The organism is Ruegeria sp. BE10, from assembly GCF_056538905.1.
This window is the reverse complement of sequence record NZ_JBQFTX010000002.1, coordinates 224,900-279,481: the sequence shown is the minus strand read 5'-3', so window position 1 is coordinate 279,481 and position 54,582 is coordinate 224,900. Positions and strand designations below refer to the sequence as shown.

Genomic DNA, 54,582 nt, shown 5'->3' with positions numbered 1-54,582 from the left:
AGGCTGAGCGCCTTTGGGAGAGTTGGATAACCCTGCGATCCTGGAGCGTGGCCGCAAGCCTTGCGCCGCTTGCAGATCAACGTGACGTGCTGAAAGTCACGGCGCAATGGGAGTTGGACCGAGGGAAGACTCTGACGGCGATGCAAGTGCATGAAGCCAGCGTCATCCGGTCCGAATGGTTTCGATGCCTGGCAGAGTTAATGCGTGATTATGATGCCATGGTGTTGCCGTCTGCGCAGGTTTGGCCCTTTGAGATTGAGACGCCATACCCAACGGAAATTGCGGGGCGAGGGATGGATACCTATCATCGGTGGATGGAGGTCATGGTGCCAGTCAGCCTGATCGGCTTGCCCTGCCTGTCAGCACCGGCGGGTTTTGGAGCCAACGGATTACCGATGGGAATTCAGGTGTTTGGCCCACGCGGCTCCGACGCCCGCATCCTGTCGATTGGCGCAGCCTATCACGCCGCCACCATGTGGCCGCAAAAACGACCGGCCCAACCGTAGGGTCGGCAAGGGAGGAGGACAGAACATGGACAAGCCATTTGGTGTTCCGGAAATGGGGCCGGTGAATTTGGGGATGTTGCGCGAAGCCCTGCGCCGGGCCTGGACCGACTTTCGTCGGGCTCCGGTTTTTGGGCTTCTGTTTGCGGGGTTTTACGTGCTGGCCGGTTGGTTCATGGCCTGGATCACCTTGCAGACGGGCACGTCGTACTGGTTGGTTCTGGCTGCTATCGGGTTTCCTTTGCTGGGGCCCTTTGCGGCGGTGGGAATGTATGAAGTCTCGCACAGGCTGGAGCAGGGTGAGACCTTGGAATTCAAGTCTATTTTCGGAGTGGTGGTGCAGCAGGGGCGCCGTCAGTTGCCCTCGATATGCGCGATTATTGTGGTGATGTTTTTATTCTGGTTCTTTCTGGGCCACATGATCTTTGCCCTGTTCATGGGGTTGTCGACGATGACAAACGTGTCGACCTCGTTAGAGGTGTATTTGACCGCCAACGGGTTGACGATGTTGGCTGTGGGAAGCGTTGTGGGCGCTGTGTTTGCGACGGTGCTTTATATGATCACCGTACTTTCAATCCCGATGCTGTTGGACCGAGAGCTGGATTTCGTGACCGCTATGATCGCCAGTTTCAGCTATGTCCGTGATCATTTCAGCGTCATGTTGTTGTGGGGAATCTTTATCGCCATCCTGACTTTTCTAGCCATGATTCCGTGGTTTTTGGGCTTGTTTTTTGTGCTGCCGCTGTTGGGGCATGCTAGCTGGCATTTATATCGGCTGATCACTCAAGCGTCGGGCGAAAACGCTGCGTGACGTCAGCTTGCCGCTTGCTGTAGCGAGCGTTCTGCACGGCGGGCTGTTCGCGCCGCTGCCAGAACGGCCGAAGGGTCTTCGCCCAGATGACGCAGTAGAATGCGCCGGGTCGTTGTCTCGCTGGCGGTCGTTCTGGACAAACAGATAGCCACCCCGCGCCAACGGTCCGAATGCTCATCGGTCCCGCGCGTCACCAGATAAATACGGCTGTTTTGCGAGGCTCGGCTGGACATCAGGATATAAATCTGCCGGCCAGCACAGGCGGCGATGCCTTGCACTTCACGTTCTGTCGGAGCGGCGCTCGGCATGCCAGGGCGCGGCTCATAACCACGCACTAGCGTGCATTGAGGCAACCGGCGTGCGTGAAACAACCGATGACGCGAGGGCTTAGGATCATCCAGTTCGGTCTCCGTCGCATAGTAGAACCCCGCCGGAAACAGGTTCTCGGTCAGTGTTGTGGGGCCCGAGCCCAGAAAATCTGTAAGGGCAGACGCTGCGGGATGTGTCGGAGAGCGGTCGATCTCGTCCAGCGGGCGCAGCAGAATACGGGCGTCCACTTCGAAAAACCGGCAAATCCGGTCAAGTACGTCAGGTCTTGGAAAACTCTCGCCACCAAGGTACCGGTTGAATTGCGTCCGGTTGACCCCCAATTGTCGGCAAAGCTCTGATACTGAAGTATATTGCTGCGCAAGTTGTCTGAGATTGGCGCCGAACATCCTGCGCAATTCGTCCGGGTTGCGGATGTTTTTGGTCATAGGTGTCCCAGGTTCTCGCGACTTGTTTTATAGTACGCAACATGTTCGACCTGACGGTCGACATAACGCACATATCGTACAGATGACACGAACGGGCGCATCCCAACGCCACGTCACCCCCAGAGGCTAACGTCCAATCTTACAAACGCAATAGGCTTTATCTTGTTTTGCGTGATCTTTTTGGGCGCTTTGGCGCCAATAAACGTTATTCGGCCAGTTTTAGCTTACAAGGCAGCATGACAGGCCAGAGTTTCCCCACCCATACGCGAGCCGACAGGGTGGGGTAAATGTTACTCGCCACGCAGCAAGGCCGCAACGCCAGTGCGGGCCACTTCGACCAGACCCAGAGGGCGCATCAGATCGGCAAAGGCGTCGATTTTGTCCGGGGCTCCGGTGATTTCAAAAATGAAAGAGTTCAGCGTGCTGTCGACCACGTTGGCGCGGAAGATATCGGCCAGACGCAGCGCCTCGACCCTTTTGTCGCCTGCGCCAACCACTTTGATGATCGCCAGCTCCCGCTCGACCGCGTCGCCTTCGACGGTCAAATCATGCACGTCGTGAACGGTGACGATACGACCCAGCTGTGCCTTGATCTGCTCGATCACCTGCGGCGTACCGGTGGTGACGATGGTGATACGGCTCAGATGCCCGGTGTGATCGACCTCGGCTACGGTGAGGCTTTCGATGTTGTAACCACGGCCCGAGAACAACCCGATCACACGGGCTAAGACACCGGGTTCGTTTTCGACCAGAACCGCAATCGTGTGGCGCTCCTGCACGTCCGAAAAGGTCGGGCGTAGGTTATAGGCCGAATGGCGGGTAGAGCCTTTTTTGATATGTAGGGCAGACATTTACGTCCCTTTCGTCATTCTTGTGGTGTTGGGCGCTCCGCCGCGCCCAACAAATTTCGTCAAACCAGAACCGAGCCTTTGGAATCGATCACGCCCTGTGTTTCGGCCTCGCCCAGCAACATCTCGTTATGTGCCTTTCCTGACGGGATCATGGGGAAGCAGTTCTCGTGCTTTTCCACCAGACAGTCAAAAATCACCGGACCGTCATAGTTGATCATCTCCATGATCGCGTCATCCAGATCGGCGGGGTCAGAGCAAAGGATGCCCTTGGCGCCGAACGCCTCGGCCAGCTTGACGAAATCGGGCAGCGCTTCGGACCACGAATGCGAATACCGCTCGCCATGCAGAAGTTCCTGCCACTGACGGACCATGCCGAGGCGTTCATTGTTCAGGATGAACTGTTTCACCGGCAGGCGGTACTGAACAGCCGTGCCCATTTCCTGCATGTTCATCAGCCACGACGCCTCACCGGCCACGTTGATCACCAGCGCGTCCGGATGTGCCATCTGCACTCCAACAGAGGCTGGGAAACCATAGCCCATCGTGCCCAAACCACCCGAAGTCATCCAGCGGTTAGGGTCTTCGAACCCAAGATACTGCGCCGCCCACATCTGATGCTGACCAACCTCGGTTGTGATGTAGCGGTCGTGCTTTTTGGTCAGCTCTTCAAGGCGTTGCAGCGCATATTGCGGTTTGATGGTCTTTTCGCTGTTGGTGAACGCCAGGCAATTCACCTTGCGCCAGTCGCTTATCTGGGCCTGCCACTTCTTGACGGCGGCCGCATCGGTCTTGCGGCCGCGCGATTTCCAGACCTTGAGGATATCCTCAAGCACATGTGCCACGTCGCCGACAATCGGGATGTCCACGCGGATCACCTTGTTGATCGACGAGGGATCAATGTCGATATGCGCCTTTTTCGAGTTCGGCGAGAACGCATCAATCCGTCCGGTGATCCGGTCGTCGAACCGTGCGCCAACGTTGATCATCAGGTCGCAGTCATGCATGGCCAGATTGGCCTCGTACAGGCCGTGCATCCCCAGCATACCCAACCAGTTCTCGCCTGACGCCGGATAGGCACCCAGCCCCATCAGGGTTGAGGTGACCGGGAAGCCCGTCGCATCAACCAATTCTCGCAGCAATTGGCTGGCAGCAGGGCCCGAGTTGATGACGCCGCCGCCAGTGTAAAAGACCGGCTTCTTTGCGGTCTCGATTGCCGCAACCAGTTCGGTAATCTCTTCCAGATCGCCTTTCAGAACCGGTTGGTAGTGCGATGTTGACGGTTTTGGCGCGGTATACTCACCCGAGGCAAACTGAACGTCTTTGGGAATATCGACCAGCACCGGCCCGGGGCGGCCCGAGATGGCGACGTGAAATGCCTCATGCATCGTCTCAGACAGCGAATCCGTGTCCTTCACCAGCCAGTTATGCTTGGTGCAGGGGCGGGTGATGCCAACGGTGTCCGCCTCTTGAAAGGCGTCCGAGCCGATCATGAAGGTCGGAACCTGCCCGGTCAGAACCACAATCGGGATCGAATCCAGCAACGCATCGGTCAGGCCGGTCACCGCGTTGGTGGCGCCGGGGCCAGAAGTCACCAGTGCAACGCCGGGTTTGCCGGTTGACCGGGCATAGCCTTCGGCGGCGTGAACCGCGCCCTGTTCGTGGCGCACCAGAACGTGCCGAATGTCGTTTTGCAGAAAGATCTCATCATAGATCGGTAGCACGGCGCCACCGGGGTATCCGAATACCGTGTCCACGCCCTGATCCTTGAGGGCTTGAACTACCATTTTTGCGCCGGTCATCTCACGTGTCATCTGCTTTGCTCCGTTCGCGACATGTGTCTTGCGTTTAGCATAAAAAAAGCCCCCGAGATTTTTCGGAGGCGCATGGGTTCGATTATGGTTTACCGTTACCGGCCCATGCGCGTGTTTCCTACGATTACGACTAGCGCTTTCATCGCCAGAGGCTCCTTTTCAGCTTGGCAGGGACATTATGGGCGGGCGAAAGGGGCGTCAACAGGCAATCGTACCAATTTTGTAACCTGAGATGCAGATTTTGCGACATTTTATTGCGCAGATTGCCGCAGGTTGGGAATTTCCGCGAATTTCTGCCCGCTCATGATGGTTTGGGCTGGAATTTGGCAGGTCTGAAAGCGTCAAGGCAATGTCCAAAATTGACATGAGCGACCCGGTTCTGTGCGGCACGCTGGTCTCAGTTGAACAGATAAGGGAGGCGAAGAATGTTGCAGGACCTCATAGATCTAGGGCGGTATCCGATCGATCGGCCCGGGTCGCGGGGCTATGATCAGACGATTGCAGATGTGCGGAAAGAACTTGATCAAGACGGCTGCGCGGTTCTGCCAGGATTTGTGCATGAGGACGGTTTGGAGTTGCTGGTGAGCGAGGCGGATGAGGTTGCCCCACAAGCGCATCGCTCTTTCAACAGGACCAACGCCTATTTCACCAAGGATGATCCGCGCTTTGGGATCGGGCATCCGATACGCCGTTTTTATGACCGCTCAAACGCCTTTGTTCCTGCAGATAATTTCCCCACGTCGGGTCCTTTGCGGCGGATTTACGAATATGAATGGTTCATGCCTTTTGTCCGTGACGCATTGGACGAGCCCGAGGATCGGTTCTTTCGCTATGATGATCCGCTGGCAGATGTGATCATTAACGTGGTCGAAGAGGGGCAGGGCTTTCCCTGGCATTTCGACACCAACAACTACACCGTTACGCTGGCCATCCAGAACGGAGAAGTTGGAGGCACCTTTGAATATGTGCCGAACCTGCGCACGGCCGAGGATGAAAATTTTAAGTCCGTGGCCTCGGTTTTGGACGGAGACAGGGCACGGGTCCGAGAGCTGGAGTTGCAACCGGGGGACCTACAGATTTTCAAGGGACGGTACGCGCTGCACAGGGTGGCCCCAGTAACGGGTGCGCGCACCCGATACGTTGGGATTTTCTCATTCGTTGAAGCCGAAGGGATGTGCGGCGGGGTTGAACGCACACGACAGCTTTATGGGCGTGTGTTACCGCATCATCATGCGCGTGAAGGGATGCGAAAGGATCAATTGCTGGACTGAAAATTCTGGGGTTAAAATAAAGAGGTTTTCAGCGACCGGAGGGTCCGATGCCTAAGATTATACAGCTTACGCCATTTGTTCTGTGTTCCTCCCTGCAAAAGCAGATTGATTTCTATTGCGATCGTTTGGGATTTTCTTGCGGGTTTCGGCAGGACAATTACGCTTTTTTGTCATTGGGGTCCGTGGCCATTCGGCTATTGGAATGCCCGCCGCGCGATGATGGTCGCCCGTTGGGAGAAGATCAGTCGTTTTACATAGACGTCGACGAAATCGACGATTTGTACGACAGCTTGCTGCCGGGATTGGCTGATCTACCCGAAGGGCGCGTGCGCCCGCCGTTTGATCAACCCTATCTGCAGCGCGAGTTTCACGTTATCGACGAAGACGGGACGTTGGTATTCTTTGGACAGGATATCAGCCCGAGGGGGTAGGCCCTCCCGCCCGTTGTCGATACGCCTGCGGCTTATCTCCGCCGGTTGGGCCGAGCAGCGCTGCGCGCCGCGGGTGTGCTTAGAAACCGGGGCTGGTGCCTTGCAAGACTCCGTGTTCCAGCGCGTAACGGGTAAGGCCTGCAGTGGATGAGATACCTAATTTGCGTTTGATGTTCTTGCGGTGAGTTTCCACCGTGCGCACAGAGATTTCCAAGGTCTGCGCCACCTCTTTGTTGGATTTTCCCTGCGCCAGTTCCAGCAGGATGGTCTGCTCACGGCCGGTCAGCGCCTCACGTGCGCTGTCTTGTTTGGGCTGCAGCGACCCGCTGGCACCGGTGCAAAGGTATTGCTCGCCGCGCATCACCGCGTCGATGGCCTGTTTGATCTCGTCCGTCGGTACGTCTTTGAGGACATAACCCTTGGCGCCGTGGTTCAGTGCGGTCGAAATATATTCGGGGCTGTCATGCATCGACAGTATCAGGATGCGGGTCTCGGGTAGGCGCTCCAAAATCATCTCGGTGGCGCTGAGCCCGCCTAGGCCAGGCATGTTCAGATCCATCAGGATCACATCGGGGGACAGATCGGCTACCTGATCGACGGCCTCTTGCCCGGTGCCAAGTGTGCAGACCACTTCGATGTCGGGATAGCTTTCAAGGATCGACTGAATCCCTTCAGCCACCATCGGGTGGTCATCCACGATCAGGACCCGGATCGACTGTGCGCTCATGTACCGGCCTTTCGGTTCGGAGTTGCGTCTTCCTGCGGCGGAAGCAAGTGGCTAAGCGGCAGGGTAACCTCGATCACGGTGCCGCCGTGCGGGCTGCGTGATGACAGAATACGCAGTGATCCGTCAAGCTGTTCGATGCGTTCCTGCATGTTGCGCAGCCCGATCCCGGTGCTGACGCCTTCAGCCTCGCGGGGCAGGCCGCGACCATTGTCGGTGATGCGCATGGTGGCACCCTTTTTGTGACCGCGCAGATCAATTGTAACATGCGTTGCGTCGGCGTGGCGTTCGATATTGGTCAGGGCTTCTTGTGCGATACGGTAAAGGGCGATCTTGGCGTCCTGATCCAACCGGTTTCGAAACACGACGGTCGAGAATTCGGTCTCAATCCCCGTACGCTCGCGGAAATCGTCGGTCAGCGCCTTCACTGCGGGGCCAAGGCCCAGATCGTCCAGCACACCTGGGCGCAAATCGCGGCTGATGCGGCGCACCTCGGTGATTGCGGTGCCGAGATGCTCGATCCCCTTGTCCAATGGGGCGTGGGCCCCGTCGTCATCGCCCCGCGCAAGCCGCCGCCGGGCATTGTCCAGCGCGTAGCGTACACCGACGAGTATCTGGCTGATCCCGTCATGCAGTTCGCGCGCCACTCGGCCCCGCTCTTCCTCTTGCGCGTCGAGAACCCGTTGCGTCAGGTCCTTCAGCTTGGCATCCGCCAGCCGCCTTTCTCGAAAGTTCAGGAACATGCCCGAGGCAAAAACGACCAGCACCGCTGCCAGAACGATGCCGCCAATATACATAAACGTCCGTTGCACGCGGGCCTCAACCTCGGCGCGGGCGTTGGCAACGGTCGCCACTATGTCGTCGATGAAGACACCGGTGCCAACAACCCAGCGCCAGTCCTGCAAGCCCACGACATAGGCAATCATCTGCGCCTCTTCCCCGGTCGATGGTTTTTGCCACATAAAATTGTGCCACCCCGACCCTTGCCGGGCGAGGCGGATGAATTCTTCTACAATTGGCGTGCCGTCACTGTCGCTCAGACCCTCCCAATTGCGGTTGATGAACTCTGTCTGGCGTGGGCTGACCAGATTGGTGCCGTCATAGTCATAAACGAAAAAGAAACCGTCCTTACCGTAGATCATGGCCGACAGGATTTGGGTCACCAGATTCTTAGCATCACGATCATCCGGAGACGCGCGCCCATAGATATAGGCAAAGCCATTCCGTGCCTGCGTGACGTAGTTCCGAAGCTCTTCTTTCTTAGCTTCTATCAAACGGTGCTCCAACGCCTGAATCTCGCGTTGGGCGGTTGCTCGGGATTCATAGGCAACCAACAATGCAATTGCGGCCACCGCGACGACCAGTGGAATCGCGGCAACAAGCGATAGTTTCTGGCCGTATGTCAGCGAAATCAGATTGCGAAATCCCCTCATGGTCGAATCGATACGAAACAGAGAGGGAAAATGCAAAACTTTATGAAACTGCGCATGCTGAAATGCTTGAGAACACGAAGAAATGGCTTAAATCGACGCAGTTTCATCGGCAGAAACAGTCAAATTTACCTTCGTCTACGTAGTAGTAGGTATTCACTTTCAACACATGCTCATTAGTCTGGCGCGCACTGATAACGACAAAGCCCGGCATTGACCCGGGTCAAGAGAAAGTTGGGAGGAACACTCACATGGATCGTCGTTCATTTCTAAAAACATCTGCTCTGGGCGGTTCGGCAGTTGCGGCCACCACGCTGGCGGCTCCGGCTTTTGCGCAGGGCAAGCGTACGCTGACCATGGTCACCTCGTGGGGTCGTGGCCTTGCAGGTGTTTTTGATGCGGCACAGCGTTCGGCCGACATGATTACCGAAATGTCGGACGGCAATCTGACAGTTGAAATCAAAGCGGCGGGTGAATTGGTTGGTGCGTTCGAAGTTTTCGACGCGGTGTCGTCGGGTCAAGCTGATATGTACCATGCCGCCGATTACTATTTCGTGGGTCAGCACCCTGGTTATGCTTTCTTCACTGGCGTGCCATTCGGGATGACCACGCAGGAATTCAACACCTGGTACTATCAGCAAGGCGGTCACGAACTGCATGATGAACTGGGTGAAATTTTTGGCCTGAAATCATTCATTGCCGGCAACACCGGCGCACAAGCGGGCGGCTGGTTCTCGAAAACGATCAATAGTCCTGACGATTTCAATGGTTTAAAAATGCGCATGCCTGGTCTTGGTGGTGAAGTCATCGGAAAGCTGGGTGCGTCTGTTCAGAACATTCCTGGATCAGAAGTGTATCAGGCACTGTCGTCGGGTGCCATTGATGCCACCGAATGGATCGGACCGTGGGCGGACGAAAAGGCTGGTTTCTTCGAGATCACGAAAACCTACTACACCGCAGGTTTCCATGAACCGGGTGTGGGTCTGTCGCTGGCAACCAACCGCGACGTATTTGATGGCCTCAGCAATGCTCAGCAGAGAATTATTGAGATTGCAGCCGCTGAAACCAACCAGTGGAACTATGCTCAATTCCTGTCTAACAACGGCCCCGCATTGGGCCGGTTGCGCGCAGCAGGCGTAGAAGTTCAGGAGTTCCCGGATTCAGTTTGGGATGCCTTTGGTGAGAAGACTGTGGAAGTTATGGAAGGTTATCGCAGCGACGACCTGTTTGCGAAAATCCATGACAGTGTCAAAGACGCGGTAACGAACACTTCCGGTTGGCTGTCCATCTCCGAAGGAATCTACACAGAGCAGCGTAATCGCGTTCTGGGTTAAATCTCAGACATTAATCAATTGGTTTCCCCGCTTGTTCGGGGAACCCTTTCCTGTTGCAAATGCACGGACCTATCAAACCCGTTATAATCAGCAGTGCAACTGACGAGACCTGGGGACAACATGCAGGACGAAAACGGTTTCTCGTTCTTCGGCGCCCTGTGGAACGGACTTGTTTGGTTCGTTCAGAACATTGCCGAAGCCTTCTATAATTTCGGATACGCCATCACGCATCCGCAGCTCTGGCTAGACTGGTCGGACAAAGAGGCCATTATGCGCTTCGTCTATTATGGCGGATCGGTTGAGTTCTTCTTTGTGGTTTTCACCATCTTCCTGGTTTTGACTGTCATTGGGCTGTGCTACCGGAATTTCATGTGGGGGATGGTGCGGGGCCTTGAAGGGTTCGCCAACACCACCGGGCGGTTCTTTGCCTGGGCAGGCCTGCTGATGGTGCTGCAGCAGATCGTAATCGTTTTCATGCAACGGATCTTCACCCGACCGGATATAGCCTTCGGTCTGGGTATTCCGCTCCAGTTGGACATCAGCTGGTATGCCGAAGAGCTAAAGCTTTACAACGCCATGGTAGTCTGCCTGTGCTGTACCTACACATTCGTTCAGGGTGGGCACGTCAGGGTTGACCTGATCTATGCTGGCATTAGCCACCGAGCCAAACGCGTGATCGATATGCTGGGTTCGCTGCTGTTCATGATGCCAATGGCGGTGCTGACATGGATGTATGGCTGGTACTTCATGTGGCGGCACCTGATCGTGCCGAAGCCATCGGCAAGTGACACCTTGGACCGTTTGGTTATGAAATCCCGCGCGCTGCGCTGGAATGTCGAAACCATAGGTTTCAGCCCAAATGGCTTCAATGCGTATTTCCTGTTCAAGGTCCTGCTGGTCTTTTTTGCGGGAATGGTGTTCCTGCATGCGATCGCATTCCTGTACCGGTCGTATCTTGAATACGTGGAAGGACCGGACAGTGCTGAAAAATACCTCGACAAGGATAGCCTTGGTGAGGGTGAAGAAGCCTACGAAGGCGCGCATTAGGGACGGAGAACCAGACAATGCTATTCGGACTTGATGGCGTCGAGATAGGCCTCATTATCGTATTTTTCTGCCTTTTCGGAGGCATCCTTTCCGGGTTCCCGGTGGCATTTGCCATCGGTGGGGCTGGTATCATCTCATTCGGGATCATCGCGGCATTGGACAGTGCCGGGTTGCTGGTGCATCAGGCCATCGACTCGGGCACGCAGGCCTATAGGGATCTGGTGAATTCGGGCGTCAAACCTGACACCATATCTGTTTTCCGATACCCGGAATTGCCAACCATTGGCGAGCCGGTCTTCCCCTCTGGCTGGGAAACTGCGCTGGACCGCAACGTCTCGTTCATTGTGAACCGTATCAACGAACGTGTTCTGGCCGGGCAATCCATCGAAACCCTGTTGGCCGTGCTGATGTTCGTCCTGATGGGCATCACGTTGGAGCGTTCAAAGATCGCCAACGATCTGCTGACCACAATGGCGCGTGTTTTTGGCCCGTTGCCGGGTGGTCTGGCCGTGTCGATCGTGGTTGTGGGGGCGTTTCTGGCGGCTTCGACCGGGATTGTGGGCGCGACCGTTGTGACCATGGGTTTGCTGGCGCTGCCGACCATGTTGCGAAACAACTACTCGCCTGAACTGGCAACCGGTGTGATCGCGGCCTCGGGGACGTTAGGGCAGATCATTCCGCCCTCTATCGTGATTGTTCTGCTAGGCACGCTGGCTGGTGATCTGTATTCGACCGCACAGGAAACCCGCGCGGTTGAGGCCGGGTGTACCGACGCGCTGACCTATCTGGGTGAGCCTGCGGTGGTCTCGGTCGGCACATTGTTCCAGGCGGCCTTGCTGCCGGGGATCATGCTGGCCTTGCTGTATGCGCTTTATGCCTTCGGCTATGCGTTGATGAACCCCGAAAAAGCCCCGGCCGTGGAACTGGGCGGCGGTGGCGGTGAACCGATCACGCGCGGTGAAGGCCTGACATGGCTGCTGGGCGCGCCCGTCGCGCTGATCGTGGGTGCCGTTCTGCTGGGCAGCACGGGTGTGATCGGCAGCCAGAACATCACTGTCTCGGCCTTTTCGGATATCGGCGAGGGTGCTTCGCTGCGAACCAACGTATCTGAGGAATGCAAGGTCTCGATGATCGAACTGCACGGTCAATCCGCCTGGGATCAGGCCGTGGCCGAGCAGCAAGCATTGGATGAGGCGGGCGGTGTTTCTCAGGCTCAGCGCCTGACCGAAGAAGAGCTGGCCGCTGCGCAGGAGGCCAAGATTGCCGCTACTGCACCCATTGGTACTGGTGTCGCGGTTATAGTCGTGCTGCTGGGTCTGACTTTGCTGTTTGGCCGCGGCATTGCGCCGTCGCAGTCTACACAACCACTGATCATCGGATCCATCGGCCTGTTGTTGATGGTGCTGGTGGATGTGCTGCTGATTGCGCCGACGACCTCGTCAGGGGTGGCCTTCGTGATCATGGCGATACCGTTTGCGCTGGCGATCTATGGTTGCAAGTTCGCGGCTGAACGCTGTGCCACCAACGATCTGATCCGTGTGGTCTTTCCACCGCTGGTTCTGATCATCGCGGTGCTGGGGTCGATTCTTGGTGGAATTACCAACCCGACACCGGCGGCGGCGCTGGGTGCCGGCGGGGCGATCATGCTGGCGGCTTATCGCAAGCTGCAGGATCAGGGGCGTTCGGGGAAAGTGATCATCTGGTCGACCTTCGCCGTCATCATCTGCATGCTGATGGGCATAAATTTCGATCTGCGCATCAATCAAGGCGATGTCTCGGTCGAAAGCTGGATCGCCTTTATCTTTGCCTACGCGGCTTACCTCTATGCCCTGTTCGGATTGATCTTTGCCTGCTGGGTTCTGTTCTCAAGCGGAGTTCTAACCCCGGTTGTGCGCGAAACGGCCAAGGTGACGTCGATGGTCTTTACCATCCTGATCGGATCGCAGCTGTTGAACCTAGTGGTAATCTCATTTGGGGGCGAACATTACATCCAGCAATTCCTACGCAGCTTTGACAACGAGTTCACGGTCTTCCTAATCGTAATGTTGGTGCTGTTCATCCTGGGCTTTGTGTTGGATTTCCTCGAGATCATCTACATCGTGATCCCCATCGTGGGCCCGGTGATCTATGGCGGGTCGTTTGACCCGAAATGGGTGACAATCATGGTGGCGGTGAACCTGCAGACCTCGTTCCTCACGCCACCGTTCGGGTTTGCGTTGTTCTACCTAAGGGGGGTTGCACCGAAAGAGGTGACGACGGGCCATATCTATCGTGGGATCATACCATTTGTGATCATTCAGGTGGTGGGGATTGGTATCCTGTGGTCCTTCCCGTCGATTGTGACCATCGTGCCGGATCTGATCCCGAATTGATTGGTTACTGTGATCCAACGGAAAAGGGGGCCAATTGGCCCCCTTTGCTTTTTTGGATTGTTGAATGGGCCAGTCCCTTCTTGGCCTGCCGTCAATTCAACCCCGAGAAATTTTTTGGCCAGATGAAGGCAGATCAGGTGAACTGAATCAGGTCCCAGCGATTTCCGAACGGATCGCGCCAGACGGCGACCCAACCGTAGGGTTCTTGTCTGGGGTCTTCTTCGAAATGGACGCCTTTGGACAACATTTCGGCGTGATCGCGTTCGAAATCATCCGTTTGCAGAAAGAAGCCAACGCGGCCTCCGGTCTGATTGCCCACTGCGGCGATCTGGTTTGGACCGTCTGCCTGCGCCAGCAACAGTGACCCGCTATCTGATCCTGGAGGAGACACCAGCACCCAGCGTTTGCCACCGCCCAGGTCAACGTCTTGCGTCAGGGTGAAGCTGAGTTTTTGGGTGTAGAACGCAATAGCTGCATCGTAATCCGGCACCACAAGGGTGACGGCGTATAGTGTTTGGCGCATGGAAGTTTAGCCCTTGGTCGGGTGGCGGTCGGGCAGTTGAATACTGGCGACCTGCTCGGCAATCGGCGCGGTGGATAGCGGATGGTGCTTGCCGTCCGCCAGTTCAGACGGATTGTTGATACGCTTCCAGTTGCCTTGGATATAGGCTTCGAGCCCTGAAAACCGCGCCTTGTACCCCATCTTGGGGCTGCCTGGTACCCAGTAGCCCAGATAGACGTAGGGCAGGCCAGCCTCTCGCGCGATGTCGATGTGATCGAGGATCATGTAGGTTCCCAGAGAGCTTTGCGGCTGTTCAGGGTCATAGAAGGAATAAACCATGCTAAGCCCGTCATCCAAAACGTCGGTTAGGCTGACGGCAATCAGTTCTCCGCTTTCGGGGTCGACATATTCCACCACGCGGCTGCGGATCGGAGTTTCTTCGATCATTGCGGCGAATTCGAACACATCCATATCGGCCATACCGCCATCGGCGTGGCGTGTGTCCAGATAGCGGCGGAACAGTTCGTATTGCTCATCAGTTGCCCAAGGCGAGTTTGCACGGCGCTGTAGGTAGGCATTGCGTTTGGCCGTGCGTTTCTGACTTTTGCTTGGGCGAAAGGCTGACACATCGATGCGGGCTGAAAGACAGGCTGCGCAATCAGTGCAGGATGGGCGGTAAAGCACATTCTGGGATCGGCGAAACCCCTGTTGCGACAGGGAATTGTTCAGCTGATCGGCACCTTCGCCCTGTAGGGCGGTGAACAACTTACGCTCCATCCTGCCCTCAAGGTAAGGGCAGGGTTGCGGGGCCGTCACATAAAATTGCGGCGCGATGGGCAGCGTGTGTCGCATGAAGGTTCCGTGTTTCCTGACACAGGATGATAACAACGGTTCCCTGAGCCGCCAAGTGATTCAATTGGCAGATATTTAAGCCCGCTGGTTGATCATGACCGTGCCAAGGAACGAATCCGTCAGGCCCTGACAACGTGCGCTGGTCAGCATCATGATGACCGAGATGATCTGGACCACGAAAAACGCCATGCTGATGAAATACCCGGCGGTATGGGCCACGGCTTTGCCCATATCCAGACGGGACCCGAATGCGTCCCGCAATTCAATGCCCATGAAACGCATGCCCAGTGTCGCCGATCCGTTGGCGATGGTAACAACGCGGTACACAAAGCTGATGACGCCATAGATCAAGGGCAGAAACAGCAGCCCCGCGCCGAATGTCAGGAAAACCGGCACGATGCACAGCAGCGAAATGAAGGCGATATCAAACAGCCACGCGACAAAGCGTTTGGTTGCTACCGACTGGTAGAACTCAGGCTGGGTATCAGGGTCGGGCAGGTGGGTCATGTTGTAATATCCGGATATTGTTCGGAAATTACCCTGTCCCGGATGGCGGGACAGGGCAAGCTTTGATCAGGCGCGCTCGCCGTTTTCGGGCTCGTCGTGGTTTTCGCGGGCGCGTTCGTCCATGAACTGGTCGAATTCAGCCTTGTCCTTGGCGTCACGCAGGCGGCGCAGGAAGGCTTCGAAGTCCTGCTGTTCGCGTTCAAGCCGCGCCAGAGTGTCCGCCTTATAGGCATCAAACGCGCTGTTGCCCGAGGGTTTCATGGCGCTCATGTGACTGTGCCAGGATTTGCGGCGGCTGCAGGATTTGCTGAACATGCGTTTGCTCCAGATCATGTAGGCCAACAGGGCCAGGCCAACGGGCCAGAAGAAGATGAAACCAAGGACCATGACGGCGATCCAGGCGCCTTTGCCTTTGTCGTCAAGCCAAGTTTCGATGCGGTGCAGCCATCCCGGATTTTCTGGGACGGCGGGGTCGGACAGTGCGGTCATTTGGGGTCTCCGGGGTTGATGTAAATCGTTTTCACATTGATAAGATGGGAAGCAGATGGCTGGTTGCAAGAGGTCGATGTGAAAAAGATTTACATTATGCGTCGGGGCCGAGTTTGGTTGACGTCACCCAGAGAACAAAGCAGTTTGCAAAAATGTCTGTCGAAGAACGAAAAACCGCCCCGTCACTTGCCGAAATTCTGGAACTGGAAAAGCAAGTCTGGACTGCACTAGTTGAAGGCAATGCCTCGGCCGACCGGGCGTTGCTGAGCGCGGATTTTCTGGGGGTCTATCCCACCGGGTTCGCCAACCGCGATGATCATGTCGGGCAATTCGCTGATGCGCCAACGATGTCGCGGTACGAGTTGAGCGAGACAAAACTGCGGGTTCTGAACGCTGATATTGTCCTGTTGTCCTATCGTGCCGATTACCAACGCCCGGACAGTGATGCTTGGGAGGCGATGCTGATCTCTTCCCTGTGGGAGCGCCGCCATGACGTCTGGGTCAACAGTTTCAGTCAGGACACTCCATTGGAGGCGCAATGACCGGTCCGCTGACCATCCACCGTGTTCCGCGGGCGTTTGATGCATCGCTGGGTGATGAAGCGCTGAATGCGGTATCTGGTATCGCGCCTGAACAAGGGGAGCTGATTGCAGGGACGGCGGGTTCGAGTCCATACCTAAAGGGATTGATCGAACACGAACGCGATTGGTTGCCGCCGGCCTTGCAAGAGCCCGATCAGGCTTTTGCGGATGTGATGGATGCAGCGCGTGCCTTACCGCCGGATCAGTTGAAATCCGGTTTGCGGCAAGCCAAGCGGCGCATGGCTTTGCTGACCGCGCTGGCCGATCTGGCGGGCGCGTGGCCGTTAGAGAAAGTGACCGCAGCGCTGACGGATTTCGGCGCGCTGGCTGCGGATGTTGCCGCCAAGGCCGAGATCGCGGCACTGATCCGGCGCGGCAAGCTGCCGGGGATGACCGATGACGATGTGGAAACAGCCGCCGGGATGATCATTCTGGCCATGGGCAAGATGGGCGCGCACGAGCTGAACTATAGCTCGGATATCGACCTGATCGTTCTGTTTGATGAGACCCGCTTTGACCCCGATGATTTCTTCGATGCGCGTCAGGGGATGGTGCGGGCCACACGCAATTTTTGCGCCACGCTCAGCGACAAGACCGCTGATGGGTATGTGTTCCGCACTGACCTGCGATTGCGTCCCGATCCGGCGGTGACCCCGGTCTGTTTGGCGACCGAGGCGGCCGAGCGGTATTATGAAAGCCTTGGCCGCACCTGGGAAAGGGCAGCTTATATCAAGGCGCGTCCATGTGCCGGTGACATTGCCGCCGGGCAACGCTTTCTTGATGCATTGCGCCCCTTTGTCTGGCGCAGGCATCTGGATTTCGCCGCCATTCAGGACGCCCATGACATGCGCCTGCGCATTCGCGAGAATAAAGGCACCGGCGGCACGCTGACCATTCCCGGCCACGATATGAAGCTGGGGCAGGGTGGCATTCGTGAGATCGAATTCTTCACCCAGACCCGCCAGTTGATTGCGGGAGGTCGCGACCCTGACCTGCGCGTGCGCGGCACGGTGCCCGGTCTGGCTGCATTGGCCGGAAAAGACTGGATACCGCAGGACGTGGCCGAAAAGCTGACCGACCACTACCGCTCCCACCGCGAGGTTGAACATCGCATTCAGATGGTTCACGATGCTCAGACCCATAAGGTGCCCCAATCACCGGATGGGATCGAACGCGTTGCCTGCCTGATGGGGATGGACAGCGCCGAGTTGACCGCAGATCTGACCCGTCGTCTGACCGAAGTGCATGAGCTGACCGAGGGGTTCTTTGCCCCAGGATCTTCGACGCCCGCACCTGCCGGTGAGACCGGTTTTGACCAAAATGTCCTGGCCCGCTGGACCACCTATCCAGCGCTACGCTCGCAACGCGGCGCGCGGATCTTTGAACGTCTCAAGCCCGAGCTGCTCTCACGTCTGTCGAAAACTGCAAAACCGGACGAGGCACTGCGGGCGCTGGACGGTTTTCTTGCAGGGTTGCCAGCAGGTGTGCAGCTGTTTTCCCTGTTCGAGGCTAATCCCCACCTGATCGACCTGCTGGTCGATATCGTGGGCACCTCGCACGCATTGGCGGCGCATCTGTCCCATAACGCCGCCGTGTTTGACGCGGTGATTGGGGGCAGTTTCTTCAGCGACTGGCCAGGGCAAACGGCACTTCAGTCTGATCTTGAGCAGGCGCTGCAGCAGGAAACGGACTATGAAACGCAGCTGGATTTCGCACGTCGCTGGTGCAAGGAATGGCATTTCCGTATCGGTGTACATCACCTGCGCGGTCTGATTGACGGTGTGCAGGCCGGACAGCAATATGCCGAACTGGCCAGCGCTGTAATAGCCGCGATCCTACCTTGCGTGACTGAACAATTCGCCAAGAAGCACGGACCTGCGCCGGGGCGCGGGGCGACTGTACTGGGTATGGGATCGCTGGGGGCAGGGCGGATCAACTCGCAATCCGATCTGGACATGATCGTGATCTATGACCCACTGGATCAGGACATGTCGGACGGTCCGCGCCCTCTGGCCACGCGTACCTATTACGCCCGGTTCACACAGGCGCTGATCACGGCGCTCTCTGCTCCGATGTCGCAGGGGCGGCTTTATGAGGTCGACATGCGCCTGCGCCCGTCTGGCAATCAGGGGCCGGTGGCGACCAGCTGGGCCAGCTTCACCAATTACCAGCGCAACGAAGCCTGGGTTTGGGAGCATTTGGCCTTGACCCGTGCCCACGTGGTCGCAGGCGACGCGGGTTTGACGCAGGATATCGAGAGCTTCCGCGCTGATTTTCTGGCGCAACCGGAAGACCGCCAGAAGGTCCTGCGCGAAGTGTCCGAAATGCGTGCCCGTTTGGCCGCCGCCAAATCCCCAGCGGGGATATGGGATGCCAAGAACGGCGCCGGGCGGATGATGGATATCGAACTGATGGCCGAAACCGGGGCACTACTGTCTGGTGTGACACAGCGCGACGTGCAGTCCGGGTTGGACGGCACTGTCGCTGCCGGTTTGCTGGACGTCGCGCAAGTGCAAACGCTCAAGGATTGCTACGATTTATGCTGGTCTGTGCAATGCGCTGCCCGGCTGCTGTCGGGTAAAGTGATCGAAGCGGACAAGATCGGCGAGGGCGGCGCGGCTTTCCTGTGTCGGGCCACCGGGTTCGAACAGGTCGAACACCTGCAGGGCGCGCTGCAGGACAGTTACACCGCCGCCGCCGGTATTATCGGTCGCGTGCTTGAGGAGGGGCAAGATGCCGCGCAATGACGATCCAAACGATCACAAGGGCCTGATCCGCGAGGCGTACCGCATCGACGGCATCACGCTGCCCGAATGCCGCAGCATTTTTCTGGACTGGGCGCTGAGCCTGCCTGCGGATCGCGATCAGACACAGGCCCTTACTGCATTACACGCCATCTATGCCGCGCAAGAGGCCGATCATCCGATGACACAAGTGCTGGCCGAAGGGCTACAATCGGCTCAGACACCCAAGAGGCGCGGCGGCTGGCGGTCCCGGTCTCGCTAGGGCTTTTCCCCCGGCGCGTTCACCACTATGAGGGCGTCATGACCCAAGCCACCGACCGCCCCCGTATCCGCCTGAAACCCAAAGCCAACGCGCGCGGCCTGCGCCATGGCTTCCCGTGGGTCTATGCCAACGACATTGTCACCGATCGGCGTACACGCAAGATACCGGTTGGTGCTTTGGCCGTGCTGGAGGATGACAAACGCGCGCCCATTGCGTTGGTCGCCGTGAACCCCGAGTCGAAAATCATGTGCCGCGTACTTGATCGCGACCTTGACGCCGATCTGAATGCTGAATGGTTCGAATCCCGCCTGCGCCACGCTTTGGACATGCGCGAACGCCTGTTTGACGCCCCCTATTACCGCCTGATCCACGCCGAAGCGGATGGCTTTCCTGGCGTGATCATCGACCGCTTTGGTGATGCCTGCGTGATCCAACCCAACGCCGCCTGGGCCGAGGCGCATCTGGAAACGCTGACCGACGCGTTGGTTGCTGTGACGGGTGTGACAACTGTGCTGAAAAATGCCTCGGGCCGCACTCGGGGACTGGAAGGGCTGGATGATGAAAACCAGACCTTGCTTGGAACTGCGCCTGACGCTCCGCTGCCGGTGCCAATGAATGGCGCGACCTATATGGCTGATCTTACCGGAGGCCAGAAAACCGGCCTGTTTTACGACCAACGCCCCAACCATGCATTCGCTGCACGGCTGGTGCAGCCGGGTGCGCAAGTGCTGGACGTGTTCAGCCATGTGGGCGGTTTTGGTCTGGCGATGCTGGCTGGCGGCGCGGCGCAGGCCCTGTCTGTCGATGGTTCGGCTGCGGCGCTGGACTTGGCGACGAAGGGTGCCGAGGCTTCGGGATGTGCGGATCGATTTGAAACCCGTCAGGGCGATGCGTTCGAGGTGCTGACCAAATTGGGCGAAGAAGGCGCGCAATTTGACGTGGTCATCTGTGATCCACCCGCTTTTGCGCCGTCGAAACAAGCCCTGGACGCGGGCCTGCGCGCTTATGAGCGTATCGCACGGCTGGCCGCACCGTTGGTGAAACCGGGCGGCTATCTAGGGCTTTGTTCTTGTTCACACGCGGCCGATCTGGGTCGGTTCCGCGACGCGTCCTCGCGCGGGATTGGTCGGGCAGGGCGGCAGGCACAATTGATCCACACGGGGTTTGCCGGCCCCGACCACCCGCAACTGCCGCAATTGGCTGAAAGCGGGTATCTCAAAGCCGTGTTTTACCGGCTGTGAAGGCGGTTCTGGATACCTGTGTCATCTACCCCACGGTGATGCGCGAGATGCTGTTGGGCGCCGCCAGATTGAGTCACTTCACGCCGATCTGGTCTCCTCGTATCCTCGAGGAATGGGCCCGCGCCGCCCGCAAACTGGGCCCGGAAGGCGAGGCGCAGGCCCGTGCCGAAATCGCCCTGACGCAGGCGCAGTGGCCTAAGGCCGAACGCGCGGCCAATCCGGGGCTTGAGCAACGCCTCTGGCTGCCGGACAGTGCCGATATTCACGTTCTCGCCACCGCCGTTGAGGCCTCGGCCGATGTTATCGTCACCGTGAACGCCAAGGATTTCCCAAGAAATATTCTGTCGGAAGAAGGGCTTGAACGCCGCGATCCTGACGGCCTGCTATATGGGTTCTTGCTGGACGACCCCGACGGCATGGCGGAACTCGCCGACCGTGTTTTAGCCGAAGCCAACCGGCTGTCCGGTGATCAATGGACCTTGCGCGCGCTGATGAAAAAGGCCCGTCTGCCAAGGTTGGGCAAGGCGCTCAGCCATTAGGCCGTATCCAACTTCATCTGGTTAATAATATCCCGGTGGGGATGGCCCCGAAGCTAACCGCCCGCGCCCCAACGCTGCTCAAGGGCTTCCAGCGCTGCAATCCGCTCATCCGTTTTGGGATGACTCATCAGCCAGGCCGGAGTAACACCCGCGCGCTGTTGTGTCAGGTCTTCCAACTTGTGAAACAGCGACTTTTGCGGCCCAATCCCGATCCCGGCCTTGGTCAGCAGAGCGGCGGCATATTCATCCGCCTCATATTCATCGCTGCGCGAAAGGCGCGAGGCCAGCAGGTGGGTCAGCATATTGGCAATCCACGCGCCGATGAAGGGAATGAACCGGTTCAACAGCATCATCAAAGCCGCCCGCAATGCGTTCTGGCCGGAAAAATCGATCATCCGCCGCCGCGCATGCCCCAACGCAACATGTCCCAGTTCATGTGCAATAACGCTGGCCATTTCCTCGGCCGAAACCTCTCCGTTACGGAACTTGCGATAAAAGCCGCGCGTAATGAATATCCGCCCGTCAGCAGCCGCCAGACCGTTCACCGGGTCGATCTCGTAGATGTAAACCGGGACCCGGTCGATCTCGAGCGCGGCGGCCAGCCTGTCAGTCATGCGTTTCAGCACCGGATCAGCCAGTTCGGTCGATTTCGCATCCAGCTCTCGGTGCGTTCGCCAGACGGAAATCCGGTACATCACAAAGGCATAAGCAATCGCCAATAGGATCGGGGTCAATCGAAGCATGCACTAGATATGGCTCTGAGTGGGGGAATAGGCAACCAGCCTTAAACATTTGTGCAGTAAACAGAGCGGACGTCCAATTTTTGTCGAAATTCCCGGATAGCGAGAAAACGGTGTAAGAAATTCACTAGGATTCAATTGATTATGAAGAAGTTTTGTTTTCGCGCGTACAGAGCTTGCCTAAGATCAATGGGATTATACGGGCTTCTATTGTGTTTCATGGCTGCTTGGACACTGACTTTCGGTTGGTCTCAGGGAATGAGTATTGGACCGATGGCTTTGGCCACGCTGATTACACTCGGTTTCAGTGTAGCAATGACCAATTCAAAACTAACGCCGAATTGGTTGGCTGATCCGGATGGCATTGTAAAAGCACTAATCGTCTTTGTGGGTTCAGGCCCACTTATGCTTGTTTTTGGCGTGGCGGCCATCGCTGTCATTGGACCATTGGGTTTTGAAACACAGTTGGGTAAATCGCTGTCCATTCTGGTCGCGTTTCCCGCTTTGGTGTTGGGAACTGTGATGGGTTGGGCGGCCCTGTTCTACGGGATTTTGCCTAATAAAGACCAATCCGTCCCGCCAGCGCGGCCCAGTTTTCCTCTGCCGGAGTAAACCACCGAAAACGCAATCCTGCGCGACCTGCGTCAATCGCGCACGAGCAGTTGATCCTGACTTAACGCGTCAATTCCTTCATTCCCTGCTCCAGTCCGGCCAGGGTCATCGGCACCATGCGATCCTCAAAAATTTCCTGGATCATCCCGATCGAGTGGGTGTATTCCCAGTATTTCTCGGGCAACGGGTTGATCCACAGGTTTGACGGCCATTGTTCGCGGGCGCGTTGCAGCCAGACCTGTCCGGCCTCTTGGTTCCAATGTTCGTTGGCGCCGCCTGGATAGGCGATCTCGTAGGGGCTCATCGAGGCATCGCCGACAAAGATGCATTTGTAGTCCGAGCCATAGGTGCGCAGCACCTCATGCGTGGGGGTCTTCTGATCCCAACGGCGGCGGTTGTCGCGCCAGACGCCTTCGTACAGGCAATTGTGAAAGTAGTAGTACTCCAGATGCTTGAACTCGGTCCGGGCGGCCGAGAACAGTTCTTCGACCACTTTGATATGCGGATCCATTGAGCCGCCGACGTCCAAAAACAGCAGCACTTTGACAGCGTTGTGGCGTTCGGGGCGGGTTTTCACATCCAGATAACCATGTTCGGCTGTGGCTCGGATGGTGCCGTCCAGATCCAGCTCTTCCGCCGCACCTTCACGCGCCCAGCGACGCAGGCGTTTCAAGGCGACCTTGATATTGCGCGTGCCCAGTTCAACTGTGTCGTCCAGGTTTTTGAATTCACGCTTGTCCCAGACCTTGACCGCACGCTGATGGCGGCTCTCGTCCTGACCGATGCGTACGCCTTCGGGATTATATCCATAGGCTCCGAACGGAGAGGTGCCAGCGGTGCCGATCCATTTGTTGCCACCCTGATGGCGGCCTTTCTGATCCTTGAGGCGCTCGCGCAGCGTCTCCATCAGTTTGTCGAATCCGCCCATGGCTTCGATTTCGGCTTTTTCTTCTTCTGAGAGGTGTTTTTCGGCCATCTTTGCCAGCCAATCGGCGGGAATGTCGACTGCTTCAAGAACCTGTTCAAAGCTGATCTCGTCCAGCCCTTCAAAACTGGCGGCAAAGGCGCGGTCGAACTTGTCGATGTTGCGTTCATCTTTAACCATCGATACGCGGGCGAGGTAGTAAAACGCCTCGACATCATATGTGGCCAGACCCTTTTTCATACCCTCAAGAAAGGTCAGGTATTCGCGCAAGGATACGGGAATGCCCGCTTTTCTGAGATTTTCGAAAAAGGGCAGGAACATGGGTCAGACCACAAAACGTATGAGTATAAGGGACAGAACAAGACCGACCAATGCAAAGGCAATGCCATACCCGGCTGCATATTGCGCCATGTCGGCGCCGGTGCCGTTGCGCTTGCGCGCTGTCATCGCCCCAAGGATTGCCCCCAAAATCGCCATTCCCAGAATTACGACCATGCGTTATCCGCCTCTGTTGTTGGGGGATCCTTCCGCAACTTCCTGATTAAGCGACCGGACCACCGTTTCCGAGCCGAACCCGTAACGTGCCCATCCCAGACTGTCCAGCCTGACAGAGCGTGCCTCAGCCGTCCGACCCGCCTGATTAAGGGCTTCGGATTTCAGAAGCAACAATGTCGCCAGTTGCGAGGCATTTTCGGCCCGCATCATTACGTCGATGGCCTTATCCAATTCAGGCAGGGCTTCGGGGCCTTTGCCTAGTGCTAGTGCGAAAGCGGCAGTCTGTGTAGTGATATAGGCCTGATGGATTTCGGTGCCGGGGGTTGCGCGCAAGTATTGCAAAGCGGTCTGATAATTGCGCAGCGCGTCCTGCGGTTTGTCGAACTGACCCATCCGCCCCATCAGGTAAAAGGGATAGGCGCGGCGATGATCGGTCCAGCCCTGTTCCTGACCGATCCGCGCGGCCTTTTGCGCGGCCCGCAGGCGCCGTTGCGTATTCAGTTGCGGGCGCAGGGATTTTTGAACCGCATTGATCCATTCACGCGGCGTTTCAGATAGCGGCTGCATTGGTATGTTCTCGCCACGTGGGTTCAGGCGTCTCAGAATACCGGGTAGGGCGGCCTTAACCTGTTCGCTTGTCATTCCGCTGCGCAGTTCGGGCGCGTAGGCCGTGCGCAGGATCAGCATGTCGAACCCGGTCAGGACAGTATGGATATTGTCATCGTTGAACACTGAATCCGGCAGATGATACAGATCGTTCAGCGGTCCCAGTGACTGCGCAATCTCTTCATGCAGGCAATCGCGTTTTTCCTGCGGGCTGACGTCGTATGGAATAAAGATGCCCAGACGTTCGCGGCTGCGCAGCCGGCTCCAGCTGCTTATCTGTTTGCGCCGGTTGCGGCGGTACTCTTCAAGGCTCGAAGAGTTCGGCACCACGAAACAGGCCGCCTGTGGCAGAATTTCGTGGATCTCTGCCTGACTGACGGCTTCGATTGTGATGTTGGCCGTGCCGTCCGAAATCTGTTGAATGTCGATCCCGGCCTCGCGGCGCAGGCGGGTCAGCAATTGAGTCAGGTCGCGCTGCATCGAGGGCGTAGGTGAGCCGGTCAGACGCACGGTGATCGGCGTTTCAAACCGCGTGAATACCGGCAGTTTCGCGCCCCCTTCCAACGCGAAATGTAACGATACGAAATCCGCCGCGATATTGGCGTTCGACCGGCCCGGTGGCATCGGGAACGCGCGGGTGAATGTCTTGGCCGGGGGCAACGTCTCTTCAATCGCCTGCACGCGGGTCGGTACTTCGGTCGTCTCAACCGTTGCGCAGCCTGCCAGCGCCACACCTGCAACAAGGGCCACCCATCGCATCATGGGCGCTGATACCGGATAAAGGGCGTCTGTTTGCCGATGCGATCATAAAGTTTGCGGGCGGTGTGGTTGAAATCCTGCGTCAGCCAATAGACTGACGACGCGCCCTGTCGGTCGGCCTCGTCATACACCGCCTGAATCAGGGTGCGGCCGACTCCGGAACCACGCGCCTGGGGGCGGGCGAACAGGTCTTGCAAGTAGCACACGGATTCAACCTTCCACGCGTGGCGGTGGAAAAGGTAATGCGTGAGACCAACAAGCCGCCCGTTTTGTTCCGCAACAAAACATGAGAAATCGTGCGGATCGTCGCCCAGCAATCGTGCGAAGGTGCTGTCATAGATCTCATCTGCGACCGTTGTTTCATAAAACGCCAGATAGTCGCGCCACATGTCGGACCATTCAGCGCGGTCTTCGGGCCGCAAGGCGCGGATGGTCAAAGTGTCAGTCAATCACAGGGTCCCATCTGATCCGGTTATAGGTAGCCCGGATAAACCGGACCGCCACCTGCAATGCTGACAGCCAGACCTGTCCAAAGCAAGCTGCGATAACCAGATGTTCAACAGGTTTAGCGTTTGCTGCGCGCCATAAAGGCCAGTCGCTCGAACAGATGCACGTCCTGTTCGTTCTTCAGCAACGCACCGTGCAGCTTGGGCAAAGCGTTCGCACCATCGCGTTTCAGGTCTTCGGACGTCAGGTCTTCGGCCAACAGCAGTTTCAGCCAATCCAGCACTTCGGAGGTTGAGGGCTTTTTCTTCAGCCCCTGCGTTTCGCGGATTTCATAGAATTGCGTCAGGGCAGTGGTCAGCAACGCATTTTTGATACCGGGGTGGTGGACCTCGACGATCCGGCGCATGGTCGCCTCGTCAGGGAAGCGGATATAGTGGAAGAAACAGCGGCGCAGAAACGCGTCGGGCAGCTCCTTTTCATTGTTCGAGGTGATGATGACGATGGGGCGGTGTTTGGCCCGGATGGTTTCACCAGTCTCGTAAACATGGAACTCCATCTTATCGAGTTCCTGCAGCAGATCGTTGGGAAACTCGATATCCGCCTTGTCGATCTCGTCAATCAGCAGAACAATCTTCTCGTCGGCCTCAAACGCCTGCCACAGCTTGCCTTTGCGGATGTAGTTGGACACGTCGTGCACGCGTTCCTCACCCAGCTGACTGTCACGAAGCCGGCTGACCGCATCGTATTCGTACAGACCTTGTTGCGCGCGGGTGGTGGATTTCACGTTCCACTCGATCATGCGCAGCCCCAGTGCGCCTGCCACCTGTTTGGCCAGTTCTGTTTTGCCCGTGCCGGGTTCCCCCTTGACCAGCAGGGGGCGTTCCAGCGTCACGGCAGCATTCACCGCAATGGTCAGGTCATCGGTGGCAACATATTCGGCGGTGCCTTGGAAACGTGCGGTCATGGGCCCCTCGTTTGGTTTTGCGCAATCTGTGTTGTTCGGGTTACAGAGAGGCGATGATTTTGACAAGCGGGCCACGGCGTCGCGGGATCAGATTTTCGTAACGACTCCAATCCCTTTTGTGTGATTCGACGTCCGGCGGGTGCCGTATCTGTTGGGGATTGCCAAATTTTCGCCTGACAATTTCCACAGTATAACAAGGTTTTGTTGTTATTTGTCTCATATTTAGACATGCCGGGGACGTGACGTATTAAGACGACGTTTGTGTAGTGACATTCGTGCGTGCGTCGGATACATGCACCGCAGAAGGGAGTGCCAAATGTCAGGTCAAACAACAGCAACCGACGTTACTGGCCATACCGAGGGAGCAAAAATGAAGCAGGAAGTTTTTCTGCCGGAGGATTATCGCCCGGCCGAAGATGAACCTTTCATGAATGACCGTCAGCTTGAGTATTTTCGCCGCAAGCTGCTGGATTGGAAGAATGAACTATTGGCGGGCAGCCGCGACACGATCGAAGGGCTGCAGGACAACACCCGTAACATTCCGGACGTTGCAGACCGCGCAAGCGAGGAAACAGATCGCGCGCTGGAGCTGCGGACCCGCGACCGTCAGCGCAAGCTGGTTGCCAAGATCGACTCGGCCCTGCGTCGCATCGAAGAGGGCGAGTACGGCTATTGCGAAAAGACGGGCGATCCGATTTCGCTGAAACGTCTGGATGCGCGTCCAATCGCGACCATGACGCTTGAGGCGCAGGAACGTCACGAGCGTCGCGAAAAGGTCCACCGCGACGATTGATCGCTGGAACTTTGGTACTAATTCAAACGCCGGGGCCTGTTGCTCCGGCGTTTTTGCGTTATGCCGGTGCCATGGATATCAACGGTCTGAAATTCAGTGTCATCGGCGGCGGAATAGGGGGGCTGGCAGCCTCTTTGGCACTGCGGCAACGCGGGGCGCAGGTCACGGTTCTTGAGCAGGCTCCGGCTCTGACTGAGGTTGGCGCAGGATTACAGATTAGCGCCAACGGCATGGCGGTTTTGCAGGCGCTGAATGTGTTAGGAGATAAGCCCGAGGGCGGGCAGTTATCGCACGGCACAATTCTGCGAGATTATCGCAAAGGTCGAGTAATAAGCCGTATTTCCGCACCGGCGGCCGGACCGACCTACTATTACCATCGCGCGGATTTGCTGGACCTGTTGCGCCGGGCGGCTTTAGAGGCGGGCGTTACTATCCAGCTGGGCGCGCAGGTGGCGCAGGTTCTCCAACATCCGGCAGAGGCGGAAATCGTTCTCAATGACGGCGAACGCTTGCGGTGCGAATGTGCTATCGCGGCGGACGGGGGCCGCAGCATCATACGTCCGACCCTGAACGGGCCAGAGGCCCCTCAGTTCACGCACCAGATTGCCTGGCGTGCGACTATCCCCTTGTCAGAACGAGAGGAGATGCCTTGCGCCTCACTGACAATGGGGCCTGGACGCCACGTCGTCACCTATCCGTTGCGCGATCAGCAACTGATGAATGTGGTGGCAATTGAGGAACGCTCGGACTGGCAAGAGGAAGGCTGGCGACTGCAAGGCGATCCGAATGATCTGCGCGCGCGTTTTGCCGATTTCGGGGGGCCAGTGGGTGATATTCTGTCTGACGTGACCGAAACCCATCTTTGGGCCCTGTTCCTGCGGCCTGTGGCGCAAAGCTGGCAGAACGGGCGGTTGGCGCTGCTTGGTGACGCGGCGCATCCTACCTTGCCGTTCATGGCGCAAGGCGCCTGTTTGGCGTTAGAGGATGCGTGGATTCTAGCCCGCACCTTCGAAGAACAACCCGATGTGACACAAGCTCTTGCTGCCTATGAAACCCGCCGTCGCTCAAGGGCCAAACGGGTTGTGGCTGCCGCCGGAGCCAACGCGCGAAATTTTCACCTGCGCGGTCCCATGCGACTGGCGGCACAGATGGTGCTGATGGCCGTTGGACCAAGGCTTTCGAAAAAATACGAGTGGATCTACGCCTACGACCCGACCGCATGATTGATTACAGGTCGAGCTGAACCCAGACTGGCACGTGGTCCGACGGTTTCTCATGCCCGCGCACGGCTGCATCAATCTGGCAATCTTGCATCAGATCGGCAGCCTGAGGTGTCAGCAGAAAGTGATCGATACGAATGCCATCGTTTTTGTTCCACGCACCCGCCTGATAGTCCCAGAATGAGTAGTGACCAGGTCCTTGCGTGCGGGCCCGAAACGCTTCGGTAAAGCCCAGATTGAGGATTTTGCGAAACGCCGCACGGCTTTCCGGTCGGAACAAGGCATCCTCGCGCCAGGCATCCGGGCGGGCGGCATCTTCGGCCTGTGGGATGATGTTGTAATCTCCCGCCATAAGTGCCGGTTCTTCGCTGGCCATCAGTTCGCGCGCCCGATGATACAGCCGTTCCATCCAGGCCAGCTTATAGTCGTATTTCGGTCCGGGTACCGGGTTGCCGTTGGGCAGGTACAACCCGCAAATCCGCAGCGCTTGCCTGCCGATCACGGTTGCTTCGATCCAACGCGCCTGTTCGTCCTCATCATCTCCGGGCAGGCCACGGGACACATCCTCAAGTGGAAGTTTTGATAAGATGGCGACGCCGTTAAAACTTTTCTGGCCGTGGGTTTCGACGTTATAACCACGTTCCTCGAATATCTCGCGCGGGAAGTTTTCATCGACCGACTTGATTTCCTGCAAGAGGACGACGTCAGGTTGTGCTTCGTCAAGCCACCGGGGCAGAGCTTCGGCCCGCGCTTTGATGCCGTTGATGTTAAACGTGGCGATTTTCATGCGCGATCCTCCGGCTGACTGCCGGTTGATCTATCCCTCAACCGTGCGGGCAGGGCAAGGTCACATTGAAAAAGACGTACCGCAGCCGCAGGATGAGGTCGCGTTGGGGTTTTCGATCACAAACCGCGCACCAATCAGTTCCTGCGTGAAATCGATCACTGCATTTTCCAGAAACGGCAGAGAAATCGAATCGACAATGACCTTTTGGCCTTTGCCTTCCAGCACAAGATCGTCGTCTTTGGGTTCGTCCAGCGCGATTTCGTATTGAAAACCGGAACATCCGCCGCCTTCCACTGCGACGCGCAGGGCCTGACCCTGATCCGCTGCGCCAATCTCGGCCAGACGGTCAAAGGCGCGTTCTGTGACTGTGGGGGGCAGATTCATGCCGGTCTCCAAAGGTTTATTTCCTTTACGCCTTACAATATAGAAATTGCAAGGACAGGCGACAAGGATAAGGCCTTTGGACAGAGCAGGTTTTGCCTCGGACCCAGGTCGCGCAAGGGGGCGGCTAGTACCTGAGGAGGAAAGCAGTTTCCGGTCATGCTTTCAGCGCGACCGGGATCGGATCATTCATGCCAGCGCGTTTCGGCGGCTGAAACACAAGACACAGGTGTTTGTTGAACATGAAGGCGACAGTTACCGCACGCGCCTGACGCATTCTATCGAAGTGGCACAGGTGGCGCGCACGATTGCCGGGGCATTGGGATTGAACCCCGAACTGACCGAAGCCGTGGCATTGGCGCATGATCTAGGGCACACGCCCTTTGGTCATACCGGAGAGGACGCCTTGCACGCTTTGATGGAGCCATACGGCGGCTTCGATCACAATGCGCAGGCCATTCGGATCGTCACCAAGTTGGAACGCCACTATGCCGAATTCGACGGCTGCAATCTGACATGGGAATGTCTGGAAGGCATAGCCAAGCATAATGGACCTGTGACAGGCGAATTGCCGTGGGCGCTGGCCGAGTGCAATGGCGGTTTTGACCTTGAACTGCACACCCATGCCAGTGCCGAGGCACAGGTGGCCGCGCTGTCTGACGATATAGCCTATAACAATCATGATCTGTTGGATGGGCTCAGGGCCGATCTGTTCACGGACGCGGAAATTCAGCAATTGCCCATCGTCGGTGATTGCTATGCGGAAGTGGACCGCAAATACCCCGGTCTGGACCCGTATCGGCGCAGGCACGAAGCATTGCGTCGCGTGTTTGGGGTGATGGTTTCGGATGTGATCGACACCTCGCGCGACCTGATCGCTGAGTCTGGGGCGCAAACGGTCGAAGATATCCGGCATCTGGGTTATCCGGTGATCCAGTTCTCGGCAGGGCTTTGGGCGCAACTTAAAGAGATCCGCGCCTTCCTGTTTTCGCGGATGTATCGTGCGCCCAGCGTCATGAAGGTCAGGGCCGAAGTGTCTGCGGTCGTTGAAGAATTATTCCCGATCTACTTGAACGATCCCAAACAAATGCCAGCCCATTGGCACGGCGATATAGAAGCGGCCCGGGATGAGACGGTGCTGGCGCGGATTGTGTCTGACTACATTGCAGGTATGACCGACCGCTTTGCCTTGCAGGATCACAAAAGGCTGACGGAGCGGTCGTCACTCGATGCCGATATAGGCTAGTGCCCAAACCTGTTGCCCGGATTGCTCGTCCGCCAGATCAGCATCATCTGTGGGCGGAAAAACGATCATCGTAGGGCCATAGCCGCCGATCCCCATCGGACTGCCATCCGCATGGGTTGCCACGATGGGTTGGTGCGCCTGAATACTGTCCCATGGGATTTCGGACTGGTATCCATCCATCGCCATTGGTTTGGCAGTCTTCCCTTCGGCCCCTGCCATGACCATCACATCCGACAAAAGCGGACCAGAGAAGGCGACGTCGCGCTGATTGTCTTCGGGGCCGTAGGCAATTGTGATCTCCACTTGCGCTAGACCGTCAAGCATCGCGGCGTCAAATCCGGCGCCGCCGCTGTGCTGCACTTCGAGATAACCCAGCAGACCACCATCATTTTCACCCCGAGCCGGTAAGTTGGTTTCCGTCACCGCCCCGCCCAGCGTCAGAAGAACATGGCCCTGCGGCGCGGGCATATCGGCCCAGACCGGGATCGAAGTGGTCAGGACGAATGCAAGGGGCAGGGCAAGACGCATGGAACGATCTCCGAGGTTAGGAATTTCCTGTGACCTTAGCCCGGTTTACCGCTAATCCAAGCGGAAACTGATCGCTTCCATTGACCTTGCCGCTTTGCGTGGTAAACCGCCGGGCAAGCAAAAGGACATCCGAAATGAACCTGTTTTCCGAGATCCGCGGCCTTGTACTGGACGCGCTGGCACAGATGCAGTCCGAAGGCGCGCTGCCCGAGGGGCTGAGCTTTGACAATGTGGCGGTCGAACCACCGCGTGATGCCGCGCATGGCGACATGGCGACAAACGCCGCGATGGTGCTGGCGAAGCCGGCTAAGATGAAGCCGCGCGACATTGCCGATGTGTTGGCCGGAAAGCTGGCGGCGGATGACCGGATCACCAGTGCCGAGGTTGCGGGGCCGGGCTTTTTGAACCTGCGGTTGGCGCCTTCGGTTTGGCAGGGTGTTCTGGCGGCAGTGTTGGAGAAAGGCACGGATTATGGCCGCTCGACTATGGGGCAGGGGCAAAAGGTCAACGTGGAATATGTGTCGGCGAACCCGACTGGGCCGCTGCATGTTGGCCATACGCGGGGCGCGGTGTTTGGCGATGCGCTGGCAAGCTTGTTGGCCTATTCCGGCCATGATGTGACCCGCGAGTACTATATTAACGACGGCGGTGCGCAGGTCGACGTGTTGGCACGCTCGGCCTACGAGCGCTATCGCGAAGCCAATGGGTTGAGCCCCGAGATTGCCGAAGGCTTGTATCCGGGCGACTACCTGATCCCAATCGGCGAAGCGCTGAAAGAGAAATACGGCGACAGCCTGATCGACAAGCCGGAAAGCGAATGGCTGGATGATCTGCGCGAGTTCTCGACCGACGCGATGATGGACCTGATCCGCGCTGACCTGAAGGCGCTGGGCGTAGAGATGGATGTGTTCTTCTCGGAAAAATCGCTCTATGGGACGGGCCGGATCGAGGCCGCGTTGGAATCGCTGACCGAAAAGGGCCTGATCTATGAAGGCGTTCTGGAGCCGCCAAAGGGCAAAAAGCCCGAGGATTGGGAGCCGCGCGAGCAGACCCTGTTCAAGTCCACCGAACATGGCGATGACGTCGATCGCCCGGTGAAGAAGTCGGACGGCAGCTGGACCTATTTCGCCCCGGATATCGCCTATCATTATGACAAGGTGACCCGTGGCTTTGATGCACTGATCGACGTGTTTGGCGCGGACCACGGCGGCTATGTCAAACGGATGAAGGCAGCAGTATCGGCGCTGTCTGATGGCAAAGTGCCGCTGGATATCAAGCTGACCCAGCTTGTGAAGCTGTGGAAGAACGGCGAGCCATTCAAGATGTCCAAGCGGGCCGGGAACTTTGTCACCCTGCGGGATGTGGTCGATCAGGTTGGGCCGGATGTGACCCGCTTCGTGATGCTGACTCGTAAGAACGACGCGCCCCTGGATTTCGATTTCGACAAGGTGCTTGAGCAGAGCCGCGAGAACCCCGTGTTCTACGTGCAATACGCCCATGCCCGCGTGATGAGCGTGCTGCGCCGCGCCGCCGAGGCCGGGATTGTCGCTGATGACGTGACCCTTGCGGGTGCGGACCTCAGCAAGAACGATCACGTTTCGGAACTGACCGTTGCCAAGAAGCTGGCCGAATGGCCCCGTTTGGTTGAGATTGCCGCGCGCACGAATGAACCGCACCGGGTTGCCTTCTACCTGTATGAGCTTGCAGGAGACTTCCACGCGCTGTGGAATAAGGGCAACGACGAGACTCACCTGCGTTTCATCCAGGATGGCGATGTTGCCACAAGCCAGTCAAAAATCGCATTGGCCCGTGCCGTTTCTGTTGTGATTTCAGCGGGCTTGGGTATTCTTGGCGTTACCCCGGCGCAGGAGATGCGGTAACAAACACCGCCCGAAGCACCGGTGCGAGGTAGGCAAGAAATGACCCGCGCGCCTTATTTTCTGGCGCGAATCGGGCGGTGAGGCGGACATGGCACGTTACGATTACTCGGGGCAGATGCGCCCCGAGCAGATGCATTACACGAATCAACCACATCCTCAGGATGGGTATGACTATTCCGACGACATGCACGGGTATGAAGAAGCGCCGCGCGCGGCGGGTCTGGGTCGTATCGTAAACGCGCTGGGCGCGGTTGCGTCCCTGGCATTGGTCGCTGGCATTGGTGTTTGGGGTTACAAGCTGGTGATGCGCGATGTTAGCGGCGTACCGGTCGTACGTGCCATCGAAGGGCCCATGCGCATTCAGCCAGAAAGCCCCGGTGGAACACCTGCCGATCATCAAGGACTGGCCGTCAACACAGTAGCCGCGGTCGGAACTGCTGCACCACCGGCGGATCGTCTGATCCTTGCGCCGCGCCCGGTGTCCCTGTCGGATGAGGACACGCCGGTTGAGCCTCTGAAGCCCACCCCGGCCGTGCATGTGGTGCAGGAAGAGATTTCTGGTCAGGAGGCTGCGCAATTGCGCCAGGGTTCGGTAGACGCTCTGGTCGCCGAACTGGCTGGTGATGCGGCACAATTCGACCAACCGACCGAGCAGGGCGTGCAACTGGCCTCTTTGGTCGTGCCCGAAGAAGAGCCCGCGATTGACCCCGCTGATCTGGCCGCACAGTTGCCCGATCCGGAACTGGCCGCACTGCCGGGGGTTCGCCGGTCTTTGCGCCCCAACACGCGCCCGGCCCGTTCTACACCCAGCGGGATCACCACCAGCAGCAGTACTGAAGACGCGATCAACGCTGCGGTCAAAGCTGCTGTGGGGCTGGATATTGACCCGGACACATTGTCCAAAGGCACGCGCATGGCCCAGCTTGGGGCCTATGAAAGCACGGATGTAGCGCGGGCTGAATGGGATCGCCTGAATGGCCGTTTCGGTGAATATATGGATGGAAAACAACGTGTTATCCAGAAAACCTCACGTGGTGGTCGAACCTTTTATCGTTTGCGGGTTCTGGGATTTGACGACCTGAGCGACTCGCGTCAGTTCTGCGCTGCCCTCGAAGCACAAGGCGCCGATTGTATCCCGGTGGCCGCTCGGTGAGTTTCGGCGCGGCAATCACTGATGCCGAAGGCTTGCGCCTGACGCCCGAAGAAAAAAGTCTGTTTCAAGAAATGAACCCGTTTGGGTTCATTTTGTTTGCCCGCAACATCGATACCGCCGATCAGATCCGTGCCCTGTGCGACGACTTCCGCGAGGCTGTGGGACGCAATTGCCCGATCACCATTGATCAGGAAGGCGGCCGCGTGCAACGGCTGCGCGCACCACTGGCACGGGAATGGATGCCACCGCTGGATCATGTCGCGGGCGCGGGGGATCAGGCTGAACGCGCCATGTATCTACGCTATCGCCTAATCGCGAATGAGCTGTTTGAGCTGGGGATCGACAGCAATTGTGCCCCGATGGTGGATCTGGCGCGTGATGATACGCATGCCTTTCTGAAGAACCGCTGCTATGGATCTGATTCAACAACAGTTTCCGGGATCGGAAAGGCGGTTGCTAATGGGCATCTGGATGGTGGTGTTCTGCCAGTGATCAAGCACATGCCAGGCCACGGCCTGTCCACGCTGGACAGCCACCACGACCTGCCACATGTCGATCTGACGCAAGACGCATTGGAAGAGACCGATTTCGCGCCGTTCCGTGCCTTGAACGACCTGCCGATGGGGATGACGGCGCATTTGGTTTATGACCGGATCGACCCACAACCGGCTACGATTTCACCCACAATGATCGGTCTGATCCGTGACAAGATTGGGTTTGATGGCCTGATCATGACCGATGATATCTCGATGAAGGCCCTCAGCGGCGCACCCGAGGAGATTGCCCGTCAGGCGCTCAACGCCGGGTGCGACGTGGTTTTGCATTGCAACGGCTCGTTTGAAGCCCGCGCCAAAGTGCTGGAAGCCGCCGGAGAAATGACCGAGCAGGCCGAGATACGCGCAGAAAAGGCGCTGGCAATGCGGCAAAAGCCTGCGGAACTTGACATCCCCGCGACTGAGGCGGAACTATCTGCCCTAATGGGCGGGCAGGTAAATGAACGATAACCTTTTCAGCGAAGACCCGGTCTCGGTCGCGGATCGCCTTGCGGCCGAAGCCCTGATCGTTGACGTCGACGGGTTCGAAGGCCCGTTGGACGTGTTGTTGACCCTGTCGCGGACACAAAAGGTCGACCTGCGGAAAATCTCGGTTCTAGCGCTGGCGCAGCAATATCTGACTTTTGTTGAAAAAGCCCGGGCTCTGCGGATTGAATTGGCAGCTGACTATCTGGTTATGGCGGCGTGGCTGGCCTTTTTGAAATCCCGCCTGCTGCTGCCCCCTGATCCGGATGACGAGGGTCCGTCAGGTGAAGAACTGGCCGCGCATCTGGCGTTTCAGCTAGAGCGCTTGCAGGCCATGCGTGATGCTGCGGCCCGCTTGATGGCGCGGGACCAGCTGGGCCGCGATTTCTTCAAACGCGGGCAGGGCGAGGATGTCACCCGCATCCGCACTGTGACTTATTCGGCAACCCTGCTGGATTTGATGCAGGGGTACGCTCGCATCCGCACACGCGACGAATTCCGCCCCTTCGTGATGGACCGTGACGCCGTGTTCACGATGGAACAGGCGCTGGAGCGGATGCGCCCCCTGATCGGCTTTGCGGGCACCTGGACGGATATGGAGACCTATCTGCCCGATGGTTGGGACGCGGACCCTGTCCGCAAACGCTCGGCCACGGCGGCGACCTTTGCGGCCTCGCTGGAATTGGTGAAAGAAGGACATATGGAGATCAAGCAGAGCGAGACCTTTGCCCCGATCCATCTGCGCAAGAGGACTGACACACGTGACTGACGCCCCCGAAGACGAAGGCACCGGCACCCTGTTCGAAGCGCCGCCGCTGGCAGAGCAAGAGCGCATGGTCGAGGCCGTGCTGTTCGCCAGCGCCGAACCGGTGACTACCTCTGATCTTGAGGCCCGGATGCCTCATGGCAGCGACGCGGCGCAAGCCGTTGAAATGCTTCAGAAACGATATGAAGGGCGCGGCGTGCGGGTGGTCAAGGTTGGCGAGGCCTGGGCCATTCGAACCGCCCCCGATCTGGGCTTTTTGATGCAAAAAGAAACAGTTGAAACCCGCAAACTGAGCCGTGCGGCCATCGAAACGCTGGCTATCGTGGCCTACCACCAACCCTGTACGCGGGCTGAGATTGAAGAAATTCGCGGTGTTTCGGTCTCACGCGGGACGATCGACCAACTGCTGGAAATGGAGTGGATCAGGTTAGGCCGTCGCCGAATGACACCGGGCCGTCCGGTGACATTCGTGGTGACGCCGCATTTCTTGGACCATTTCGGGCTTGAGAACGCTCGCGACCTGCCGGGGCTCAAGGAACTGCGCGCCGCTGGCTTGCTGGAAAACCGGCCACCGCCGGGCACCATCCCACTGGGCGAGGGGCGCGAAGAAGAGCAGGATGAAGATCAGACCGAACTGTTCGAGGAAGAGTGATCAAACGACCCTTTTGGTGTCACACAATTCGCCTATGTTGAGGGTCAGAAAACGGAGTTGAGCAATGAATGCCAATCGGATGATCGACATGATAGTACGTCAGGTCATGCGCCGCCTTGTCAGTAAAGGCGTTGACAAGGGCTTTGATATGGCAAGCCGTATGGGTGGTAAAAACGAACAGCCCGGCGAGGCCAACCGTGCCAACAACAAAGGCCCACGCCCATCCCAGAACCTGAAACAAGCGGAACGAATAACCCGTCAAGCGCGCCGGTTCATGAAGTTCTGATCAGCTAACTGCCTTGAAATGCTTGGACAATTTCAAGCCTTGTCCTTGGTAATTTGAGGCGATGCCAGCCCCGTACAGCTGGGTGGGCATTTCGGCCATTTTCTCATAGACCAGCCGGCCGACGACTTGACCGTGTTCCAACACAAAAGGTGCCTCATGGCAGCGCACTTCAAGCACTCCACGTGATCCAGCACCTCCGGCGGCGGCGTGGCCGAAACCGGGGTCGAAGAAACCTGCGTAATGCACCCGGAATTCACCCACCATGGCTAGATACGGCGCCATCTCGGCGGCATAGAGGGGCGGGATGTGGACGGCCTCGCGGCTGACCAGGATGTAGAAGGCGCCCGGGTCCAGGATGATGCGGCCATCGGTGGTGCGGACCTCTTCCCAGTATTCCTGCGGGTCGTATTCTCCGATCCGGTCCAGATCGATCACTCCGGTATGCGGCTTGGCGCGATAGCCCACCAGATCGGTGTCGGGCAATTGCAAGTCGACCGAAAAACCCAACCCGTCCTGAATCACTGCAGGACCGTCAACCAAGGGCGAGTCACTGTGCAGCGCGGTCAGTTCCGCATCGCTAAGCACGGCCTGACCTTGGCGGAAGCGAATCTGATTGAGCCGCATCCCCGGACGTACCAGCACCGAGAATGAGCGTGGGCAAATCTCCGCGTAAAGCGGGCCGGTATAGCCCGCGGGCACGCGGTCGAATTCGGTGCCGCCATCAGTGATGGTGCGGGTAAGCAAGTCCAGCCGCCCGGTCGAGCTTTTGGCGTTAGCCACAGCCGTCACGGTTTCGGGCAGGGCCAGCGATTCCATCAGCGGCACCAGATAGACGCAGCCTTTTTCCAGAACCGCACCGTCCGTGATGTCGATGCGGTGCATCTCGAACTCAGACAACCGATCCGCGACGGATCGGGTTTCGCCGGCCAGAAACGAGGCACGAACACGGTAAGCCACTGTTCCCAAGCGCAAATCAAGGCTGGCAGGCTGAACCTGCGCAGGGATAACCTCGGGGTTGGCGGTGATTTCACCGCGCGCGATCATCGCTTCGATTTGCTGATTTGGGCATACACCTGTCATTCCGATCCCCCCTGATGCCAGAGCGGGATCTGGCCTGTCTGCCATAAACGTCGGTGTGATTTGGTCGGGCTAGCAGGACTCGAACCTGCGACCTTCCGTCCCCCAGACGGACGCGCTACCAGGCTGCGCCATAGCCCGACGTTGAGGTGTTCATAAAGACTTTCCCGGCAGGGGCAAGAGGAAATCATCGCCTTTTTTCTTATCCCGCCGTTCGGTTTTCAATGCGGTTAAGAACGGCGCGAAGGTCCTTTGCCACCGGAGCGATCTGTTTCAGCAGATCGTCATCGAAATCGGTGCGATTCCATGCCTGCGTTGCGATTCCACCCAGCAGGGGGGCCTCATCCAGAAACTCCGGTGTGGGTTGCGCCGCGACCGGCTGCGGTTTGGGTTCAGCAGGCTCCACCTTAGGGGCCTCGGCAACGGGTGCAGCGTCGTCCAGATTTAGGTTGATCTGTTCGCTTGTCTCGACTGGCTTAGAAGAGAAGGGCACAACTACACTGTCGTTAGCGGTGGCGTCCGATTTGGCCACCTCGTCCAACCCTTGCGAAAGCGCGGAAACATGCGCCACGCCTTGTTCGCGCAGGATACGTTGAACGCCTTTGATGGTTATCCCGTCCTCGTGCAGCAGTTTCTTGATACCGCCTAGCAGGCGCATGTCGTTGGGTCGGTAATAACGCCGCCCTCCGGCACGCTTTACCGGTTTGACCTGATTGAAACGGCTTTCCCAGAATCGCAGGACATGAGCCTGAACGCCCAGCCAGTCCGCAACTTCACTGATCGTGCGAAAGGCGTCGGGGGACTTGCTCATGACCGTGTCGTCCTGATCTTACTTACGGTTCCCTGCGGCGACGCGATCCTTCATCAGGTGCGACGGGCGGAACGTCAGAACCCGGCGGGGTTGAATCGGAACCTCTTCGCCGGTTTTGGGGTTGCGGCCGATGCGGGCAGTTTTGTCCCGAACGCTGAACGTGCCGAATGACGAAATCTTCACCTGCTCGCCGCGCACCAAAGCGTCGGACATGTGGTTCAGAACGCTTTCGACCAGCTGCGCACTTTCGTTGCGTGACAGGCCAACCTCACGAAAGACGGCCTCGCTCAGATCCATTCGGGTCAGTGTTTTATCGCCCATACCATTTCCCCTGTTGATACCGCAGAATACGGCGAGGGGAAATTCGCTGTCAATATCAATGAATTGCAAGTCTGCGTGTAAGCCGAATTGCGCCGGTTACCAGCGCAGCACAACCGCGCCCCAGGCCAGACCGCCGCCGATGGCCTCGGTCACAAGCAGATCGCCCTGCTTGATTTGCCCGCGCTGTTTGCCGACGGACAAGGCAAGAGGAATCGACGCGGCCGATGTGTTGCCATGGTCCTGAACGGTGACGACGACGTTTTCCATCGGCAGGCCCATTTTCTTGGCGGTACCCTGAATAATACGGATATTTGCCTGATGGGGCACAATCCAATCGACGTCAGTGTTGCTGAGGCCAACGCTTTGCAAAGCGGTTTCCGCCGTTTTGGCCAGTTTTTCGACCGCATGGCGGAACACCTGATTACCTTGCATCCGCAGATGCCCGGTCGATTGGGTCGACACACCGCCATCGACGTAAAGCAGGTCCTTGAACCGGCCGTCCGAATTGAGGTCGGTCGCCAGAATGCCACGATCCTGCGCACTGCCTTCGCCCTCTTGCAGCTCCAACACTAGCGCACCAGCGCCATCACCGAACAGCACGCAGGTGGACCGGTCCGTCCAGTCCATGATTCGCGAGAAGGTTTCGGCCCCGATGACCAGAACGCGCTTGGCCTGACCGGATACGATCAGGGCGTTGGCATTGGTTAGCGCAAAGACGAACCCGGCGCAGACGGCCTGAACGTCAAAGGCAAAGCCTTTGGTCATGCCCAACTGTGCCTGCACCATGGTTGCGGCAGATGGGAAAGTCAGATCGGCGGTCGAAGTTGCCACAATGATCGCATCGATATCGTCAGCCACTAGCCCCGCATCGGCCAGCGCGGCCTCGGCTGCCTTGGTGGCCAGATCGGACGTTGTTTCGTTTTCGGCGGCGAAATGGCGGCGCTCGATACCCGAGCGGGTCTTAATCCACTCATCCGTTGTATCGAGCGTCTTTTCAAACTCGGAATTCGGAACGATGCGCTCTGGCAAATAGTGTCCGACACCAACGACAACTGAACGGCCTGCCATGCTTGGGTACTGCCTTTTTTGTTATTCGCCAGCCTTTGGCGGCGTGTGGGCGGCATCTTGTGCAAGCTCGGCTGTCGATGCAACCCGTGCCGCCAATTTTTCGGCGAAACCAGACTGGGCCAGGGTAAAGGCCAGTTTGACTGCTGCCGAGACTCCGATGGCATCCGCGCCACCATGTGATTTGACCACGGTTCCGTTGAGGCCAAGAAAAACGCCGCCATTTACTTGGCGCGGGTCGATACGCTTTTTCAAACGATTTAACGACGTGATCGCCAGTACCGAAGCGAGGCGTGACAGCGGTGAATACTTGAACGCTTTGCGCAACAGGTCGCCAATCAGGCTGGCGGTGCCTTCGCCGGTCTTAATGGCAACGTTGCCGGTAAACCCATCAGTGACAATGACATCCGCCTTGTCGCCGGGAATGTCGCTGCCTTCAACGAAACCGACAAAATCGAAATTCGCCTGCTCTGCGAATTCCGTGATCATAGCATGTGCTTCTTTAAGCTCGGCGCGGCCCTTGTGTTCTTCGGTGCCCACGTTCAAGAGACCGATCCGAGGACGTTCCAGCGCCATGCCGTTGCGCGCATAGGATGCACCCATCAGCGCATATTGCAGCAGATCCTTGGCGTCGGCGCGCACATCCGCGCCCACATCCAGCATCACGTTGAACCCCTGCGGGTTGCGCGATGGCCACAGAATCGCAATCGCCGGACGGTTTACACCGGGCAATTTGCGCAACCGCATCATCGACAGCGCCATCAGCGCGCCGGTGTTGCCGCAGGAAACGGCGCCATGCGCCTCACCTTGCCGCACTGATTCCAGCGTTGACCACATCGAGGTCTGCTTGCCGCTGCGGACAACCTGACTGGGCTTGTCCTCCATCGTGACTACATCGGGGCAATCACGAAAAACGACGCGCCCCTGCAGGACACGCCGTTTGGCAACAAGTTTGCGCAGCGTAGGCTCAGGCCCGTGCAGAATAAACGCGATATCGGGGTTTTTGATTGCCGATTTGGCAATGCCCGCAACCACAGTCGCGGGCCCCGAGTCTCCGCCCATAGCGTCAACCGAGATGGTAATCCGTCCGGCGTGCGAGGGCTGTTCAGTCATTCCTTGCCTGCGCTTTTAAAGGCTTAGGCCGCGTCTTCGTCCAGGTCGATTTCGTCGGCCTGTGCGACGACTTCGCGGTCATCGTAGTGGCCACAGGACGCGCAGACGTGGTGCGGGCGCTTCAGCTCGCCGCAGTTGGGGCATTCGTTCGGGTTTGCAGCAACCAGAGCGTCGTGTGCGCGGCGGTTGTTGCGACGCGACTTGGAAACTTTGTTCTGTTGGACGGCCATGGTCTCAACCTTTGTCTACTGAGGGCCAACAGATTCGCTGTGGGCCGGGTTTCATTCTTCGTTTATCTCGTGGTTTGACGCGCGTTTAGGGGACGATCCCCGCAATGTCCAACCCAAATTCCGATGAGCGCGCGAAAATACTGCGATTCTCGACATGTTCAAGCGATTTTTCTGAGGGCCTGATATGACAGGAAAACAGACCTATGTCACTCGTCTTTTTTCAGCGCGTCGCGCAGACCGGCCAGACCGGCAAAGGGCTTGACGTCTTCGTCTGTCATGGCCTGTTTGCCCGGCTCGGTATAGTCGGCCTGTCCCAGTTCGGCACCGTCTTTACGTGGGTATTGGGGCAGGGCCAGCGACAGGGCCTCGACCATGACAAGCGCTGGGTCGATCTCAGCACCAAGCTGTTCGGTTTCATCACCTTCGGGAATTTCAAACTCGGGCTCTTCTGGATCAACCCAATCGGCCACATAGATTCGCGCGACCGGGATGTCGATGCGTGTGGTCACCGGTTCCAATGTCACCACGCAGGGCTGAATCACTGTAGCCCCCAGTTTTCCGTTCAATGCCCAGTCGCGCTTGCCCTGTGCCCTTACGTCACCCACAAAGCTGAGCTTGCGTAGGCCAAGCAAGCCCAACTCGTCCCTGATAGCCTCCAAAGCCTTTGCGTCTGGGCGCAACTCAAAGGGGGTTGGTGCATTTTGGGGCAGATCGGCCACCCGCAGAGATGTCTGGTTGCTCATTCGTGACCCTTTCCTGTGTTGAACCGGGGCTGCGGTTTGATGTAAGCGGATAGGGTCCGTAACGGGCCAAGGCAAGAGGGTGTGAATGTTGAAGGTTGTGAACAGGTTGAAACCGGCGTCGAAAACGCTTGTCTTTGCGGCCTGTCTGGTAGCGGCTGGTGCATGTTCGCCGGTCTTCAAGAATCACGGATATGTCCCAACGCCCGAGGATCTGGCCGAGGTCAAAGTGGGTGTGGACACCCGCGACAGTGTGATCGAGGCGGTCGGCGCCCCCAGTTCGTCCGGCGTGATCCGCGATTCCGGGTTCTACTACGTCCGGTCACGCATTCGTCATTACGGCCCGAAAAAGCCCGAAGTGGTCTCGCGTGAGTTGGTGGCGATCAGCTTTGATGACCGGGGCGTGGTTCGGAACATCGAACGGTTCGGGCTTGAGGATGGTATTGTCGTCACGCTGGATCGCCGGATTACCGAGTCCACGATTCAGGGTCAGGGCTTTATCCGTCAGCTGTTGGGTAACATCGGTAACTTTAACCCGGCCAATATTCCCGGCACGTCACAGTAATTTATAGCCACATCTTGCGATGGTCATGCGGCAGTCACACATTGTGTGATAGGGGCATGGCAAGAGGAAACAGGTCAGCAACCGCGGAGGATGCGACCATGGCACTATTGCTTGGTAAGGGGCGGTATCGCGCCCGGCTGGCGCAATCGCGGCAGGACCTGGCGGCGGCACAGCAGCTGCGGATGTTGGCCTTTGGGACAGAAAATATCGATCAGGACGATTTCGATTCGGTCTGTGCCCATATTCTGGTCGAAGATGTGCGCGCAGGCGGGCAGGTGGTCTGTTGTTTCCGCATGCTGACCATGGCGGATGGCACTGAAATCGGCCGCAGCTATTCGGCGCAGTTCTATGATCTTTCGGCGCTTGCGGGGTTTAGTGGTCGGATGGTTGAGATGGGGCGGTTTTGCGTTCATCCGGACTGGACCGACCCAGACATTCTGCGTGTCGCCTGGGGGGCAATGACGGCCTATGTGGATCAGAATGATGTCGAGATGCTGTTTGGCTGTTCGTCCTTCGCCGGGACCGAAACCGAGGAGTATCTGGATGCGTTCGCGATTCTAAAGCACAGGCATCTCGCCCCAAAACGTTGGCTGCCACGGGTCAAGGCACCGGATGTATTCCGCTTTGCCACGCGTCTGCGTCGCAGGCCGGATGTGAAAAAGGCGATGTTGCGGATGCCGCCCTTGCTGCGTACTTATCTGATGATGGGCGGCTGGGTCAGTGACCATGCGGTCGTCGATCGTCATATGAATACGCTGCATGTGTTCACCGGGCTTGAGATTGGTGCGATTCCCCCGGCACGGAAACGATTGTTGCGGGCGGTGGTTCGGTAATCCCCGTTGACCCCTTGGCCTTGCCGGTTTAGCTGGCGGGCATGGCGAGAATTCCTTTGTTGCAGATGTCCGGCATTTCCCTGACCTTTGGGGGTGATCCGGTGTTTTCGGGGCTGGACCTGGTGGTGCAGCCGGGCGACCGTGTCGCGTTGGTGGGGCGCAATGGGTCCGGCAAATCAACTTTGATGAAAGTAATGGCCGGTCTGGTCGAGCCCGACCAAGGCGACATTGTGATTCCGCCCGGTAAATCCGTGGGCTACATGGAACAAGATCCAACCATGCTAGGGTTCACCACGCTCGGCGACTATGCCTCAAGCGGATTAGAACCGGGTGAGCTGTACAAAGTTGAACGTGCCGGAGAGGGGCTGAAATTCGACCCGTCGCGCCCGGTCGAAACGGCCTCGGGCGGCGAGCGGCGACGCGCGGCTTTGGCCAAGCTGATGGCCGAGGCGCCAGACCTGATGCTGCTGGACGAGCCGACCAACCACCTGGATATCGAAGCCATCGCCTGGCTCGAGCGTGAGCTGGGCGCGACGCGGGCTGCGTTTGTTCTGATCTCGCACGACCGCGCGTTTTTGCGGGCATTAACCCGAGCCACGCTTTGGATTGACCGCGGAATGGTGCGGCGACAAGAACAGGGGTTCGACGTTTTCGAAACCTGGCGTGACAAGATCTGGGAGGAAGAGGATCAGCAGCGGCACAAAATGAACCGCCTGATCAAGTCCGAGGCGAAATGGGCCGTTGAAGGCATCAGCGCACGGCGCAAGCGCAATCAAGGCCGCGTTCGCGCCCTGCAGGCGTTGCGGGCCGAAAAGGCGGCGCAAATCAAACGCCAGGGCTCGGCCGCGATGACGCTTGAGGCAGGGCCGAAATCCGGGCGAAAAGTGATCGAGGCCAAAGGCTTGGCCAAGTCCTTTGATGCGCAACAGATCGTGCGGAATTTCGACTTATTGGTGCAACGCGGTGATCGGGTGGCTTTTGTCGGACCCAATGGTGTAGGCAAGACGACCCTGCTGAAAATGCTGCTTGGACAAGAGCAACCGGATGAGGGGTCGGTGACCCTGGGTACCAATCTTGAGGTTGCGGTGTTCGATCAGACTCGCGCGCAACTGGACCCGGAAATGAGCCTTTGGGACAGCCTGACCGGTGACCCCGAGATGCGGGTGTCGGGCAAGGCCGATCAGGTAATGGTCGGCGGGCAACCCAAACACGTGGTTGGCTACCTCAAGGAATTCCTGTTCGACGAACGGCAGGCAAGAGCGGCGGTTAAGTCCTTGTCGGGCGGCGAAAAAGCGCGGTTGTTGCTGGCCAAGCTAATGGCCAAATCCTCGAACCTGCTGGTACTGGACGAACCGACCAACGATCTGGATGTTGAAACGCTGGATCTGTTGCAGGAACTGCTGGACGATTATGACGGCACCGTTCTGCTGGTCAGTCACGACCGAGATTTCCTGGATCGCGTCGCCACTACGACCATCGCGATGGAGGGCAATGGCCGCGCAATCGTCTATGCGGGTGGGTGGTCGGACTATATTGCACAGCGAGGGGAGGTTGCGGAAAGGAAGGTAGAAAAATCAAAACCCTCAAAGCAAAAGGTCAAGCTGGAAAGTCAGGCGAAATCGGGTCTGTCTTTCTCCGAAAAACACCGGCTTGAGAAACTACCCGCCGAAATCGCCCGGCTTGAGGCCGAGATCGGCAAACTGGAAGACCTCATGTCCGATCCCGAATTGTTCACTCGCGAACCGGTTAAATTCCAGAAGGCGACCGAGGCGTTGGTCGAGCGGCAGGAAAAACTGGCCGCAGCCGAGGATGAGTGGCTGATGCTCGAAGAAAAGGCCGAAGGCGCTTAGGACTGTTTCAGCGCTCGGGCAGGGTTTCCAACGACCGTTTCTTCGGCCGCGACGTCTTTGGTCACGACGCTGCCCGCACCGATGGTGGCATTGTCGCCAATTGTGATGCCGGGCATCAGGATGGCTCCACCGCCCACCCAGACATTCCGCCCAATCGTCACTGGCAGGCCGATTTCTAGACCCTGCGCTCGCTCAACCGGGTCTTTGGCGTGTTGGGCGCAATAAACCTGAACGTGCGGTCCGAACATCGTGCCGTCTCCGACCCTCACCGGCGCGGTATCCAGAACCACGCAGCCTGCGTTGAAGTAAACGTGCTGGCCTAGATGGATGTTCAACCCATAGGCGCAGTGAAAAGGAGCCTCGAGAAAGCAATCCGACCCGACGTTGCCGAACAACGCCAGCAATTCCGGTGCTATCGCACCGCGGGTATCCGGCGGACAGGTGTTATGCGCGTGAACCGCGCGTCGAGCCTGTGCGCGCAGGGCATCCAATTCCGGATCCAGACAGCAATACCACTCTCCGGCCTGCATCTTTTCGCGTTCGGTCATGAAACTGACCTAGCGCATTCGCAGGGCACCGTCGATGCGGATGACCTCTCCGTTCAGGTATCCCATCTCGACGATAAACCCGGCCAGTCGCCCGTATTCACGCGGATCACCCAGACGGGCCGGGTTGGGGACGTCAGCGGCCAGTTGCTGCTGTACCTCTTCTGGTAGACCGGCCAGCATCGGGGTCATGAAGATACCGGGCGCGATGGCCATCACCCGTATCCCGGTCGAGGCCAGATCGCGGGCCATCGGCAGGGTCATCCCGACCACTCCACCTTTTGAGGCCGCATAGGCCGCTTGTCCCTTTTGCCCGTCAAAGGCCGCGATCGATGCGGTATTGATGATCACACCGCGTGCGCCGTCGGGCTCAGGGTCATTCTTTGCCATTTCAGCCGCAGCCAGGCGCGAGACGTTGAATGTGCCCACCAGATTGATGTCGATGGTGCGTTGAAAGGCGTCCAGAGGGTGGGGGCCGTCTTTGCCCACCGTCTTGATGCCATAAGCGATTCCGGCGCAGTTCACGGCGGCCGTGATCTTGCCCATATTGTTCATCGCCCGATCGATCGCTGCGGCAACGGATTCCTCGTTCGTCACGTCCGTTTCAGCAAAATGCCCTCCGATTTCCTCCGCGACCTGAGTGCCACGGACGGCGTCGCGGTCCAGAATAGTGACCTGCGCGCCGCGCTCGGCAAAGTGGCGTGCGGTTGCTTCGCCCAGCCCCGAAGCACCGCCAGTGATGATCGCGGATGTGGTGGACAATTGCATGGCGGAGGTCTCCTCTCAGGATATGAACGTATGTTCAGTTAATCTGAGGATTTAGGTGATGTCCACAATTCGGACGAGATTTTTCAAAGTTTTATGCCGTTTCTCAAGCGATTCTCAGAGGAACTTTAACTGCGCTTAATGGGAAAGTCTCACATCGGTACCTATCAATTTGACGCGTCGAGGGGGCGCCGAACAAGGAGACAAGTGTTATGCGTAAGAGTTTGAAAGTCGGAATTCCTGTGCTGGTAACAGCACCTTTTCTGACTGTGATGACGGTAAGCAGCGCCGCAGCTGCGCCAGAGGTGTGCAACTGGAAGACCGCCCGGGATGCTGCAAATCGGGGGGATTATCAGGCGCTGTGTGATTGTCAGCAGGTGACACCCAGCTTTCTGGAACGCCTGCAACAACGATCGGATTTCGCGACCACATTGCGCAACACAACGGCGCAATGCCCAGGATTGGCTTCGTTGTTGACCGACCAACCAACGGGTTCGATTGGTGCATCGGGAAGTCCAGGCGAGGCGCGGGGAAATGATCAGTTTGCCGGTCTTGATTCAGATAACGGAGGCGGTTCCGGGTCTGGCGGCGGAGGCGAAGGTGGTAACCCCGGCAACGGCGGCGGTGGCCCCGGTGACGGTGGCGGCGACCCCGGTGATGGTGGTGGTGATCCCGGTGACGGCGGCGGTGACCCAGGCAACGGCGGTGGCGGCGGCAACGGCGGCAACAACGGCGGCGGCAATGGCGGCAACAACGGCGGCGGCAATGGTGGCAACAACGGCGGCGGCAATGGCGGCAACAACGGCGGAGGCAATGGCGGCAACAACGGTGGTGGCAACGGCGGCAACAACGGCGGCGGCAACGGTGGCAACAACGGCGGCCCCGGTAATGGTAACGGAAACAACGGGAATTCCGGCAACGGCGGTGGCAATAACGGCGGCTCTGGCCCCGGCACCGGAAACGGTGGCGGCAATAGCGGCAATGGCAATGGCGGCGGCGGTCACGGCGGAGGCAAAGGCGGCCACGGCGACGGTAAAGGAGGCCATGACGGTGGCAAAGGCGGCCACGGCGACGGTAAAGGCGGCGGCAAAGGAGGCCATGGCGGTGGTAAAGGTGGCCACGGCGACGGTAAAGGCGGCGGCAAGGGCGGCAAGCGTTAACCGCGCCGATGTGAACCTACACCTTTGAAAAGGAAAACGGCCACCCAACGGGGTGGCCGTTATTTGTAATGGGCGGGGCTGTGATCAGCCCAATTGCACCAGCGCGTGCCGCTTTTTACCAGCACTCAGTTTGATGGGCGAGGACAGCGCGCCCGCGTCAATCATCAGACCTGCATCGGTCAGCGGCGCGTCATCCAACTTGGCGCCATTCTCGGCAATCAGGCGCTTGGCCTCTTTGCCCGATTTGGCCAGACCCGATTTCACGATGACCTGCACGATGGACATGCCGTCGCCCAGCTCATCCGCGCTGAGAGTCAGGGTCGGAAGATCGCCACCCACGCCGCCCTTTTCGAACACTTCACGCGCGGTTGCTTCGGCCTTGGCTGCGGCCTCGGCCCCGTGCAGCAGGGTGGTGATTTCGTTCGCCAAGCGGATTTTGGCTTCGTTGATCTCGGACCCTTGCAGCGCGCCCAGGCGCTCGCACTCATCCACCGGCATTTCGGTGTAGAGCTTCAGGAACCGCCCGACATCCGCATCGGTGGTGTTGCGCCAGAACTGCCAGAATTCGTAGGGCGAGCGCATCTCGGCGTTCAGCCACACGGCACCGTCCTGAGATTTGCCCATCTTCTTGCCGTCGCTGGTGGTCAACAGGGGCGAGGTCAGGCCAAAGATCTCATGATCCAGCACGCGGCGGGTCAGGTCGATCCCATTGACGATATTGCCCCACTGATCCGAGCCGCCCATCTGCAGAACACAGCCATAGCGGCGGTTCAGCTCAAGGAAATCATAAGCCTGCAGGATCATGTAGTTGAATTCGAGGAAGCTGAGCGATTGTTCTCGATCCAGCCGCGATTTCACGGACTCAAACGAAAGCATGCGGTTGACCGAGAAGTGCCGCCCGATGTCCCGCAGGAAATCGAGGTAGTTCAGGTCGTCCAGCCACTCGGCATTGTTCAGCATCAGAGCTTTGTTTTCGGCGTCACTGTCATAGTCGATAAAGGCCGAGAACACCTTTTTGATGCCCGCGATGTTTTCGTCGATCTGTTTGGGACCCAACAGGGGGCGTTCATCCGCGCGGAACGACGGATCGCCCACCTTGGTGGTGCCGCCGCCCATCAGGGTGATCGGCTGATGGCCGGTTTTCTGGAACCAGCGCAGCATCATGATCTGGATCAGGCTGCCCACATGCAACGACTTGGCCGTCGCATCAAAGCCGATATAGGCCGGCTTGCACCCACTGATCAGCGCTTCGTCAAGGCCCTGATAATCGGTGCAGTCGGCGAGAAAGCCGCGCTCGATCATCGTGGCGATGAAATCCGATTTGGGGTGGTAGGTCATATCGTGCCTTTTGGGTTGATGTTGCGGGGCACTGTATAGGCGTCGCTTTGGGCAAGGAAAAGCCACCATTTCCAAGAAAAACGTGGGCAGTGTCAGCTTTTGACTGGAGGCAGGCGCAACGCATAGAGCATTGCGATCAGGTTCAGTGCGGCCAGTGCAAAGATCGGGGTGATTGGATCGTGCAGATGTGCCACCGCGCCCAGGATGGCAGCAAAGACCATACCGATCAGTCCGGCACTAACATCGCCAAGGGCGACCAGGTAGGGACGCTCCTGTTCCGATGTCTTTTCAATGATATAGAGATAGCGGCCATAAATGACGCCATTCCCGCCCAGTGACAGCAGCAGGATGACCAGCGCATAAACCCAGACGTTCTGCGCATAGCCAAGGAATGTGAAGGCCAGCGCCAGCATGGCTGAAACTGCCGAGATCAAGCACCCCAGCCACATCACCGGCTTGACCGAGATCCGACCGCTGAGCCAACCCCACAGGATCGAGCCCAGCACCATACCAAGACTGGCGGCCATCACGAAATAGCTGAGTGAGTGTTTGGTGCCCACGTGAAAGGTCGCAGCGTGGATTGTGTAAAACGGCATGGCCAGTTCAACCGAGACAAAGATCAGACGCGCCGTTAGAAACTTGCGATACCACGAATAAGCCATTCCGGTTTTGAAACCGGTCACCAACTCAGCCAGCGGTTTGGGTTTGCTTTTGGGTGCGGGGGCACGGGCTTGCTCTTGTTCCAGCAGCCGGACACCGGCAAAGCTGACGCCGGCGGCGAACATGGCGACGACGCCGCACCACAGGACGACGATGTGGCGCTGCATTGGTTCATCCGAGGCCAGCAGATCGCGCGTCACCCAGACCACGAGAATGGCCAGAATGCCTGAGATTGTGGCCTGTGCAAACACCATCCGATTTCGTTTCGCCTCGGGCACCGAGATGCCATAGATTTGGCTGGTGCCCAGACTGGTGATCCCTTGGCACAGTCCCATTACAACCGCGGTTGTCAGAAATAGTAACACAATCAAAAGATTGGGAAGGTTTGTTGCGAACAATGCCACGACCGACAGAATGGCGGCCGTCAGGATGTTGGGTACGTAAACCGCCAGTTTCGCGCGGGTCACCCGATTGATGAACGGAGACATGAAAATCTCGGCAATCAGGCGCGATCCGGTCACGAAGGGCAGCAACAGGCCCGCGAAAAACGTAGGCGCCCCCAAGGCCAGATACAGGAAGGGCAGCACCAGATTGGGGTTCACCAGCTGCCCGCCAATTGTGGCCAGCGAACCTGACCAAAAGATAAGCTGGTAATTGCGTCCCTGCGCGGGCTGGTTGGGTGTCTGTGTGTCCGTCATGGTCGTCCGTTTGGGGTGCAGTTGGTCGCAATGCTTACTCAGGCCGTGCGCCGGTGCAACCGTCCCGTCGCTCGTGTTGTGGTTGCAGGCGCGCAGGTTGTAGCAAAAAAGCACGTGGACCGCGTGATGTGACTTGCCTAGTGGGGCGATGAACAGGCAGGTTGAGCGCCATAATACAAGATAAATGAGGTGAGCGTGAACCGGGCCATCAGGAAAGGCGGGCCGATCAAAGCCCTGGGTGCAATGTCTGGCACGTCGCTGGACGGTGTGGATGCTGCGGTGGTGGAAACCGACGGGCATCACATCATCGGTTTTGGCCCAAGCGGCTATCGCGCCTATACCGAGGCCGAGCGCAGCGATCTGCGCGCGGCGCTGGGTCAATGGCACGGCCCGGACGTGGACAAGGCGGCTGAGCTGGTCACCATTGCGCACGCCGAGGCGCTCTCGGAATTTGAAGAGATCGACCTGATCGGCTTTCACGGACAGACTCTGGCGCACGAACCACATGGGCGGGGTACGTTACAAGTGGGCGACGGCAAGGGGTTGGCGCAGGCATTAGGCGTGCCGGTCGTCTGGGATTTCCGCAGTGACGACGTGGCAATGGGGGGCGAGGGCGCGCCTTTGGCCCCGTTCTTTCACTTTGCCTGCGCCAAATGGATCGGGGCGACCCAGCCGCTGTGTTTTTTGAACCTCGGCGGGGTGGGAAACCTGACTTATGTGGACCCCGGCTTTGACGGCCCGGAAGCGCCCGGAGCTCTGCTGGCCTTTGACACCGGTCCCGCCAATGCACCCGTTGATGACCTGATGCAGGCGCGTCTGGGCCTGCCGATGGACCGCGATGGTGCGGTTGCGCGTGGCGGCACGGTCGAGATGGGCGCGCTCGAACTGTTTCTGGCCGAGCCTTACTTTACCCGAATGCCCCCTAAGTCTCTTGACCGGAACGACTTTGCCGAGATGATCCGGTTGGTTCAGGAGCTAAACGACGCCGACGCGGTGGCCACACTGACCGGCATGTGTGCGGCGGGCGTGCTGCAGGGGATGGAACATTGCCCCAAACCGCCTGCCCGTCTTCTGGTCACTGGCGGCGGGCGGCATAACCCGGTGCTGATGGAGATGCTGCGCGTCGCACTGGACTGCCCGGTCGAGCCGGTCGAAGCGGTAGGGTTGGACGGCGACATGCTCGAGGCACAGGCCTTCGCCTATCTCGCAGTACGCGTGGCACGTGGGTTGCCGACATCATGCCCCGGAACAACTGGGGTTAAAGCTCTTGTCGGGGGAGGAGTTGTCAGTACGGTTTCGATGGGTGCCGCTGGCTGAAGGGAATTTGGCTGGAACCTCAGATTTTGGGCTTTCGTGTCGCTCGGCAGCAAAATTTGCATTCGATGTCGCATGCAGACAAACCCAAGTCTGAAAACTGGTTACCCTCGCTCTTTATGAGCAAGGAAGGCGTCTACCAGAATCTACTGCAACAAGCTCGGGATGCATATGTCAGCCATCCCCAGATGATGTCGTTCGCACCGTTTCCAGATGACATTCAAAGGCAGGAGATTGAGCCATATCATCTCCCGTGTGGCGACGTGTTGCGGCAGGAGGCGGGGCTGGTATCACAAACCTATGCTCACCTGCAGGATGCGATCGTAAACGCAGCACCTTACGCGGTTTGGCGAGAAACCTACAAATACACAGATATCGGCGATCGTTTCCTGAATAATTTTGGATGTTATTCCATCGTCGGAGCAGGAGGGCCGTTCCTATCGAACAAACTCTGGCTTTGGATTGTTCACATGCCGCCTCAGCTCTACTATCCGTGGCATCATCATCCAGCAGAAGAAATGTACATGGTGATTTCAGGAACTGGCGTGTTCAATCGCGAGGGCTGTCCGAGTGAAAACCTCTGCGAAGGCGGCACTGTGTATCACGAAAGCAATCAGCCGCATGCAATGGAAACGCAGGACGATCCGATATTGTGCCTTGTGGCCTGGCGCAACCGTTTCGATACGCCTCCTGTCCTGACCCCATCCAATTGAACGGTTGGATAGGGGTGACTTTGACCAGCATTTTTGTCGGAGGTCACAGGGCCACTGGAAGACGGATCTTCACTTCAGGGATTTCATGTAATCCAGCGAAAAATCGGAATACCCTTCAGAAGTCGATTTCAAATGTGCCCGGGTCCAATCGTGCAGCGCGGGCAAATGGTGAAACGGCACGTTGGGAAAAGCGTGGTGTTCGGCGTGGTAGGGCATATTCCAGGCCAGAAACCGGACGATGCGGTTGGTGAAAGTGGTGCGTGAGTTCTCAAGCATATTGGCGACTGAGGGGCAGAGGCCATGTTCGGCTAATAGATAGAGGCGCAAGAAGGGTTGCGCGATCAGCACCGGTAGAATCCATAGCCAGAACAACGCCGAAGTATAAAACAGGCTGAGACCCGCAAGGATGTAGAACGCCAGCAACAGCCGCGCCTCAAAACGCATGGCGCGGTGTTGGCGGGCAGGCAAGTAGGGGGCGTCGATCCGGCCAAAGGCATTTTTCAACAGAACCCTTGCCATGCCGCTCCAATAGGGCCAGCCACTGAGATAGATCAGCAGGTCTCGCCAATTTCCGGGTCGTGGTTTGCCACCCAGCTCCGGGTCTTTTTCCGGGTGGTTGGTCCATTTGTGATGCGCCAAATGGAAATACCGGAACCAGGTGAAGGGCAGGGCGATGGGGATTGAGGTCAGATGCCCGATGACATCGTTCAGCCAGCCGCTGCGAAACGGTGTCTTGTGCGTACACTCGTGACTGAGCGTAAACAGGAAAACCAGAAGGATGCCTTGGGGAAGGATAAACAGAGGCCAAAGCGGCACCCGCAATGCGATACAGGCAGAGGTGCCCGCCAGTACTATGCCATACGCCGCCAAATGCTTTAGCCCAGCGGTGTCAGATCGGAGCTGAAGCCTGTCTTTCGCCTCGGGCGGGATCGACGCTATGAGCGCGCGGTGGTCCACGGTTTACCCGCGCGCGATATCGAATTCCGGAGCGGCCAACACAAAGCCGTCGAATTCGAACCCGGGTGAGACGGTGCAACTGACCAGAGTGTACTCTCCAGTCGACTGCGCTGATTGCCAGTGGTTCGTGGGTACGATCAATTGTGGCGCGCCTTTGGTCAGGTCGGGGGTCAGCAGGTGATCGTTGGCAGGGCCGTCATCGGTAGCGCTGAGGGACAGGGTCAGTGGCGCACCGGCGTGATACAGCCAGATTTCGGTCGCATCGACGCGGTGCCAGTGGCTGTGTTCGCCAGCCTGCAACAGGAAATAGATGCATGTGCCGGTGGCGCGGCCTTCGTTATCGGCCCGCCAAGTTTCGCGGAACCAACCGCCCTCGGGGTGGCGCTGCAACTGAAGGTGGTCGATGATCTCTTGCGCGGTCATTAGGGCCTCTTGCTTGGTTGTGGTGATTATGCACGCAGGCGTGCGATCCGCTATGGTATTTACGTGTATCCACCATATGTTTGCCGCA

At 58.1% G+C, this 54,582-nt stretch carries 60 protein-coding genes and 1 tRNA gene (2 of these 61 only partly in view); 29 read left to right on the top strand and 32 right to left on the bottom strand.

What is annotated here, in order from left to right; genetic code table 11:
* Together ACR0M2_RS06755 and ACR0M2_RS06750 are read left to right on the top strand one after the other, a co-directional pair.
* Nucleotides 1–506: the end of an amidase gene (locus tag ACR0M2_RS06755; protein WP_480704351.1), read on the top strand. Its footprint begins 895 nt before the window's first position; 506 of the gene's 1,401 nt are visible here — the last part of the coding sequence; its start codon lies off the left edge, out of view; its stop codon occupies nt 504–506.
* A gap of 25 nt (nt 507–531) precedes the next feature.
* A complete protein-coding gene (locus tag ACR0M2_RS06750) occupies nt 532–1,314 on the top strand; it encodes a DUF2189 domain-containing protein (RefSeq protein ID WP_170349014.1) in 783 nt (260 codons plus the stop codon).
* A 2-nt stretch (nt 1,315–1,316) separates the two neighbouring features.
* Here the strand turns inward: ACR0M2_RS06750 and ACR0M2_RS06745 are convergent, their stop codons facing one another.
* The 3 genes from ACR0M2_RS06745 to ACR0M2_RS06735 all read right to left on the bottom strand — a co-directional run bounded on the left by ACR0M2_RS06745 (nt 1,317) and on the right by ACR0M2_RS06735 (nt 4,731).
* Nucleotides 1,317–2,069 (bottom strand): helix-turn-helix domain-containing protein, encoded by a 753-nt coding sequence (locus ACR0M2_RS06745; protein ID WP_480704350.1) that lies wholly within the window; start codon nt 2,067–2,069, stop codon nt 1,317–1,319.
* 290 nt (nt 2,070–2,359) lie between these two features.
* Entirely contained in the window at nt 2,360–2,920 is a 561-nt protein-coding gene (gene ilvN / locus ACR0M2_RS06740) for an acetolactate synthase small subunit (protein WP_170349013.1), read from the bottom strand.
* Nucleotides 2,921–2,979: 59 nt separating this feature from the next.
* Nucleotides 2,980–4,731 carry an acetolactate synthase 3 large subunit gene (locus ACR0M2_RS06735; RefSeq protein ID WP_170349012.1) on the bottom strand — a complete coding sequence of 584 codons (1,752 nt, stop codon included), beginning with the start codon at nt 4,729–4,731 and terminating at the stop codon, nt 2,980–2,982.
* 425 nt (nt 4,732–5,156) lie between these two features.
* Here ACR0M2_RS06735 and ACR0M2_RS06730 point away from each other — a divergent pair, with 425 nt between their 5' ends.
* On the top strand, nt 5,157–6,002 hold the full coding sequence (locus tag ACR0M2_RS06730; protein WP_480704349.1) for a HalD/BesD family halogenase: 846 nt from the start codon (nt 5,157–5,159) through the stop codon (nt 6,000–6,002).
* Between the two features lie 47 nt (nt 6,003–6,049).
* Entirely contained in the window at nt 6,050–6,433 is a 384-nt protein-coding gene (locus ACR0M2_RS06725; RefSeq protein WP_170349010.1) for a bleomycin resistance protein, read from the top strand.
* Nucleotides 6,434–6,512: 79 nt separating this feature from the next.
* Here ACR0M2_RS06725 and ACR0M2_RS06720 read toward each other — a convergent pair whose 3' ends face one another.
* Both ACR0M2_RS06720 and ACR0M2_RS06715 read right to left on the bottom strand, forming a co-directional pair.
* The gene (locus tag ACR0M2_RS06720; protein ID WP_170349009.1) at nt 6,513–7,160 is read right to left on the bottom strand and encodes a response regulator transcription factor; all 648 of its coding nucleotides are present in this window, start codon (nt 7,158–7,160) and stop codon (nt 6,513–6,515) included.
* Nucleotides 7,157–8,590 carry a cache domain-containing protein gene (locus tag ACR0M2_RS06715; protein ID WP_170396136.1) on the bottom strand — a complete coding sequence of 478 codons (1,434 nt, stop codon included), beginning with the start codon at nt 8,588–8,590 and terminating at the stop codon, nt 7,157–7,159. The genes ACR0M2_RS06720 and ACR0M2_RS06715 overlap by 4 nt, the downstream gene beginning before the upstream one ends.
* A gap of 248 nt (nt 8,591–8,838) precedes the next feature.
* Here ACR0M2_RS06715 and ACR0M2_RS06710 point away from each other — a divergent pair, with 248 nt between their 5' ends.
* The 3 genes from ACR0M2_RS06710 (at nt 8,839) to ACR0M2_RS06700 (ending at nt 13,340) form a co-directional block, all read left to right on the top strand.
* A complete protein-coding gene (locus ACR0M2_RS06710; protein WP_480704348.1) occupies nt 8,839–9,921 on the top strand; it encodes a TRAP transporter substrate-binding protein in 1,083 nt (360 codons plus the stop codon).
* Nucleotides 9,922–10,041: 120 nt separating this feature from the next.
* A complete protein-coding gene (locus ACR0M2_RS06705) occupies nt 10,042–10,968 on the top strand; it encodes a TRAP transporter small permease subunit (protein WP_480704347.1) in 927 nt (308 codons plus the stop codon).
* 17 nt (nt 10,969–10,985) lie between these two features.
* A complete protein-coding gene (locus ACR0M2_RS06700) occupies nt 10,986–13,340 on the top strand; it encodes a TRAP transporter large permease subunit (RefSeq protein ID WP_170358907.1) in 2,355 nt (784 codons plus the stop codon).
* Between the two features lie 133 nt (nt 13,341–13,473).
* On the opposite strand, the gene ACR0M2_RS06695 is transcribed toward ACR0M2_RS06700, so the two are convergent.
* The 4 genes from ACR0M2_RS06695 to ACR0M2_RS06680 form a co-directional block, all read right to left on the bottom strand.
* Nucleotides 13,474–13,863 carry a VOC family protein gene (locus ACR0M2_RS06695; RefSeq protein WP_480704346.1) on the bottom strand — a complete coding sequence of 130 codons (390 nt, stop codon included), beginning with the start codon at nt 13,861–13,863 and terminating at the stop codon, nt 13,474–13,476.
* Nucleotides 13,864–13,869: 6 nt separating this feature from the next.
* Nucleotides 13,870–14,694: an arginyltransferase gene (locus tag ACR0M2_RS06690; RefSeq protein ID WP_480704345.1), complete on the bottom strand. Its 825-nt coding sequence runs from the start codon at nt 14,692–14,694 to the stop codon at nt 13,870–13,872.
* A 75-nt stretch (nt 14,695–14,769) separates the two neighbouring features.
* Nucleotides 14,770–15,201, bottom strand: coding sequence for an RDD family protein (locus ACR0M2_RS06685; protein ID WP_170349003.1), 432 nt, complete (start codon nt 15,199–15,201; stop codon nt 14,770–14,772).
* Nucleotides 15,202–15,267: 66 nt separating this feature from the next.
* Nucleotides 15,268–15,690: a DUF2852 domain-containing protein gene (locus ACR0M2_RS06680; RefSeq protein ID WP_170349002.1), complete on the bottom strand. Its 423-nt coding sequence runs from the start codon at nt 15,688–15,690 to the stop codon at nt 15,268–15,270.
* 152 nt (nt 15,691–15,842) lie between these two features.
* Between ACR0M2_RS06680 and ACR0M2_RS06675 the strand changes: the two genes are divergently transcribed.
* The 5 genes from ACR0M2_RS06675 to ACR0M2_RS06655 are packed head-to-tail and all read left to right on the top strand — an operon-like array spanning nt 15,843 to nt 21,057.
* Nucleotides 15,843–16,232: a nuclear transport factor 2 family protein gene (locus ACR0M2_RS06675; RefSeq protein WP_170358901.1), complete on the top strand. Its 390-nt coding sequence runs from the start codon at nt 15,843–15,845 to the stop codon at nt 16,230–16,232.
* Nucleotides 16,229–19,018 carry a [protein-PII] uridylyltransferase family protein gene (locus ACR0M2_RS06670; protein WP_480704344.1) on the top strand — a complete coding sequence of 930 codons (2,790 nt, stop codon included), beginning with the start codon at nt 16,229–16,231 and terminating at the stop codon, nt 19,016–19,018. Before ACR0M2_RS06675 ends, ACR0M2_RS06670 begins: the two co-directional genes overlap by 4 nt.
* On the top strand, nt 19,005–19,277 hold the full coding sequence (locus ACR0M2_RS06665) for a hypothetical protein (protein WP_170348999.1): 273 nt from the start codon (nt 19,005–19,007) through the stop codon (nt 19,275–19,277). Before ACR0M2_RS06670 ends, ACR0M2_RS06665 begins: the two co-directional genes overlap by 14 nt.
* A gap of 38 nt (nt 19,278–19,315) precedes the next feature.
* Nucleotides 19,316–20,518 (top strand): RSP_2647 family RNA methyltransferase, encoded by a 1,203-nt coding sequence (locus ACR0M2_RS06660; protein ID WP_480704343.1) that lies wholly within the window; start codon nt 19,316–19,318, stop codon nt 20,516–20,518.
* Nucleotides 20,515–21,057, top strand: coding sequence for an RSP_2648 family PIN domain-containing protein (locus tag ACR0M2_RS06655; RefSeq protein WP_170549348.1), 543 nt, complete (start codon nt 20,515–20,517; stop codon nt 21,055–21,057). Before ACR0M2_RS06660 ends, ACR0M2_RS06655 begins: the two co-directional genes overlap by 4 nt.
* 53 nt (nt 21,058–21,110) lie before the next feature.
* Here ACR0M2_RS06655 and ACR0M2_RS06650 read toward each other — a convergent pair whose 3' ends face one another.
* Entirely contained in the window at nt 21,111–21,800 is a 690-nt protein-coding gene (locus ACR0M2_RS06650) for a M48 family metallopeptidase (RefSeq protein WP_170358891.1), read from the bottom strand.
* 255 nt (nt 21,801–22,055) lie between these two features.
* Here ACR0M2_RS06650 and ACR0M2_RS06645 point away from each other — a divergent pair, with 255 nt between their 5' ends.
* Nucleotides 22,056–22,409, top strand: coding sequence for a hypothetical protein (locus ACR0M2_RS06645; RefSeq protein WP_480646972.1), 354 nt, complete (start codon nt 22,056–22,058; stop codon nt 22,407–22,409).
* Between the two features lie 61 nt (nt 22,410–22,470).
* Here ACR0M2_RS06645 and ACR0M2_RS06640 read toward each other — a convergent pair whose 3' ends face one another.
* The 5 genes from ACR0M2_RS06640 to ACR0M2_RS06620 all read right to left on the bottom strand — a co-directional run bounded on the left by ACR0M2_RS06640 (nt 22,471) and on the right by ACR0M2_RS06620 (nt 26,605).
* Nucleotides 22,471–23,655: a vWA domain-containing protein gene (locus ACR0M2_RS06640; RefSeq protein ID WP_480704342.1), complete on the bottom strand. Its 1,185-nt coding sequence runs from the start codon at nt 23,653–23,655 to the stop codon at nt 22,471–22,473.
* Between the two features lie 3 nt (nt 23,656–23,658).
* Entirely contained in the window at nt 23,659–23,829 is a 171-nt protein-coding gene (locus ACR0M2_RS06635) for a hypothetical protein (RefSeq protein ID WP_170348993.1), read from the bottom strand.
* A 3-nt stretch (nt 23,830–23,832) separates the two neighbouring features.
* Nucleotides 23,833–25,194 carry a DUF2927 domain-containing protein gene (locus ACR0M2_RS06630; RefSeq protein WP_480704536.1) on the bottom strand — a complete coding sequence of 454 codons (1,362 nt, stop codon included), beginning with the start codon at nt 25,192–25,194 and terminating at the stop codon, nt 23,833–23,835.
* Nucleotides 25,194–25,643: an N-acetyltransferase family protein gene (locus tag ACR0M2_RS06625; RefSeq protein ID WP_480704341.1), complete on the bottom strand. Its 450-nt coding sequence runs from the start codon at nt 25,641–25,643 to the stop codon at nt 25,194–25,196. The genes ACR0M2_RS06630 and ACR0M2_RS06625 overlap by 1 nt, the downstream gene beginning before the upstream one ends.
* 116 nt (nt 25,644–25,759) lie before the next feature.
* The gene (locus ACR0M2_RS06620; RefSeq protein WP_480704340.1) at nt 25,760–26,605 is read right to left on the bottom strand and encodes an AAA family ATPase; all 846 of its coding nucleotides are present in this window, start codon (nt 26,603–26,605) and stop codon (nt 25,760–25,762) included.
* A gap of 370 nt (nt 26,606–26,975) precedes the next feature.
* Here ACR0M2_RS06620 and dksA point away from each other — a divergent pair, with 370 nt between their 5' ends.
* Together dksA and ACR0M2_RS06610 are read left to right on the top strand one after the other, a co-directional pair.
* Nucleotides 26,976–27,398: an RNA polymerase-binding protein DksA gene (gene dksA / locus ACR0M2_RS06615; RefSeq protein ID WP_170348990.1), complete on the top strand. Its 423-nt coding sequence runs from the start codon at nt 26,976–26,978 to the stop codon at nt 27,396–27,398.
* 71 nt (nt 27,399–27,469) lie between these two features.
* Nucleotides 27,470–28,621: an FAD-dependent monooxygenase gene (locus ACR0M2_RS06610; RefSeq protein ID WP_480704339.1), complete on the top strand. Its 1,152-nt coding sequence runs from the start codon at nt 27,470–27,472 to the stop codon at nt 28,619–28,621.
* A 4-nt stretch (nt 28,622–28,625) separates the two neighbouring features.
* Here ACR0M2_RS06610 and xth read toward each other — a convergent pair whose 3' ends face one another.
* Together xth and ACR0M2_RS06600 are read right to left on the bottom strand one after the other, a co-directional pair.
* Complete coding sequence (gene xth / locus ACR0M2_RS06605) at nt 28,626–29,405, bottom strand: exodeoxyribonuclease III (RefSeq protein WP_480704338.1); 780 nt, start codon at nt 29,403–29,405, stop codon at nt 28,626–28,628.
* Nucleotides 29,406–29,465: 60 nt separating this feature from the next.
* The gene (locus ACR0M2_RS06600) at nt 29,466–29,789 is read right to left on the bottom strand and encodes a HesB/IscA family protein (RefSeq protein ID WP_170348987.1); all 324 of its coding nucleotides are present in this window, start codon (nt 29,787–29,789) and stop codon (nt 29,466–29,468) included.
* A gap of 76 nt (nt 29,790–29,865) precedes the next feature.
* Between ACR0M2_RS06600 and ACR0M2_RS06595 the strand changes: the two genes are divergently transcribed.
* Nucleotides 29,866–31,032 carry a deoxyguanosinetriphosphate triphosphohydrolase gene (locus ACR0M2_RS06595; protein ID WP_480704337.1) on the top strand — a complete coding sequence of 389 codons (1,167 nt, stop codon included), beginning with the start codon at nt 29,866–29,868 and terminating at the stop codon, nt 31,030–31,032.
* On the opposite strand, the gene ACR0M2_RS06590 is transcribed toward ACR0M2_RS06595, so the two are convergent.
* Nucleotides 31,009–31,560, bottom strand: a complete 552-nt coding sequence (locus ACR0M2_RS06590) for a putative pterin-binding protein (RefSeq protein WP_170375714.1) — start codon at nt 31,558–31,560, stop codon at nt 31,009–31,011. The genes ACR0M2_RS06595 and ACR0M2_RS06590 overlap by 24 nt on opposite strands.
* A 134-nt stretch (nt 31,561–31,694) precedes the next feature.
* Between ACR0M2_RS06590 and argS the strand changes: the two genes are divergently transcribed.
* From argS to ACR0M2_RS06560, 6 genes are all read left to right on the top strand, one after another.
* Nucleotides 31,695–33,440, top strand: a complete 1,746-nt coding sequence (gene argS, locus ACR0M2_RS06585; RefSeq protein ID WP_480704336.1) for an arginine--tRNA ligase — start codon at nt 31,695–31,697, stop codon at nt 33,438–33,440.
* Between the two features lie 88 nt (nt 33,441–33,528).
* Nucleotides 33,529–34,593 carry an SPOR domain-containing protein gene (locus ACR0M2_RS06580; RefSeq protein ID WP_480704335.1) on the top strand — a complete coding sequence of 355 codons (1,065 nt, stop codon included), beginning with the start codon at nt 33,529–33,531 and terminating at the stop codon, nt 34,591–34,593.
* Entirely contained in the window at nt 34,590–35,597 is a 1,008-nt protein-coding gene (gene nagZ, locus ACR0M2_RS06575; RefSeq protein WP_480704334.1) for a beta-N-acetylhexosaminidase, read from the top strand. Before ACR0M2_RS06580 ends, nagZ begins: the two co-directional genes overlap by 4 nt.
* Entirely contained in the window at nt 35,587–36,381 is a 795-nt protein-coding gene (locus ACR0M2_RS06570; protein WP_170348981.1) for a segregation and condensation protein A, read from the top strand. The genes nagZ and ACR0M2_RS06570 overlap by 11 nt, the downstream gene beginning before the upstream one ends.
* Complete coding sequence (scpB, locus tag ACR0M2_RS06565) at nt 36,374–37,030, top strand: SMC-Scp complex subunit ScpB (protein WP_170348980.1); 657 nt, start codon at nt 36,374–36,376, stop codon at nt 37,028–37,030. Before ACR0M2_RS06570 ends, scpB begins: the two co-directional genes overlap by 8 nt.
* Nucleotides 37,031–37,094: 64 nt before the next feature.
* Nucleotides 37,095–37,316 (top strand): hypothetical protein, encoded by a 222-nt coding sequence (locus ACR0M2_RS06560; RefSeq protein ID WP_480704333.1) that lies wholly within the window; start codon nt 37,095–37,097, stop codon nt 37,314–37,316.
* Here ACR0M2_RS06560 and ACR0M2_RS06555 read toward each other — a convergent pair whose 3' ends face one another.
* From ACR0M2_RS06555 to ACR0M2_RS06520, 8 genes are all read right to left on the bottom strand, one after another.
* Complete coding sequence (locus tag ACR0M2_RS06555; protein ID WP_170358869.1) at nt 37,317–38,396, bottom strand: 2'-deoxycytidine 5'-triphosphate deaminase; 1,080 nt, start codon at nt 38,394–38,396, stop codon at nt 37,317–37,319.
* Between the two features lie 61 nt (nt 38,397–38,457).
* A tRNA-Pro gene (locus ACR0M2_RS06550) sits at nt 38,458–38,534 on the bottom strand.
* A gap of 61 nt (nt 38,535–38,595) precedes the next feature.
* The gene (locus ACR0M2_RS06545; RefSeq protein WP_480704332.1) at nt 38,596–39,204 is read right to left on the bottom strand and encodes a MerR family transcriptional regulator; all 609 of its coding nucleotides are present in this window, start codon (nt 39,202–39,204) and stop codon (nt 38,596–38,598) included.
* Nucleotides 39,205–39,222: 18 nt separating this feature from the next.
* Nucleotides 39,223–39,525 carry an integration host factor subunit alpha gene (gene ihfA, locus ACR0M2_RS06540; protein WP_008755922.1) on the bottom strand — a complete coding sequence of 101 codons (303 nt, stop codon included), beginning with the start codon at nt 39,523–39,525 and terminating at the stop codon, nt 39,223–39,225.
* A gap of 96 nt (nt 39,526–39,621) precedes the next feature.
* Nucleotides 39,622–40,593 carry a beta-ketoacyl-ACP synthase III gene (locus ACR0M2_RS06535; RefSeq protein WP_480704331.1) on the bottom strand — a complete coding sequence of 324 codons (972 nt, stop codon included), beginning with the start codon at nt 40,591–40,593 and terminating at the stop codon, nt 39,622–39,624.
* A gap of 21 nt (nt 40,594–40,614) precedes the next feature.
* Nucleotides 40,615–41,703: a phosphate acyltransferase PlsX gene (plsX, locus tag ACR0M2_RS06530; protein ID WP_170348975.1), complete on the bottom strand. Its 1,089-nt coding sequence runs from the start codon at nt 41,701–41,703 to the stop codon at nt 40,615–40,617.
* A gap of 23 nt (nt 41,704–41,726) precedes the next feature.
* Entirely contained in the window at nt 41,727–41,933 is a 207-nt protein-coding gene (gene rpmF, locus ACR0M2_RS06525; RefSeq protein ID WP_008756996.1) for a 50S ribosomal protein L32, read from the bottom strand.
* Nucleotides 41,934–42,139: 206 nt separating this feature from the next.
* Entirely contained in the window at nt 42,140–42,676 is a 537-nt protein-coding gene (locus ACR0M2_RS06520; protein WP_170375703.1) for a YceD family protein, read from the bottom strand.
* A gap of 85 nt (nt 42,677–42,761) precedes the next feature.
* Between ACR0M2_RS06520 and ACR0M2_RS06515 the strand changes: the two genes are divergently transcribed.
* The 3 genes from ACR0M2_RS06515 (at nt 42,762) to ACR0M2_RS06505 (ending at nt 45,921) form a co-directional block, all read left to right on the top strand.
* On the top strand, nt 42,762–43,238 hold the full coding sequence (locus ACR0M2_RS06515; protein ID WP_480704330.1) for an outer membrane protein assembly factor BamE: 477 nt from the start codon (nt 42,762–42,764) through the stop codon (nt 43,236–43,238).
* A gap of 98 nt (nt 43,239–43,336) precedes the next feature.
* Entirely contained in the window at nt 43,337–44,071 is a 735-nt protein-coding gene (locus ACR0M2_RS06510) for a GNAT family N-acetyltransferase (RefSeq protein WP_480704329.1), read from the top strand.
* 41 nt (nt 44,072–44,112) lie between these two features.
* Entirely contained in the window at nt 44,113–45,921 is a 1,809-nt protein-coding gene (locus ACR0M2_RS06505; protein WP_480704328.1) for an ABC-F family ATP-binding cassette domain-containing protein, read from the top strand.
* Here the strand turns inward: ACR0M2_RS06505 and ACR0M2_RS06500 are convergent.
* Entirely contained in the window at nt 45,918–46,469 is a 552-nt protein-coding gene (locus tag ACR0M2_RS06500; RefSeq protein WP_170358858.1) for a sugar O-acetyltransferase, read from the bottom strand. The two genes, ACR0M2_RS06505 and ACR0M2_RS06500, sit on opposite strands and share 4 nt — an antisense overlap.
* A gap of 9 nt (nt 46,470–46,478) precedes the next feature.
* The gene (locus tag ACR0M2_RS06495) at nt 46,479–47,234 is read right to left on the bottom strand and encodes a 3-hydroxyacyl-CoA dehydrogenase (RefSeq protein WP_480704327.1); all 756 of its coding nucleotides are present in this window, start codon (nt 47,232–47,234) and stop codon (nt 46,479–46,481) included.
* 209 nt (nt 47,235–47,443) lie between these two features.
* On the opposite strand from ACR0M2_RS06495, the gene ACR0M2_RS06490 reads away from it, so the two are divergent.
* A complete protein-coding gene (locus tag ACR0M2_RS06490; protein WP_480704326.1) occupies nt 47,444–48,391 on the top strand; it encodes a hypothetical protein in 948 nt (315 codons plus the stop codon).
* Between the two features lie 84 nt (nt 48,392–48,475).
* Here ACR0M2_RS06490 and tyrS read toward each other — a convergent pair whose 3' ends face one another.
* Both tyrS and ACR0M2_RS06480 read right to left on the bottom strand, forming a co-directional pair.
* Nucleotides 48,476–49,729, bottom strand: coding sequence for a tyrosine--tRNA ligase (gene tyrS, locus ACR0M2_RS06485; protein ID WP_480704325.1), 1,254 nt, complete (start codon nt 49,727–49,729; stop codon nt 48,476–48,478).
* A gap of 92 nt (nt 49,730–49,821) precedes the next feature.
* Entirely contained in the window at nt 49,822–51,087 is a 1,266-nt protein-coding gene (locus tag ACR0M2_RS06480; RefSeq protein ID WP_170549306.1) for an MFS transporter, read from the bottom strand.
* A 243-nt stretch (nt 51,088–51,330) separates the two neighbouring features.
* On the opposite strand from ACR0M2_RS06480, the gene ACR0M2_RS06475 reads away from it, so the two are divergent.
* Nucleotides 51,331–52,404 carry an anhydro-N-acetylmuramic acid kinase gene (locus tag ACR0M2_RS06475; protein ID WP_254428473.1) on the top strand — a complete coding sequence of 358 codons (1,074 nt, stop codon included), beginning with the start codon at nt 51,331–51,333 and terminating at the stop codon, nt 52,402–52,404.
* A 65-nt stretch (nt 52,405–52,469) separates the two neighbouring features.
* Complete coding sequence (locus tag ACR0M2_RS06470) at nt 52,470–53,114, top strand: dimethylsulfonioproprionate lyase family protein (protein ID WP_170410154.1); 645 nt, start codon at nt 52,470–52,472, stop codon at nt 53,112–53,114.
* A gap of 69 nt (nt 53,115–53,183) precedes the next feature.
* Here ACR0M2_RS06470 and ACR0M2_RS06465 read toward each other — a convergent pair whose 3' ends face one another.
* Together ACR0M2_RS06465 and ACR0M2_RS06460 are read right to left on the bottom strand one after the other, a co-directional pair.
* Complete coding sequence (locus ACR0M2_RS06465) at nt 53,184–54,071, bottom strand: fatty acid desaturase (protein WP_170410153.1); 888 nt, start codon at nt 54,069–54,071, stop codon at nt 53,184–53,186.
* 3 nt (nt 54,072–54,074) lie between these two features.
* Entirely contained in the window at nt 54,075–54,494 is a 420-nt protein-coding gene (locus tag ACR0M2_RS06460) for a cupin domain-containing protein (RefSeq protein WP_170348963.1), read from the bottom strand.
* Nucleotides 54,495–54,581: 87 nt separating this feature from the next.
* On the opposite strand from ACR0M2_RS06460, the gene ACR0M2_RS06455 reads away from it, so the two are divergent.
* Nucleotide 54,582, top strand: a 1-nt sliver of a protein-coding gene (locus ACR0M2_RS06455; protein ID WP_170410152.1) for a protein adenylyltransferase SelO. 1,418 nt of this gene lie beyond the right edge of the window; only 1 of the gene's 1,419 nt is visible here; the start codon is cut by the window's right edge — 1 of its three bases falls inside, at nt 54,582; its stop codon lies beyond the right edge, outside the window.

Excerpts from the sequence above, each read along its gene's own strand:
- ACR0M2_RS06670 (WP_480704344.1), top strand. The coding sequence starts at position 16,229 with ATGACCGGTCCGCTGACCATCCACCGTGTTCCGCGGGCGTTTGATGCA.
- ACR0M2_RS06700 (WP_170358907.1), top strand. The coding sequence starts at position 10,986 with ATGCTATTCGGACTTGATGGCGTCGAGATAGGCCTCATTATCGTATTT.
- ACR0M2_RS06705 (WP_480704347.1), top strand. The coding sequence starts at position 10,042 with ATGCAGGACGAAAACGGTTTCTCGTTCTTCGGCGCCCTGTGGAACGGA.
- ACR0M2_RS06470 (WP_170410154.1), top strand. The coding sequence starts at position 52,470 with ATGTCGCATGCAGACAAACCCAAGTCTGAAAACTGGTTACCCTCGCTC.
- tyrS (WP_480704325.1), bottom strand. The coding sequence starts at position 49,729 with ATGACCTACCACCCCAAATCGGATTTCATCGCCACGATGATCGAGCGC.
- ihfA (WP_008755922.1), bottom strand. The coding sequence starts at position 39,525 with ATGGGCGATAAAACACTGACCCGAATGGATCTGAGCGAGGCCGTCTTT.
- xth (WP_480704338.1), bottom strand. The coding sequence starts at position 29,405 with ATGAAAATCGCCACGTTTAACATCAACGGCATCAAAGCGCGGGCCGAA.
- ACR0M2_RS06610 (WP_480704339.1), top strand. The coding sequence starts at position 27,470 with ATGGATATCAACGGTCTGAAATTCAGTGTCATCGGCGGCGGAATAGGG.
- ACR0M2_RS06730 (WP_480704349.1), top strand. The coding sequence starts at position 5,157 with ATGTTGCAGGACCTCATAGATCTAGGGCGGTATCCGATCGATCGGCCC.
- ACR0M2_RS06710 (WP_480704348.1), top strand. The coding sequence starts at position 8,839 with ATGGATCGTCGTTCATTTCTAAAAACATCTGCTCTGGGCGGTTCGGCA.
- ACR0M2_RS06515 (WP_480704330.1), top strand. The coding sequence starts at position 42,762 with ATGTTGAAGGTTGTGAACAGGTTGAAACCGGCGTCGAAAACGCTTGTC.
- ACR0M2_RS06495 (WP_480704327.1), bottom strand. The coding sequence starts at position 47,234 with ATGCAATTGTCCACCACATCCGCGATCATCACTGGCGGTGCTTCGGGG.
- ACR0M2_RS06460 (WP_170348963.1), bottom strand. The coding sequence starts at position 54,494 with ATGACCGCGCAAGAGATCATCGACCACCTTCAGTTGCAGCGCCACCCC.
- ACR0M2_RS06580 (WP_480704335.1), top strand. The coding sequence starts at position 33,529 with ATGGCACGTTACGATTACTCGGGGCAGATGCGCCCCGAGCAGATGCAT.
- dksA (WP_170348990.1), top strand. The coding sequence starts at position 26,976 with ATGAAGCAGGAAGTTTTTCTGCCGGAGGATTATCGCCCGGCCGAAGAT.
- argS (WP_480704336.1), top strand. The coding sequence starts at position 31,695 with ATGAACCTGTTTTCCGAGATCCGCGGCCTTGTACTGGACGCGCTGGCA.
- ACR0M2_RS06505 (WP_480704328.1), top strand. The coding sequence starts at position 44,113 with ATGGCGAGAATTCCTTTGTTGCAGATGTCCGGCATTTCCCTGACCTTT.
- ACR0M2_RS06500 (WP_170358858.1), bottom strand. The coding sequence starts at position 46,469 with ATGACCGAACGCGAAAAGATGCAGGCCGGAGAGTGGTATTGCTGTCTG.
- ACR0M2_RS06635 (WP_170348993.1), bottom strand. The coding sequence starts at position 23,829 with ATGGTCGTAATTCTGGGAATGGCGATTTTGGGGGCAATCCTTGGGGCG.
- ACR0M2_RS06645 (WP_480646972.1), top strand. The coding sequence starts at position 22,056 with ATGAGTATTGGACCGATGGCTTTGGCCACGCTGATTACACTCGGTTTC.
- ACR0M2_RS06715 (WP_170396136.1), bottom strand. The coding sequence starts at position 8,590 with ATGAGGGGATTTCGCAATCTGATTTCGCTGACATACGGCCAGAAACTA.
- ACR0M2_RS06725 (WP_170349010.1), top strand. The coding sequence starts at position 6,050 with ATGCCTAAGATTATACAGCTTACGCCATTTGTTCTGTGTTCCTCCCTG.
- ACR0M2_RS06570 (WP_170348981.1), top strand. The coding sequence starts at position 35,587 with ATGAACGATAACCTTTTCAGCGAAGACCCGGTCTCGGTCGCGGATCGC.
- ACR0M2_RS06640 (WP_480704342.1), bottom strand. The coding sequence starts at position 23,655 with ATGTTCCTGCCCTTTTTCGAAAATCTCAGAAAAGCGGGCATTCCCGTA.
- ACR0M2_RS06745 (WP_480704350.1), bottom strand. The coding sequence starts at position 2,069 with ATGACCAAAAACATCCGCAACCCGGACGAATTGCGCAGGATGTTCGGC.
- ACR0M2_RS06720 (WP_170349009.1), bottom strand. The coding sequence starts at position 7,160 with ATGAGCGCACAGTCGATCCGGGTCCTGATCGTGGATGACCACCCGATG.
- ACR0M2_RS06650 (WP_170358891.1), bottom strand. The coding sequence starts at position 21,800 with ATGCTTCGATTGACCCCGATCCTATTGGCGATTGCTTATGCCTTTGTG.
- ACR0M2_RS06480 (WP_170549306.1), bottom strand. The coding sequence starts at position 51,087 with ATGACGGACACACAGACACCCAACCAGCCCGCGCAGGGACGCAATTAC.
- ACR0M2_RS06590 (WP_170375714.1), bottom strand. The coding sequence starts at position 31,560 with ATGCGTCTTGCCCTGCCCCTTGCATTCGTCCTGACCACTTCGATCCCG.
- ACR0M2_RS06690 (WP_480704345.1), bottom strand. The coding sequence starts at position 14,694 with ATGCGACACACGCTGCCCATCGCGCCGCAATTTTATGTGACGGCCCCG.
- ACR0M2_RS06560 (WP_480704333.1), top strand. The coding sequence starts at position 37,095 with ATGAATGCCAATCGGATGATCGACATGATAGTACGTCAGGTCATGCGC.
- ACR0M2_RS06475 (WP_254428473.1), top strand. The coding sequence starts at position 51,331 with ATGTCTGGCACGTCGCTGGACGGTGTGGATGCTGCGGTGGTGGAAACC.
- ACR0M2_RS06490 (WP_480704326.1), top strand. The coding sequence starts at position 47,444 with ATGCGTAAGAGTTTGAAAGTCGGAATTCCTGTGCTGGTAACAGCACCT.
- ilvN (WP_170349013.1), bottom strand. The coding sequence starts at position 2,920 with ATGTCTGCCCTACATATCAAAAAAGGCTCTACCCGCCATTCGGCCTAT.
- ACR0M2_RS06735 (WP_170349012.1), bottom strand. The coding sequence starts at position 4,731 with ATGACACGTGAGATGACCGGCGCAAAAATGGTAGTTCAAGCCCTCAAG.
- rpmF (WP_008756996.1), bottom strand. The coding sequence starts at position 41,933 with ATGGCCGTCCAACAGAACAAAGTTTCCAAGTCGCGTCGCAACAACCGC.
- ACR0M2_RS06665 (WP_170348999.1), top strand. The coding sequence starts at position 19,005 with ATGCCGCGCAATGACGATCCAAACGATCACAAGGGCCTGATCCGCGAG.
- plsX (WP_170348975.1), bottom strand. The coding sequence starts at position 41,703 with ATGACTGAACAGCCCTCGCACGCCGGACGGATTACCATCTCGGTTGAC.
- ACR0M2_RS06510 (WP_480704329.1), top strand. The coding sequence starts at position 43,337 with ATGGCACTATTGCTTGGTAAGGGGCGGTATCGCGCCCGGCTGGCGCAA.
- ACR0M2_RS06695 (WP_480704346.1), bottom strand. The coding sequence starts at position 13,863 with ATGCGCCAAACACTATACGCCGTCACCCTTGTGGTGCCGGATTACGAT.
- ACR0M2_RS06685 (WP_170349003.1), bottom strand. The coding sequence starts at position 15,201 with ATGACCCACCTGCCCGACCCTGATACCCAGCCTGAGTTCTACCAGTCG.
- ACR0M2_RS06545 (WP_480704332.1), bottom strand. The coding sequence starts at position 39,204 with ATGAGCAAGTCCCCCGACGCCTTTCGCACGATCAGTGAAGTTGCGGAC.
- ACR0M2_RS06600 (WP_170348987.1), bottom strand. The coding sequence starts at position 29,789 with ATGAATCTGCCCCCCACAGTCACAGAACGCGCCTTTGACCGTCTGGCC.
- ACR0M2_RS06675 (WP_170358901.1), top strand. The coding sequence starts at position 15,843 with ATGTCTGTCGAAGAACGAAAAACCGCCCCGTCACTTGCCGAAATTCTG.
- ACR0M2_RS06620 (WP_480704340.1), bottom strand. The coding sequence starts at position 26,605 with ATGACCGCACGTTTCCAAGGCACCGCCGAATATGTTGCCACCGATGAC.
- ACR0M2_RS06535 (WP_480704331.1), bottom strand. The coding sequence starts at position 40,593 with ATGGCAGGCCGTTCAGTTGTCGTTGGTGTCGGACACTATTTGCCAGAG.
- ACR0M2_RS06680 (WP_170349002.1), bottom strand. The coding sequence starts at position 15,690 with ATGACCGCACTGTCCGACCCCGCCGTCCCAGAAAATCCGGGATGGCTG.
- ACR0M2_RS06630 (WP_480704536.1), bottom strand. The coding sequence starts at position 25,194 with ATGCGATGGGTGGCCCTTGTTGCAGGTGTGGCGCTGGCAGGCTGCGCA.
- ACR0M2_RS06555 (WP_170358869.1), bottom strand. The coding sequence starts at position 38,396 with ATGACAGGTGTATGCCCAAATCAGCAAATCGAAGCGATGATCGCGCGC.
- ACR0M2_RS06750 (WP_170349014.1), top strand. The coding sequence starts at position 532 with ATGGACAAGCCATTTGGTGTTCCGGAAATGGGGCCGGTGAATTTGGGG.
- ACR0M2_RS06660 (WP_480704343.1), top strand. The coding sequence starts at position 19,316 with ATGACCCAAGCCACCGACCGCCCCCGTATCCGCCTGAAACCCAAAGCC.
- ACR0M2_RS06520 (WP_170375703.1), bottom strand. The coding sequence starts at position 42,676 with ATGAGCAACCAGACATCTCTGCGGGTGGCCGATCTGCCCCAAAATGCA.